The following is a 57,671-nucleotide window of genomic DNA, read 5'->3' on the forward strand; positions in this document are numbered from 1 at the left end:
CTGAAACCTATTTTGCTTTCGCATCACATACAGCAGGCAAATCCAAGCTCAACTCCAATTGCATCCGTAACCAGAAAGGAAACGCGACGATGATCAGAATGTATTTGCTAGCCGGAATTCTCTTTTGCACAGGCGCGTTGACCGCTACCCCCCTGCAACGCAGCGTTGCCGCACAACAGCGGCGCGTGCCGACGGTGGACGATTTGATCAACGTCAAAGCTGCCGGCGGCGCGCAAATCTCACCCGATGGCAAATGGGTCGCTTATACCGTCAACGAGACCGATTGGAAGCAGGACGCCTTTGTCACGCACGTCTGGCTGGTCAATACAACTGGCGGCAAGCCGTTTCAACTGACGCGCGGCGAGAAAGGCTGCGGCAATCCGCAATGGTCGCCTGACGGCGCGTGGCTGGCGTTCACCAGCAATCGCGTTGGCGACAAGAATCAACTTTTCGTGATTCGCCCGGATGGTGGCGAGGCGACGCAATTGACCAAGGCGGAGAATGGCGTGAACGGCTACGCCTGGTCGCGTGATGGCAAGAGCATTGCGTATACGGCGAGCGATGCCGACAGCAAGGCGGCCAAGGAACGTCAGGAGTATTTGGGCGGCTTTGAAGTCGTGCGCAAGGAATACGCCTTCGCGCAATTGTGGACGTTGGAGGTGGCCGCAGCATTGAACGCGCCCGTGACCGGCACGCAGCGCACCAAGAACAAGGATTACACCATCGGCGGGTTTGAATGGTCGCCGGATGGCAGCCGCATCGCGTTTAGTGCGACGGTCAACGCCGATCTGATCAATGGTGGGACAGCGGATGTTTACGTGTTGACGCTGGCGGATAACGCGGCCAAGAAAATCGTCGCGCTGGCCGGGCCGGACAATTCGCCGCACTGGTCGCCGGATGGCAAGCAGCTTGTGTTTTCGTCGGCAATGGGCAATCCGAAATTCTTTCACGCCAACTCGCGGCTGGCGCTGGTTTTTGCTGACGGAGGCACGCCGCGTTCGCTCACCGATGCGTTCGATGAACAGCCGGGCTTTGTCGAATGGAACGGCGACGGCATCTATTTCAGCGGCGCGCAAAAGACGGCCTCGCATCTGTTCCGGCTCGATCCGGCGAGCGGCAAGTTCACGCGCCTCAGCGCGCCGGACAATCTGATGGCAAACGGTTTTTCGTTCACCACAGATGGCAAGCAGTTCGCCTTTACTTCGCCCGCGCCGGCCTCGCTCAGCGAAGTCTTCCTCAGTTCAACCGCCAGCTTTACGCCGCGCAAACTGACTTCGATGACCGAACAAGTCGCCAATTACACGCTGGCTTCGCGCGAAGTCATCTCTTGGCCAAGCAAGGACGGCGCAACCATCGAAGGCATTCTCATCAAACCCGCCGATTTCGATCCGAACAAAAAATATCCGCTGCTCTGCGTGATTCACGGCGGGCCGACGGGCGTTGACCGGCGCACGTTGTTGGACGCGCGTTACTATCCGGCGGACATCTGGGCGGCCAAGGGCGCGCTCGTGCTCAAGGTCAACTATCGCGGCAGCGCGGGCTACGGCGAAAAGTTCCGGCTGCTCAACGTGCGCAACCTGGGCGTGGGCGATGCCTGGGACGTGCTGTCGGGCGTGGATTATCTGATCGGCAAAGGCTGGGTAGACGGCAATCGCGTCGGTTGCATGGGCTGGAGCCAGGGCGGCTACATCTCGGCGTTTCTGACGACTTCGTCTGACCGCTTCAAAGCCATCTCGGTCGGCGCGGGCATCTCGAACTGGGCGACGTATTACTACAACACCGACATCACGCCCTTCACGATTCAATACCTGGGCCACGATCCGGCGGATGATCCGGCGATTTATGCGAAGACTTCGCCAATGACTTACATCAAACAGGCCAAGACGCCGACGCTGATTCAGCATGGCGAATTCGACAAGCGCGTGCCGATTCCGAATGCCTATGAATTGCGCCAGGGTTTGGAAGATCGCGGCGTGCCGGTCGAGATGGTGGTTTATAAAGGCTACGGCCACGGCATCACCAAACCGAAATCCATGCGCGCCGTGATGCAGCACAATCTGGGCTGGTTCAACCATTACATCTTCGGCGAACCGTTGCCGGATTTCAGCAAGCCGGAATTGCCTAGCAAAGCCGACGAGAAGAAAATGGCGGGCAATTGAAGGAGGCGTTTATGAGTCTGCAAGCTGTGCCCGCGCTGGCGCCGGATGAACCCGAAGAGAGCGCGCCTTTAACCGCGCCGCTTTTCTTGCCGTTGAACATCGGCCCCGTGCTGTTGCGGCTGGAAGAAGGTCGGTTCAATGCGGCGGATTTCGAGTTCTTTGCGGCGGAAAACCCTGACCTCAGACTTGAGATGAACAAGGAGGGCGAGATGATTGTGATGATGCCGGTGGGTTTCGCCGGTTCGCGGCGCAATGCCAACCTGACCGCGCGCCTGGTGAATTGGGCGAATGAAGACGGTTCCGGCATTGCCGTTGAGGCGACCGCCGGTTTCACGCTGCCCAATGGCGCTGAACGTTCGCCCGATGCGGCTTGGGTACGCCGCGACCGCCTGGCAGCATTAACCGAGGCCGAGCAGGAAAAGTTCTTACACCTTTGCCCTGATTTTGTGGTGGAGTTGCGCTCGGCCTCCGACCGGCTCAAGACCGTCAAAGCGAAGCTGGAAGAGTACATCGAAAACGGCGCGCAACTCGGCTGGCTGATTGATCCGCGCAAAAAGAAAGTTCATATCTACCGCCCCGGCGCGCCGGTCGAGATTCTCGACAACCCAACCGAAGTTTCCGGCGAACCGCTGCTGAAAGGCTTTGTGCTCAAGCTGGCTGGAATTCTTGATTGAGGGTGCGGGCGTCAGGCGGAGCCAAAACCTGTTCGCTTGCACAAAGCTAAAAAGGCGGGAATAAACGCCGCACGCAGGGGGATTCAACTCAACGGAGGATCGTGCAATGCAATCCGACAACTACGACGCGCTCATCATCGGTTCGGGACAAGCGGGGAAACCGCTCGCGCTGGATTTGGCCAAGTCCGGTTGGAAAACCGCGCTGATCGAACGCGACCACATCGGCGGCACCTGTATCAACGTGGGCTGCACGCCAACCAAGACGATGGTTGCCAGTGCGCGCGTCGCTTATCTGGCGCGGCGCGCGGCGGATTACGGAGTCAACGCCAACACCGTCAGCGTCAACCTCGCCGCCGTGCGCCGACGCAAACAGGCCATCGTCGAAAGCTTTCGCAACGGCAGCCAGCAACGGTTGGAAGCCGCGGCCAATTTGGATTTGCTTTTCGGCGAAGCCAGCTTTGTTTCCCCCAATTCCATCGCGGTGAACTTGCGCGCGGGCGGCACGCGCATGCTGACGGCGCCGAAGATTTTCCTCAATACGGGCGGGCGTCCGGCCAACCCGCAAATGGAAGGCGCGGACGCCGTGCCGCTGCTCGATTCGTCTTCGATTATGGAGCTGGACGCGGTGCCGGAACATTTGCTCGTGCTGGGCGGCGGCTATGTCGGCTTGGAATTCGGCCAGATGTTTCAGCGCTTCGGCAGCCGCGTGACCATCATCCAGCGCGCGGCGCAACTGTTGGGACGCGAAGATCAGGATGTGGCCGATGAGGTGCTCAAGCTGATGCGTGAGGATGGCATCGAAGTATTGCTCAATGCGGAAGCCGTGCGCGTGACGCAACAGCCCGATGGCCAGCTCGAATTGACTGTAAAAACACCGGACGGTACACGCGCGCTGACCGGTTCGCACGCGCTGGCCGCCGCCGGACGCGCGCCCAATACCGAAACGCTCAATCTGGCTGCCGCTGGCATTGCCGCCGACAAACACGGTTTTATCGTCGCCAACGAACGGTTGGAAACCAGCGCGCCCGGCATTTACGCGCTCGGCGATGTCAAAGGCGGGCCGCAATTCACGCACATTTCTTACGACGATTACCGCATTATCCGCGCGAACCTGCTGGAAGGCGGCCACGCGACGACCACAGAGCGTCTGGTTCCCTACACCGTTTTCATTGACCCGCAACTGGGCCGCGTCGGGCTGACCGAAGCCGAAGCGCGCGCGGCAGGCCTCAATATCCGCGTCTTCAAAATGCCGATGAATTATGTCGCGCGCGCGTTGGAGATGGATGAGTCGCGCGGCTTTATGAAAGCCATCGTGGACGCCGAGACACAGCGAATTCTGGGTTGTGCAATCCTGGGCATCGAAGGCGGCGAGCTAATGTCCATGCTGCAAATCGCCATGCTGGGCAAGCTGCCTTATACGGTTTTGAAAGACGCCGTCTTTGCGCATCCGACCCTGGCTGAGGCGTTCAACAATCTGTTTTCAAGTTGAAGACGGTTCGCCCGCCCAATAATCCGGCGTCTCCAGCGTAGCCGGATCGCGCCGTTCCATCCAGCGTTCGGGACGCTTCAATTCCGCAAAGCCGAATTTGCCATATAACGCCTGCGCGTCTTTGGTCGCCAGTGCCCAACGGCGAAAGCCCTGCAACTGAGGATGCGTGATGATGACCTCAGTCAACCACGTACCAAGCCCTTGCCCTTGATGTTCCGCCAGCACAAACACATCAGCCAACCAGGCGAAGGTGGCGTAATCGGTAATCACGCGCCCAAAGCCGACTTGCGCCGCGTCGTGATACAAGCCGAAACAAAGCGAATGTTCGAGCGAACGCGCGACGACCTCGCGCGGGCGGCCCGTCGCCCAATAGGTTTGCGTGCTCAAGTATTGATGAATCAACTCGACATCCACCCGCTGCGGGTCGGTGCTGATCGTGTATGCGTCGCGGCGCCATTCGTGAATCATGTTTATCTCACAACCTGTCAGTGACGAGTACGCGGCCTTTCGCGCCCAAGGGTGTGCGGCCATCCGCGCCAGTGATGCGGTCACGCAATTCGCGGATAAGCCTTCATCCGGATTCTCCTTGTTGCGGTGTCGGCATCCGGCGCACATCATCCCGCCTGTGCCGTGTTTCGTAAAGCGCAAGTTGCACGCGCCGCCGCGCCACGGAATAATCGCGCCGTAATCACGCTTTAGGAATCAACCCGCAATGACGCTGCCACAGGACTTTTCCGCCCAACTGCTTGAATGGTACGACCGCACGGCCACGGCGCTGCCCTGGCGCGGCAGCCGCGATCCTTATCGCATCTGGCTTTCCGAAATCATGCTGCAACAGACGCGCATTACGGCGGTTGAACCCTACTACGCGCACTTTCTGGAAAGGTTTCCCACCGTGCAAGCGCTGGCCGCCGCGCCGCTCAATGAAGTATTGAAAGTCTGGGAAGGACTCGGCTATTACGCGCGCGCGCGCAACCTGCACCGGCTGGCGCAAACACTGGTCAACGAGCACCACGGCCAATTCCCCGCTACAGCCGAAGCCTTGCAGCAGTTGCCCGGCATAGGCCGCTACACTGCCGCCGCGCTTGCCAGCATTGCTTTCGATGAGCACGCCGCCGTGCTCGACGGCAACGTCATCCGCGTACTCGCACGGCTGACCGATCTGCCCGAGGACATCACGCAACCCGCCACGCAGGCGCAACTCTGGCAATGGGCCGAAGCCTTATTGCCCGCTGAACGGCCCGGCGCTTACAACCAGGCACTGATGGATTTGGGCCGCACGATTTGTACGCCGCGCCGTCCGGCTTGTCAGGCTTGCCCGCTGGCCGCACATTGTCTGGCCCAGCAACACGGCACGACGGCGCAACGCCCGGTCAAAAAAGCCAAAGCACCGCTGCCGCAGGTGCGCGCCGTTGGCGCAGTGGTACGCGATGAAATGGAGCGCGTGCTGTTGGTGCAACGTCCGCCCAAAGGCCTGCTGGGCGGGCTGTGGACGCTGCCCGGCGGGCTGTGCGAAGCAGATGAATCGTTGCCGGATGGATTGCGCCGCAACGTGCGCGCCGATTTGGGCTTGGAAATCGAAGTCGCGGGACAGATGGCCGTCGCGGCGCAAACGCTCACCCACATGCGTTTGACGTTGCGGGCCTTTGCTTGCGAGATTCTCGCCGGCAACCCGCGCGCATTGGGCGTCGCGGCATATAACTGGGTCACGCTGACCGAGGCGCAACATTTCAGCCTGGGCAAAGCAGATCGCGTGATCATCGAAAAGCTGCGGCACTGGCAGCCGCGCCTGTTTGAAGAATTTGAGTGATTTAAGCGCGGGCCTGCCACTTCAGCTTTTAGAAACCAATTCGTTGACAAAAGCCAAACTGCTTCCTATCATCCTGCCTGTGTCAGTCGCTCACGTCGAAAACCTCCTAAAAGAATCGCGCAGCGCCATCATCGAGTTGCTCAAGGTCAAAGGCGCACTGACCGCCGAGCAATTGGCGGACGAACTGGAAGTGTCGAAGGTCTGTGTGCGGCGGCATCTGAGTTTGCTCGAAAGCGACGGCTTGATCGAATACGAACAGGAGCATCTGGAGCGTGGACGCCCGCGCTTTCTTTATCGCCTCTCCGACAAGGCCAGTTGCCTGTTCCCGCGCAGTTATGACGAGTTTGCCAAAGAGGTTTTGACGCAAGTGCGGCGCGAGTTCGGCGAGGCGGGTGTGGCGCGCGTGTTGGAAGGCCGGGCCAATGAATTGATCGCCGAGTTAAAGCCGTTGCTGACCGGCTTGAAAATGGAAGAGCGCGTCAAACGGTTGGTCAAAATCATTTGCGAAAAAGGCTATCTGGCCGAGGCCCGCAAGGCTAAAGACGGCAGCTTTCGGTTGCGGCAACGCAATTGTCCGACCGAGAAAGTGGCGACGGAATATCCGCATCTGTGCGAGCAGGAGTTGCGCGTTTACGGCGAGGCGTTAGGCTGCGAAGTCACGCGCGAGTGCCGTATCGTGGAGGGCGCGACGATGTGCGAATACAAAATCACGCCGATGACCAGCGCAAGCGAATTGCCGGCGTACACGACTTTGCCCATACTCAACAACTGACCAAATTGTCATTGAATAGGGAACCAAAAAGCTGAATGGCTACGGAAACGGCAACGGCCAACATCACTGAAGAAATTGTTTTGAATGCACTGCGGGCGGTCAAAGACCCCGATCTGCACAAAGACATCGTCGCGCTCAACATGATTCGCGACATCAAAATTTGCGGTGGCGTCATCGGCTTCCGCTTCGTGCTGACGACACCCGCCTGCCCGGTGCGCGATCAATTGAAATTTGAAGCCGAGAAGGCTGTGATGTCCATCCCCGGCGTCGAACAGGTCGAAGCCAAGATGGAAGCCGAGGTGCCCAAAGCCAAAGGCAACATTGACAAGGCCGCGCTCGAAGGCATCAAGCACATCATCGCCGTCAGTTCCGGCAAAGGCGGCGTGGGCAAATCCACTGTCGCGGTCAATCTGGCCGTTTCGCTTTCGTTGATGGGCGCGCGCGTCGGCATCGTGGACACGGACATTTACGGCCCGAACGTGCCGATTATGATGGGCGGCAAGGATATGCCCCTGGTGCGCGGCGAAAAGATCATTCCGCCGGTTTATCACGGCGTCAAAACGATGAGCATCGGCTTGCTCAACCCCGGCGATAAAGCCATCGTCTGGCGCGGCCCGATGCTGCATTCGGCGGTCAACCAATTCCTGCGCCAAGTCGAATGGGGCGAGTTGGATTACCTCGTCGTGGACATGCCGCCGGGCACGGGCGATGTGCAATTGAGTCTGGCGCAGATGGTCGCCATCGCGGGCGTAGTGCTAGTCACGACACCGCAGGAAGTAGCGCTGGGCGATGTGCGCAAGGCTTACAACATGTTCGAGCAGTTGCAGGTGCCGGTCTTGGGTATCGTTGAGAACATGAGCTATTTCGAGTGCCCCAACGACGGCATCAAGTATTTCATCTTTGGCAACGGCGGCGGCGAAGCGCTGGCGGATCGGTATGAAGTGCCTTTCCTGGGCGGCATTCCCATCGCCATCGCGATTCGTGAAGGCGGCGATCTGGGCATCCCCGTCGTGATTAGCCAGCCGGACGGCGCGCAGGCCAAGGCATTCACCACTGTCGCGCAAAACGTCGCGGCGCAAGTGAGCATTCAAGCGCTGAAAGCAAACAAGGCGCTGCCGGTTTTGAATTTGAAGAAGTAGGTTTTAGACTCCGATTGCAAATTTGAAATTGGAGATTTGGAATTCGAGATTCGCACTTATAGGCAAAGCTGGAAGCTGTCGAACAGTCGCCAGCGATCATCAATGACACTATCTAAGGAGAAAACGACATGAATTTGACTCTGACTGAAACCGCCTTGGGCGAGGTGAAGAAGTTTATCGAAGCTGAAAACGTCACCCCCGAGGGCGGCTTGCGCGTGCGCGTGGTGCCGGGCGGCTGCTCCGGGTTCCAGTACGCGATGAACATCGAAGAGGCCGCACAGGCCACCGACGAAGTCGTCGAATCGGGCGGCTTTAAAGTCTTCGTGGACATGTTCAGTGCACAATACCTGGACGGCGTACAGATTGATTACGTCAACAGCGTGATGGGTTCGGGCTTTACCTTCAACAACCCGAACGCGAGTGGCGGTTGCGGCTGCGGCAGTTCATTCACAGCATAGTGATTACAGAACGCAATACGGTACAGGGAGCGGTAGCAACCTGCTTGTTCGACAAGCTGCCAGCTTGTCGAAGCTTGGCCGTTAGCCAAATGGGTTAACAGCCGGGATTTCGACAAGCTGGCAGCTTGTCGAACATACAACCTGATGGCTTCGAGTTCTTCAAGCGTGAATTGACCACGTCGCTACCGCTCCCCGTACCGCATCCTTTCATCGTATGACTCGACCCGCACTTCAACCTAAGTTTACCCCGCAATTCGACAGCACTGCGCTGCTTGCCGATTACGGCGACGTGCGCGCCGAGTACGAAGCAATCCAACACAGCACAGCGTTGATTGACCTGTCGCCCGCAGGCAAATTGACGATCAACGGCAAGAACGCCGTGCAATTCATCAACGGCCTGGTCAGCAACGATGTTAAAACGCTGGCGGCGGGCGCGGGTGTGCTGGCTGCATTCCCTAACCTGCAAGGCAAGGTCGCGGCGCTCGCCAGCATCTACCACACGAGCGACGGCTTGTTGCTCGAACTCGACGCCAGCAACCGCGCGAAGATTTTCAAGAACCTGAGCCGCTTCGTTCCCGCAGGCGAATTTTTCCTGACTGACATGACCGAGCAACTGGCGCTCTTCACATTGCAAGGCTCGCGCAGTGCCGCACTGCTCACGGCATTGGCTGGTCAACCAGTTGAATTCACCACGGCACGCACCATCACGCAAACCACATTGACCGGCACGCCCGTGCAAATCGCCGCGCACGCACGCACCGGCCAAGCTGGCTTTGATCTATTCGTGCCGGTGAACGCCGCCGCCGCCATCCGGCAAGCGTTGCTGACGAATGGTGCGCGGGCCGCCGGGCAAACAGCGCTCGACATCGCGCGGCTCGAAGCGGGCTTGCCGACGGAGCCAGCGGACATCAACGAGAATTACATCATCAACGAGACCGGCTTGACCGAAGCGGTCAGCTACACCAAAGGCTGCTATCTGGGCCAGGAAGTTATCGCGCGCATTCACTGGCGCGGCCAACCGGCCAAGCAGTTGCGTGGTCTGTGGATTGACGCCACCGCACCGCCCGCCGCTGGGACCGAACTCTGGGCCACGAATGACAAAGGCGAAAGTAAGCAGGTCGGCGCAATCACCAGCAGCGTGCGCAGCCTGGCGCTAGATCGCGTGATCGCCTTTGGCTACGTGCATCGTTATTACCTGAACGCGGGCACGGAATTCACCCTCAAACACGGCGAGACGGATTGCGGGCGGGCACAGTTGGCTGAAACGCCCTTCGTCACGACATCCAATGGAAACTGAACCCAAAGCACCCAAACCGGAATTGACGGAACTCGATCTGGAAACAGCCGAACTGTTTTATACGATCATTTCGCGTTACGTTGACCACACTCAGATTTCCGGGCTGGTCATCGCGCAACTCGCCGCCCGCCTGGGCGAAGAGGGCGTCAAACCCATCGCGCAAGGCGAATACTGGCAAGGCTACATGGCCAGCCGCCACATGCTGAACGATGCCAAAGAAGACATCGAACGGCTGACCCGCTTGATCGAACGTATGCAGCAGCAACGCGCAACAACTGACTAAAACTATTTCGCCGCAGATGACCGCAGACAAACGCTGATTCGGTTCAATCTGCGTTCCTCTGCGTTGATCAGCGGCTGATTTGCAAAGGAGCTTCTTCACCTATGCCCAACTACGGCATCATCAACGTCACCGAACTCAAAGCCAAATTGGACGCAGGCGACAAGTTTCGCCTGATTGACGTGCGCGAACCATCCGAACATCACCACGCCAAAATCTCCGGCGCGGAACTCAAACCGCTCGGTCAGATCACGCAATGGATGCAGGAACTCGCTGACAAAGACGAAGAAATCATCCTGCACTGCCATCACGGCATGCGTTCCGACCGTGCCTGCCAGTTTCTGGCGGCGCAGGGCTTCACGAATCTGAAAAACCTGACAGGCGGGATTGACGACTGGTCGTTGCACGTTGATCCGTCCGTGCCCCGGTATTAGCCGCGATGGCCGCCGCTGACTTACCGCCGCAATACCTGCACGGCCTCGCCTTATTCAACGCGGGCGAATTTTATGAATGCCACGAAGTGCTGGAAGAGTTGTGGCAGCAGGCAGCAGGCGACGAACGGCAGTTGCTGCACGCGCTGATTCAAGCGGCAGCGGCGTTTCATCATTTCCAGCGCGGCAATTTCAAAGGCGCAATCGGCGTCCAACAACGCGCCCTCACCAAACTCAGCCAATTGCCAACCACTGTTTTGCAACTCGACACGCAGGCCTTCACGCTGGACTTGCAACGCTTTTTCGCTCAAGCTTCGCCTGCGTCGAATCAAACACTCCCATTTCCTAAAATTCAATTGCGTTATGACTGCAAAACTTAGATTGGCAATCGTGAGTCTCTGGCTAGGCCTGATGCTGATGTTCAGCGTCGGCGTCGCACCCGCCGCCTTCTCCGTTCTGAAAGACCAACAACGCAAGGCTGGCGACATCGTCAACCTGGCGCTCGGCGGCGCCGAAATCGCGGGCATCATCTGCGGCCTGCTCTTGTTGCTGTTGCTGTTCATCAGCAAAGAACAGCGCGGCAAGCTCTTCAACATCGAGGCGCTGTTGCTGGCGTTGATGACGCTGGCGATGCTCGTTTCAAAGTTCGTCGTTTCGGCCAAGTTGCACGCGATGCGGGCCGAATTCGGCGAGACCTTGCAAACGATGGCGGCGAGCGAACCGGCCAAGGTGGCGTTCAATCAATTGCATCAGTATTCGGTCTGGCTGATGAGCTTCGCGATTCTGGCGGCGCTGGTGTTGATCGTGCTGTTGGTTCGCGCCACGCCCGCCGCAAAGACAAATCATGCTTGATCCCGAACGCCTCAGCTTTGAGTTTCGCTACGACGAAGAGTTGCCGCCCAAAGTCCGCCCGCCGCGTCTGGATGAATTCATCGCGCGGGAGTTGCCCAAAATCAGCCTGACGCGCCTGCGCCGCTTGATTGCCGAGGGCGACGTGCTGGTCAACGGCGCGGCTTCGCTCAAGGGCGAACGGCTCAGGCACCACGATCAAGTGACGGTCAAATTGTTTGCGGCGGAAAAATCTTCAGCCACGCCGGAGCAAATCCCGCTCGACATCTTGTACGAAGACGCCGACCTAATCGTCGTCAATAAGCCGGTTGATCTGCTGGTGCATCCGTCGAACAGCGAGAAATCGGGTACGCTGCTCAACGGTCTGGCTTATTACTTTTGGGAACAGCAGGGCGAAGCGGTGCGGCCCGGTCTGGTGCATCGGCTGGATCGCGACACTTCCGGCGTAATTGTTATCGCCAAAACGCCGCGCGCCCATCGCACGCTGTCCAAACACTTCCGCGAACGCTGGGTCAGGAAATTTTATGTAGCGTTGGTCAGCGGCGTCGTGGCGCAGGACAGTGGCGAGATTGATGCCCCGATTGGCAGCGATGCGACGAAATGGCCGCACTGGTGCGTGCAACCGGTTGAACAGGGCGGACGCGCCGCGCAAACGCGCTATCGCGTCAAACAGCGTTTTGCCGCGCATACGTTGCTGGAGTTGGAGCCGCTGACCGGGCGCACGCATCAACTGCGCATTCATTGCCAATTGATCGGACATCCCATCGTGGGCGACCCGCATTATCACAACGGGTTTGATCCGCTCGTCCGCCAGCACAAACTGAAACATCACCTGCTGCACGCGGCGCGGCTGGTGTTCAAACATCCGGCAACGGGCAAGGAATTGGACATGCAAGCGCCAATGCCTGCGCCAATGCGGCAGATCATCGAGGGACTTTGAACAGCTACGACATCATCATCATCGGCGGCGGCCCGGGCGGCATCAGCGCCTTGCTCTGGTGCCATGCGCTGGGGCTGCGCGGTCTGCTGCTGGAACAAGCGTCTGAGCTGGGCGGCCAGATGTTGCAGATGTTCCACCCGGTGTTGGATTACCCCGGCTTGCTGCCCGCTGATGGCCGTGAGTTGCGCGATCATTTCGTTCAGCACTTACAGCAACTACAACTCGAAATCAGAATCGCGGCGCAAGTTCAAGCACTTGATTTGGCCGCGCATCGAGTCTGTTGCAATGGCGAATGGCTGACTGCGCGCGCGCTCGTCGTGGCCACAGGCGCGCGCCAGCGCCGCTTGGGCATTCCGGGCGAAACGGAGTTTGCTTTTCACGAAGACCCGCACCCGCCGATGCCTTACGCCAATCAACCGGTTTGCGTTGTTGGCGGTGGCGATTCGGCAGTGCAAAACAGTTTGCTGCTCGCGCCGGTGTGCAGTGCTGTTACGCTGTTGCATCGCTCCGATCATTTTCGCGCACGCGCCGAATGGTTGCGCGCCGCAGAGGCGACCGCCAATCTCACGCTGCTGACCCACACCGCGCCGCTTGAGTTACACGGCACGAACCATGTTGAACGCGTGCTGCTGGCCGACACACGCACGGGCGCGCGCCGCGAGTTGCCGGCAGCGGCGGTGTTCGTGCGCATCGGCATCACGCCGAATACGGAGTTTCTGCAAGGCCAACTTGCCTTGGATGAGACGGGCTACATTCGCGTGGATGCCAGGCAACGCACCTCGGTTGCGGGCATTTGCGCGGTGGGCGATGTCTGCCGGCCCGGTTGTTTGAGCGTCGTGACAGCGGCGGGTCAGGGCGCGGTCGCGGTAAAAACCCTGGCAGCGCAACTGGCGGGACGCTGAGGCCGCAACCAGCGGTCGTCAGCCTGTTCACCGCCGGCTGGCAAGAGAAATAACGCGGCTGGCTGAAAGCCGGATGATGAGGTAAACGCCGGAAGCTTCGCCGCCAACCAAAATTTTGGCAGGGCAAAATGCAGCTTTGCCGGATTCCGCTTGGGTCTGACACAGAAGTCGCGGTAGAATCCGGCCTCGCAACTGCCAGTTCTGATGATTTCGTGAAGCTTGCTGGTCGGAGAGGCAGTACAAAATACTTGATGGAATTGCTCCCACATCAAGTTCATCTTTAACAGAAACAGACAATCAGCGATTAACTACCGGACAGTATTGATCACCTGAAAATCGAGGTGATGGCGACGCCGGTGAATTCCGTTTCTACTCACAGAATGACCCGGCGTTTTCGAGGTTTGTTCAGCGCCTAAGCACGTTTAGGCGTTGGCTGAACCAACTGTCCCATTTCCCGGAACGACGACTATGATTATTCTGAGTGTCACTCCAGCATCCCTGCCGCATCAGCCCGTGCCCGCGCCCGCGCGCCACACGGAAATCACGCGTAGAGTTGCCTTTGGGAACTCGCACCTGACAATGTCTGCCGTGTCTGAAGGAGCGCGTTTCGTTATTCGAGCCACCGCTGCCGCTGCCTTCGCGGTGCAACAGCAAGCGCAGCCGCCGGAACGCCAGCCGGAAAAACCCGCTGTGCCGACAACGGCGCAGGAACAGCAGGCGAAACCCCAGACGGAACAAACGGCGAATGCACCCGCGCCGGAACGTCAGCCCTTTTTTGAGCGGTTGTTCAATGTTCCGCCAATGCGCACACGGCTCGAAAAGGCCTTGAACGAAAAGTGGAAATTCACTGAGGTGCGCCCGCGCCAGCTTGAGTTTCTGCTTTCGCCGGATGAAGAAGACGCGCGGCGCTTTTTCCTGGATGCCGCCAATGCCCGCCAATATCAGCGGCTGGTCAAGGAATTCGGCTGCGGTTTTGAGAATCGGAATGGCGCCATCACCGATGATTCTTTTGAGACACTCAGTGAGTATGGTCCGGAACTGCTGGCGCAATACAACGTGCTGATCGAGAACCGCGAGACCATCAAAAAGTATTATGCTGGCGTTTTCCGCGATGGCCGCATCGGCACGCAAGCGCTCATTCGCATCAGCAATTCCATGTGGTTCGGCCCCTTCGCCGCGCCCAAATTCAAACAATTCGCCAACCTGCTGCACACACGCTATCAAGTACCTGATCATGTCATCGGGCCGATGTTGGGCAGCGTGGGCGATTCGTTCTGGCTGCCGCGCGTGATTTATCGCAAGAGCGGCCCGCAGGAATTCCAGCAACTGCTCAAGAAAATCGCGCCCTCGACCGAAGGCTCCGCCAACGCCTTTGCGCCCGCGCTGCAATTGCTGGTGATCGGCGAAGAGCACAAAATCCCGTTTAAGACGCTGGATGACTTCGTCGAAACATTGCGCCTGCGCCCGCAGGATTTCGGTCCCTTCAGCGCCGTCATTTATAACCTCGGCGCCTATCGGCTGGCCGACGAAATCAAATGCCCGACCTTCGCCCACTTTTTACGGCGCGAACTGGACGAATTCGGCCCCGATATCAATCAGGAATCGGGCCGCCTCTTCGTCAATTCCTACCGCGAATTCAAAGACAATGCCGAGGCGCTCAACGCGCTGCAATCGCCGCGTTACACCGAAACCAAAGCCTTTTTGAAGAGCGTCGGCACCGTTTCTTCCTCGGTCTGGAACATGCAACGCATCGCCGTGCTGACCCAAACATTGACGCCGCAAAAACGCGAAAAGATTGCGAAGCTGGCCCGCGAGTTGTCTTCGGAATTGACCGTCTCCGACGTCATGTTCCTGGCGGACGTTTGCGATAACGAGGAAGAGTGCAAGCTGTTGCTGGATCGCCCAGCCCTGATCGCCGGTGTCAAAGATATTCCGATTGACCGCATTGTCGAACGCAGCCACAACGATCTGGTCAAAGAGTTGGAACGCGAGATTGACAATGCCAATCGCAACGGCCTCTATCGAACTATCCGCAAACTCAGAAACATGATTGATGAGGAAAAGCTGGCTTACACCGAACGGGTTGATCCCAGCAAACTGACCAACATCCAATTGAGCCGCCTGCTGATCTTCCACCGCTCGATTGGGATGCCCGGTTTCCTGGACACCGTCGGCTGGAACGTTTCGCTGGATATGCAAAACGAACGCAGCGAAGGCGGCGGCTATCTGGGCTACGACAAAGACATGGCCATGGTCACGATGGTGGCGGGCCAACCCGGCGACAACCGCGCCTATCGCCCGATCAACCTCGAACGCGCCGCCGCCTCGTTAGCGCTCTTCCACAACCACGCCTTTAAGGACACCTTTGCGCAACGCTATCTGTCCTTCCTCACCCGCATGTGGCCGGCGAACAAAGACAAAGATAAATATGCCGGCCCCAGCGGTTGGTTAGGCGCTGAAAAAGGCGACATCACGGCGGCGGCGACATCAGAGTTGCCGTCCTTTATCATCACCAAGGTGGGGCATCCGCAAAACCCCGATGGCACGCGCAATATGAAAGCCGTCTCGGTCAACTTCGATTGGGTCATCGTTGACCAGCAATCGGGCGAAGCGCTGCGTTCCGACCGTGGGGTTTATACGGTGCCCTATTACACCGACGAGCAGTTGGGCAAGCTTAAATGGCCTTCGCGCAAAGAGGTGAAGCGGCGCGAGAAAGAGAGCCGGGAAAAATGTCCGGCGATCTTGACCCAACAGGCTTCGGCGCCCTCAACACAGCAATGAGGCAGCGTTGAGTTGAAACGACCAGTAAAGAGTCCCCGCGCGCCGTCAAGACTCTTTGCTGGTCGTTTTTTCTTGCGCGGTCAAGCTCCCATTGTTGCCCCCCACTCCAACCATCCAGTCGTCGTCTATGACAAACACACCCCCTGCCGCCGCACCCGCTCTCGCTTCAGAAACGAGCTCGTCAGAGACCAGCCATAATGCGCAAGAGGATGCGCAAGAGCTAAGCAAACTCGGCTATGCGCAAGAGCTTTTCCGCACGATGGGCGGCTTCTCGAACTTCGCCATTTCGTTTTCCATCATTTCGATTCTGACCGGCGCGGTGACTTTGTATGGGCACGGCTTGCGCATGGGCGGCCCGGCGCAAATGTCGCTGGGCTGGCCGCTGGTCACGCTTTTTACGCTGGCGGTCGTGTGCAGCATGGCCGAACTGACGAGCGCCCTGCCGACTTCGGGCGCAATGTATCACTGGTCGTGCCAACTGGGCGGCAAAGGCTGGGGCTGGTTCACGGCATGGTTCAACATCATCGGCCAGATTGCGGCAATTGCGGGGATTGATTACGGCTGCGCGCAATTCCTGACGCCTTTGCTGGGCTTGAACGCCACGACCCGAAATATCCTGCTGGTTTACGCTGGCATTCTGCTGTCGCACGCGCTCATCAATCATTTCGGCATCCGGTTGGTGTCGTGGCTCAACGATTTCAGCGTAACCGTGCATATCATCGGCGTCATCGTCATCGTCGGCGCGCTGTTTCTCTTTGCGCCCAAACAGCCGCTCGGCTTTTTCTTCGCGCGCGTCACCCACAACAACGAAGGCTGGTCGTATAGCTGGGCCTTCGTCATCGGCCTCTTGCAAGCGATGTGGACCTACACCGGCTATGACGCTTCGGCCAGCGTCAGTGAAGAAACCGTAGACCCGCGCCGCCGCGCGCCCTGGGGCATGGTCATGTCCGTTGTGGTGTCGAGCGTCGTCGGCTACTTGCTGCTCATCGCGCTGACGCTGGCGATCAAAGACATCCCGGCGGTGCTGAACGCCAAAGATGCCAGCGGCAACGATGTCCCCACAGTCATCGCGATTCTGATCGCCGCGCTGGGTGAACGCGCGGGCACGCTGTTTTCCGCGCTGGCGGCAATGGCGATGTGGTTCTGCGGCCTGTCGGCAGTGACCTGGTCATCGCGCGTCATCTGGGCCTTTGCACGTGACGAAGGCTTGCCGCTCTCGCACCTTTGGCAGCAGGTCAGTCACACACACGGCACGCCGGTCAATACGATCTGGCTCTGTGTCGTGGCGGCCTTTCTAGGCGCGGTCTATAGCGGCGCCTATGCCGTGGTGACTTCGATCAGCACGATTGGCCTGTATCTGTCCTACATCATCCCGGTGTATTTGCATCTGCGCGCAGGCGGCATTGAGCGCGGGCCGTGGCATTTGGGCCGTTTCAGTCGCGCGTTGAACATCATTGCCGTACTCTGGGTCGTCTTTCTTTGCGGCGTCCTGAGCATCCCCGACGAGCAACGCGCGGGCAAATCCATCGCCGCCGTAACGCTGTTGCTGGCGCTGTGGTATTGGTTCGCCGAGCGCCAGCGTTTCAAAGGCTCAGCCTGGGCTGCGGAAAAGCTTTCATAGGAGGTTTGTCATGAGCCAGCTTGCCATAAAAGGGATGCTCACGCTCGAGCAACTGCGCGGACTCGTCGCGCAAGAACTGATCGAAACCGTCATCGTCGGCTTCACCGATCATTACGGGCGGCTGTGCGGCAAACGTTATGACGCCGAGATGTTTGTCGAGGACGTTTATCACCACGGCACGCACGGCTGCGATTACCTGCTGACGACGGATATGGAAATGGAGCCGGTGCCCGGCTACAAGTTCGCTAACTGGGAATTGGGCTATGGCGACTTTCATCTGGTGCCCGATTTGCACACGCTGCGCACGGCGAGTTGGCTGGATAAAACCGCGCTGGTGCTATGCGATGTGCAACACAGCACGACGCAGCAGCCCATCGCCATTGCGCCGCGTTCGATCCTGCGCCAACAGCTTGAAGCGGCACGCGGCTTGGGTTTCGAGAGCTTTGCCGCGTCTGAATTGGAGTACTATCTCTTTCAAAACAGCTATCGTGACCTGGCGAAAGACGGCTGGTACAAGGCCGAACCAGCGGGCTGGTATTTAGAGGACTACCACATCCTGCAAGGCACGCGCACCGAACCCTTCAACGCCGCCGCGCGCCATCACCTCAAACATTCCGGCGTGCCGGTCGAAAATTCCAAAGGCGAATGTGGTCTGGGTCAGCACGAACTCAACGTGCGTTATGCCGAGGCCCTGGAGATGGCCGACCGCCACGTCGTGTACAAACAATGTCTGAAAGAAGTCGCCGAACAGCAAGGTTTGAGCGTGACGTTTATGGCCAAATTCGCCAGCGACCGCGCAGGTTCAAGTTGCCACATCCATTTCAGCCTCTGGCGCGACGGCAAGAATGCGTTTGCGGGCGACAACCAATTCGGCCCGGTGAAATGCAGCGACACGTTCCGTCATTTCCTCGGCGGTTGGATGGCGCACGTGCCGGACGTGATGCCGTTTTATGCGCCGACCGTCAATTCGTACAAACGTTATGTTGACGGTTCGTGGGCGCCGACGCGGCTGGCGTGGAGCTATGACAATCGCACGGGCGGTTTCCGGGTCGTCGGCCAAGATCAATCCTTGCGTATTGAATGCCGCATCCCCGGCGCAGACGCCAATCCGTATCTAGCTTTTGCCGCAGCATTGGCTTCGGGCTTGGACGGCCTTGCCAATAAGATCGAGCCACCGGAATGTTTCACCGGCGATATTTACGCCGCGCGCCATCTGCCGCGCGTGCCTTACACGCTGGCCGCAGCGACCGACAAATTCGCCGCCAGCGCATTTGCCCAACGCGCGTTTGGCGCTGACGTGGTTGAGCACTACACGCATTTCTTCCGCACCGAGCAGGCGGCGTTCAATGCGGCGGTGACGGATTGGGAGCGGCGGCGCTACTTCGAACGGATTTGAAGGAGGGTAAGCAGATGGCAAGAAGAGATAATTTTCATTTTGTGGTACGGCGGGCGTTGGAGAGTGACGGCTGGACAATTACTGACGATCCGCTTGTCTTGCGCTTCCAAGACCTGCCGTTGCAAGCCGACCTCGTCGCTGAAAAAACCTTCGCCGCAGAAAAAGAAGGAAGAAAGATCGCCGTGGAAGTGAAAGGCTTTGAGTCGCGCTCGGCCACCAGCGAATTGGAAAGAATGATCGGGCCGCTTCAACTTTACGAGTGGGCGCTGGCGGAGCGCGAACCGGAACGGCGCTTGTTTCTGGCGGTCGGCTTGCGGGCTTATAATCGGCACTCCAAACGCCCGTCTTTCAAAGCGGTCGTCGCGCGTTATCGCATCAACCTGATTGTCTTCAAACCTGATGAGGAGGTCATCGTGCAATGGATCGAAGCAGCGAATACGCCAACATCCTGACCGAAATTCTGTATGCCGAGAGCAAAGCCCGCTTCCATCTCAAACCGGAGTTGAAGCTGGTCGCCGCCTGCGATCACCAGACCGGTCAATTTTTCATGGTCATGATCGGTTGGGATCAAGACGACTGGGTACATAACATTGTCTTTCATGCCCAACTGATTGGCGGCAAAGTCCTGATCGAAGTGGACAACACCGAAGGATTGATGCCCGCGTTGCTCGAAGCCGGCATCCGCGCCGAAGATTTCCTCGACGACCGCGATTTCGATTACAGCGAGGCCGCACGCGCCGCCGCTTGAACGGCGAAGCCGCCCTCACCAAATCAGCCGCCTGCAATGTCGCGCGGGGTGCGCAAAGCTAAATTCCCGGAAAGGGCTGGGGGCTGTTACACTGTCTCATCCCTGGCGGCAAAACGCGCTTATCCCGGACATTCATTCAGTTTGTGAGGCACCAAGATTCATGAGCCTGCTCGCTCAACCTGTACTTACCGCGACGACACACCCCACCACGGCGCTTCGCTTCCTGCATCAATTTTTTGAACACTCCGTCCGCCAGTGGCCGCAACGGACGGCGCTTGACATCCCGCCAAGCCGGGGGCGGCCTGCGCGGCGCGTGCTGAGCTATGCCGAACTCAGCCAACAAGCCGAGGCCGTCGCCGCGTTCCTGCGCCCTTACGTGACCGGCGAATGCATCGTGGCGCTGCTGTTGCCGCGCGGCAACGCGTTTTTGTACAGCGGCCAGTTGGGCGCGCTCAAAGCGGGCGCGGCTTACACTTGCATTGACACCGCCTTTCCCGATGAGCAAGTGCGCGACATTCTCAACGATTCCGCCGCCGTCGTGTTGTTGACCGATCCGGTGGGCCAAGCGCGCGCGCAACGCGCCGGTTGGTTGCCGGGCCGCGTTTTCGAGGTTGCCGAAGTCCTGGCCCCAGCGCGCGAACTGCCTGCGCCCAGGCCGCCCGCCTGGCTCACACCAGAAAGTCTGGCCTACATCATTTATACCTCCGGCACGACGGGCCGCCCCAAAGGCGTGATGATCGAACATGCTGGCATCGTCAATCTGGTGCGGCATGACTTGCTGGAATTTCAACTCACGCCGGATGCGCGCGTCGCGCAAAACTCTTCGCCCTCGTATGACTCTTCGGTTGAAGAAATCTGGTTCGCGCTGGCGGCGGGCGCGACGCTGGTGCCACTGGATGAAGAGACCGTGCGGCTGGGGCCTGATTTGACGCCGTGGCTGCGCCGCGAACGCATCACGGTAATTTGTCCACCGCCCACGCTGTTGCGCACGCTCGGCTGCCGTGACCCTTTGAAAGAATTGCCCGACCTCGCGTTTGTTTATGCCGGTGGCGAAGCTCTGCCACGAGACATCGCCGATCACTGGGCCACCGGGCGCTGGCTGATTAACAGCTACGGGCCGACCGAATGCTCGGTGACCGCGACGCACACAACGATCAAACCCGGCGACCCCATCACCATCGGCAAACCCATTCGCGGTTTACAAGGTTATGTGCTTGATGCGGCGTTGGAAGAAGTCGCCGACGGCGCTTCCGGCGAACTCTGTCTGGCTGGCGTGGGGTTGGCGCGCGGTTATCGCAACCGCCCCGAATTGACGGCGCAGAAATTCCCCACGCATCCGAAACTTGGGCGCCTCTATCGCACGGGCGATCTGGTCGAGCGCGCGCCGGATGGCAACCTGATCTTTCACGGACGCATTGACGCTCAGGTCAAGCTGCGCGGCTATCGCATCGAACTCGAAGCCATCGAGGCGCGCTTGGCCGAATGTCCGGGCGTGCGCGAAGCGGCCTGCTGCGTGCAAGGCGCGGGCGCGCAACAGGGCTTGGCGGCTTTTATCGTGCCCGGTGAAAACGCCGCGCCGTCTTTTGACGAATTGAAAGCGGCGTTGCGCGCGGTGTTGCCGAGTTACATGGTGCCGAATCGGTTCGCGTTGATTAACGAATTGCCGCGCACGGTCAGCGACAAACTGGATCGCAAGGCGCTGCCCGTGCTCGCCGTGCAGGAACGTGAAAGCGACCGCCCTTACGTCGCGCCGCGCAACGACCTGGAACAGCGCCTGGCCGCTGCCACACAGCAAGTGCTGGAACTGCCAAATCCGGTTTCGGTTGACGACGATTTTTTCAACGTGCTGGGCGGCGATTCGCTGCACGCGGCGATGCTGGTTTCGCGGTTGCGCGACGATCCGGTGACGGCTTACGTGGACACACGCGACCTTTATGAAGCGCGCACCATCGCGCAACTCGCCACCCGCGCACACGCTGAAGCCGAGGTCGCACAAATTATCGAAGAGGATCTCCACAAACCCCAAGGCCGCCCCTTGCTGGCAACGCTGGCGCAATCCATCTGGTTGTTGTTTGAACTGGTGATCGGTTCGACGCTCACCTATTTCGCCACCTTTGACGCGCTGCCGTACTTGATCGAACACCTTGGTCTGATTCCGTTCTTTCTGCTTTCACCACTGCTCATCGGCGCGGCGCTGCTGGCTTACACGCCGCTCGCGGTCGCCTTTGCCGTGCTGGTCAAAAAGCTGTTGATCGGCAGGTATCAACCGTTGCGCGCGCCTGTCTGGGGCGGGTTTTACGTGCGCAATTGGATCGTACAACAGGCCGTGCGCGTCATTCCCTGGACGATGTTAGAGGGCACGGTTTTCTACAACTCCGCGCTGCGGGCGCTGGGCGCGCGCATCGGCGCCCGCGTGCACATTCATCGCAATGTCAACTTGCGCGAAGGCGGCTGGGATTTACTAGACATCGGCGACGACGTGACGCTCAGCCAGGAGGCCTCGTTGCGCCTGGTGGATTTGGAAGACGGCGACATCGTGGTCGGCCCGATCCAGATCGGCGCGGGCAGTACCCTCGAAATCCGCGCGGGCGTCGGGCGGCATTGCGTGCTCGAACCGGAAAGCTGCCTGACTTCGTTGTCCTCGCTGGCCGACGGCGCGCGCATCCCGCGCGGCGAACGTTGGGACGGTGTGCCAGCGCAATCTGCCGGTGCAGCGCCGCCGCGTCCCGATTTGCCGGATGACGCGCGCGTGCTGTCGCCGGTCGAGCACGGCTTGTTGATGTTGCTGGCACGTTTTGCGCTGGCGCTGTTGCTGGCTTTGCCGTTGGAATTGCCCGTCGTGTTGCTGGCGGTCGTGTATGGCTTTGACGCCGAAGCCGCGCTGGATTGGCTGGCGTTGCCGTCGCTGACTGCGCGGCTGTTGCTGGCGGGTTTGCTTTACGTCGTGTTGCCCGCGCCGCTGACGTTGTTGTTGGAAGCAGCAGCCATGCGTGCGCTGGGCCGCGTGCCGACGGGCGTTATCAGCCTTTGGAGTCCGGCTTATGTGCGCGTCTGGTTGAAAACAGAACTCGTCAAATCGGCAAACGACTGGTTGAGCGGCACGCTGTTCTGGCCGCTCTGGTTGCGACTGGCTGGGATGAAGATCGGGCGCGGGTGCGAAATCAGCACCATCACCGATGTCGTCCCCGAACACATCGAGATCGGCAAAGAGAGCTTTTTTGCCGATGGTATTTATCTGGGCGGCCCGGTCGTGCAACGCGGCACCGTGACGCTCAGCCAGACGCGGCTGGCGCAAAACACTTTCCTGGGCAATCACGTCGTCATCCCGTCGAATCAGCAACTACCGCCCGACATCCTCATCGGCGTCAGCACCGTCGCGGACGACAGGGTGGTGCGTCCCGGCTCGTCGTGGTTCGGCCATCCGCCGTTTGAATTGCCGCGCCGCGAAATCGTCGAAGCCGACCGCAGCCTGACACACGAACCATCGTGGCTGCGCTACCTCAATCGCGTCTTCTGGGAACTGCTGCGCTTTGTCTTTCCGGTCGTGCCTGTGCTGGTGTTGCCGTTTTGGTATCGCCTGTTGATGGTGTCAGAAAAGTTATGCACGCGCCCTGTCTTCCGCTTGGCGGTGATGCCGGCGGCGAGCCTGGGGTTAATGGGTTTCTTTTGCCTGCTGGTGTTGGCGCTCAAGTGGGGCTTGCTCGGACGTGTGCGGCCCGGCGTGCATCCGCTCTGGTCGTGCTGGACGTACCGCTGGGATTTTCTCTATGTCGCGTGGCAATTTTTCGCCAGCCCGGTGTTGCTGCCGCTCGAAGGCACGTTATTGTTGGCGTGGTATCTGCGCGCGATGGGCATGGAAATCGGGCGCGGCGTGGTGCTGGGGCGCGGCTTCACCCAAGTGGTTGACCCGGACATGCTGCACTTTGAAGACGGCGCGACGGTCTGTTGCCAGTTCCAGGCGCATACGTTTGAAGACCGCGTGCTCAAGATTGACCACGTGCGCATTCGCCGCCGCGCCACCGTCACGCAAAACACCGTGCTGCTTTATGGCGCGGACATCGGCGAACACACCCAAGTTGCGCCACACAGCGTCGTGATGAAACGTGAGAGCCTGTTGCCCAACCGCTTTTACGCAGGCTGTCCAACCCGCCCGCTGGCGCGCCCGCGCGCAGAATCAGAGTAGAACGCGATGTCCAAACAACATCTCAACCCCGCCACACTTTTCCCCAGTCTGCCCAGCGGCTTTTCGCAAGCGGTCGTCACGACGCCCGGGCGCATCGTTTTTCTTTCCGGCCAAACAGCCTGGGATGCCAACAAACAAATCGTTGGCGGCAACGACCTCGGCGCACAGACGCGGCAGGCGTTGCAAAACGTGCGACTCGGTGTCGAAGCCGCAGGCGGCGCGCTGGCCGATGTCGTTTCCCTGCGCTTGTACATCGTCAATCCCCAGCCCGGCGACACTGGCCAAGTCGGCGAAGCCTTGCGCGAATTCTTCCCCACCGACAAGCCACCCGCCAGCACATGGATCGGTGTGACTTCGTTGGCCGTGCCGGAGTTTCTGGTTGAGATCGAAGCCATCGCGGTGCTCGATGCGGCATAAGCGCGCACTGCCGCGCCCTATCCAAATTAACCCGACCTGCTACAATGCGCGCGCTTTTCCCTGGATCGGTTTTCATCTCATCGTGTCAGTAGCCCGCGCGTAAGCAAGGGCTGTATTGACCAGACATTCATCTCATCGTGTCAGTAGCCCGCGCGTAAGCAAGGGCTGTATTGACCAGACATCCATTAAAGCCGAAGGGTACACAACTGAGGCAGCCCTTGCTTACGCGCGGGCTACTGACACCGTATACCCAATTGCAAACCGCTCTAGTTGATGAACATGAATTCGGTCGAACTGAGCAGGACTTTCATATACCGCCCACAATGCGTCACCGGCAAAATCGGTTTCTTGTCATCGGGCGTGCCGCCCGGTGCGGGCGGCACGACACCAGCCATCATCGCGCTCGGCTCCACCATGTCCGTCATCTCCGGCATCAGCGGCGCGATGACTGACGGCTCTTTGGGTTTGCCGGGCATGTCCTTCTTATCGGCCTTTTCAGCGTCTTTCTTTTTCTCTTCGGCAGCCTTTTCCTTTTCTTGTTTCTTTTCTTCATCGGCCTGCTTGCGCTCTTCGTATTCCTTCAGCGGCTCATTGCGCAGATATTCCAGACCAAGCTTGATTTCTTCCGCTATGGCGGCACGCCCGAAGATCAGGCGGTAGGCTTTTTGAATGCGGGCTTCACGGCTGGGTTCGCCTTCGAGTTTGCGCGCCAGCAATTCAGCCTGCCGCTGGACGAAATCGCTGTTCATAAAAAACAGGCGCTGCAACGGCACGTTCGTCGCATAGCGTTGTTCGGCGGAAATGTTCGGGCTGGGAAAGTCGAAGAGTTGCAGGTACTCATCCAACTTGTAGCGGCTGACTTTGCCATAGAGCGTGCGCCGCGTGGATTGCGGCGTCAGCGCTTCAGAGGGGCCGCCCATCTTCTTGTCGAGCGCGCCCGCTGCCGCCAACAGCGCATCACGTATTTGCTCAGCATCCATGCGCCGCCGGTTGGCGCGCCAGTACAGCTGATTGCCCGTGTCTTTGTCAGAGTTCGCCGGCATGTCTTCGTTGCTGAGTTGATAAACCGAACTGAGCATGATCTCGCGGTGCAATTTTTTGATGGACAGGCCGTTGCGCTGGAAGAAATCGGCGAGGTATTCGAGCAATTCGGGATGCACGGGACGTTCGCCGTTGAAGCCGAAATTGCTGGGCGTGTCTACCAGCCCCGTGCCGAAATGCCATTTCCAAAGGCGGTTGACGATGACGCGCAGCGCCAGCGGTTGTCGCAGGATTTCGTTCGCCAACTCCAGCCGCCTGCTGCCTTGGCTGAAGCAGACGCGCTGGTCTTTTGAAAGCACGGTCAGGAAACCGCGCGGCACGACTTCGCCCAGGTTGGTCGGGCTGCCACGCAAACTGACGGGCAAGTCCACCGGCTTTTCCTGATCGGCCGCGCCGTGCACATAAGGATATTGCGCGGGCATCGCTTTCCTGAAATTCTCGATGTCTTCGCGCAATGCGGTTAGATAAGCGCGGCGTTCGGCGCTCAACTGCCGCTCCAATCCCCAGCCGGTGAAATTCAACAGCCCCGGACGGAACTTCTGCCCTGCGCCCGGCAAGTCCGGCGCATCCAGGTCGCGCACAAAAACATCCATCCAAAGATTGGTGCGCTCAACCGGCATCGCTTTGGTCTCGCCGCCACAGTCGGGGCAGAAATCGTCGTTCGTCACGAATTCGTTCGGTTTGAAGAGCGGCTCCTTTTTCTTGGTGCCGGGATTGGCTTTGGCGAGGATGATTTCGTTTTGTCTTTGCGCTCAAACAGTACGTCTTGCAACAAGGTCTGAAAGTCCTCCGCCAGCTTTTTCGCCTCTGCTGCCGTTCCCCCCTTTTGCGTCTTATCCTGCATGAGGGTTTGCCAGTCTTTCAGGAACAGGTAGTGGCGCGGCGGGTGGGCCAGAAAGCGCAGCCAGCGTTGCATCAATTCGTAATCGAGTTTGTTCTTTTCGATGACGTCGTTGAGATCTTCTTTGGGTTCGCCCTGCACGCGCCAGACGGCTTGCATGTATTTCGCGGCTTGCAGCGTCAGACTCTCGGCGAGTTGTTTGCTTTCGGTTTGCATGAACTCGCCCATCATTTTCTGTTTGTTCTTCAGCTTCTTTTCGAGCGCGGTGTATTCGTCAACAACGCTCTGCGGCACCTGCGGATATTCTTTGTAGGTCGTGCTGGCAAAGACCCAAGCCAGCGCGTAATAGTCTTTGGTCGGGATCGGATCGTATTTGTGATCGTGGCAGCGGGCGCAACCGACGGTCAGGCCCAGAAAGCCGCGACTGACGACATCAATGCGGTCGTGCCGCTCGTCGGCGCGCGTGACTTCGACCGCGCCATTGTCATAAAACCACGGCCCCTGCCCCAGAAAGCCGAGCGCGGGCAGCGTGCGCACGCGCGTCTTTTCGTCCATCAAATCCCCGGCGAGTTGCGCGCGCACAAATTGGTCGTAAGGCAGGTCATCATTGAAAGCTTTGACCACCAATCGCGGTACAGATACGCGTGCGGATACGGCGCAAAACCGCGTCCCATCGGGTCTAGGCTGCGGTAGTCGTCTTCGCCATAACGCGCCACGTCGAGCCAGAGGCGGCCCCAGCGTTCGCCATATTGCGGCGCGGCGAGCAAACGATCTACGACTTTGGCAAACGCATCCGGCGCCTTGTCTTTCTCAAACGCTTCGATTTCTTCTGTTGTCGGCGGCAAGCCCGTCAAATCAAGTGTGGCGCGGCGAATCAAGGTGCGCCGATCTGCGGCAGCGACGGGTGCGAGTCCTTCTTTTTCCAACCGCGCGAAAATGAAGCGGTCAATCTCGTTTTTGGGCCAGCGGCTGTCTTTCACGACGGGCGCGGGAACGGGATGAAGGGCTGAAACGACCAGAAGGCGCGCCGCGCGGGAATCGTGAGTTCGCCTTTGGCGACGGGTTGCGGCCAGCCTGCCACGGGCCACACCGCGCCCGCGCGTATCCATTCGGCCACGGCATCAATCTGCGCCTGCGGCAGCTTGCCGCCCTTCGGCATTTTCAAGGCGCCGGTCTGGCGCAGCGCGATCACGAGCAAACTCTTGTCCGGTTCGCCGGGCACGATGGCAGGGCCGGATTTGCCCCCGCGCAGCAGGGCTGCGCGTGAATCCAGGCGCAGCCCGCCCAAGGCGGAATAGGTGTGGCAGGAAAAACATTCGGTGGCGAGCAGGGGCCGAATTTTGTTCTCGAAGAAAGCCTCACCGGTTTGGGGCGGGTTTTGGGGGCACACAGTCCAGGCTGTCATTTCCAAAAGCGCAAGACCGAGTATGAAGCGCTGACATTTCTCTTTCATGAGTCGCTCCGACGAATTTGAAAACGCTGGACGTTAGATCGGGTGTCACTTTGGTATATGGCAAAAAGCCGCGCCACGAGACGGTACCGTGCGCGTCAGCAAGCGGCACGTCAAATCTGGCGGACTGGTGCTATAGCGCAGTCTCCGCTTGCTGACGCGCGCGGTACCGTCTCGGCGCAGCACGCCCTGATGCAACCGCGAAATCCGATCTAAACCATCAGTTCATTGGCCGGGCAAGGCTAACATTGACCAATCACAGGGGCAACGCGAGGATGCGCGCCATGCGACGAATACTCATCCTGCTGCTGCCGCTACTGCTCTCCTTCCAGACGCAGGCGCCCAAACCCAAGCCGACCCCCACGCCCAAACCCGGCGTCAAAACGCCCGATGTCCGCGTCCCCATCACGGCGCTCAAACCAGAAGCCGTCTTTGAAGTGCCCGGCGCACCCGATTGGCTGGCGATTGATGAATCCGTCTGGGTGTCCAACTATCCCAAGAACACGATCGCGCGGCTCGACCCCAAAACCGACAAAGTGCTCGCCACGATTCCGGTCGGCAATAAACCATGCTCTGGCCTTGCAGTCGGCTTTGGCAGTTTATGGGTGCCGCTCTGCGGCGATCAGGCGTTGGCGCGCGTTGATCTCAAGGAAGGCAAAGTGACCGCCACCATCCCCATTGGCATTGGCGATTCCGAAGGTGGCCTGGCCGCGGGCGCGGGCAGCATCTGGCTCGTCACCGACAAGCAAGGCGCACTGGCGCGGCTCGATCCCGCCACCAACAAAGTCGTCGCCGAAATCCAGGTGCCCGCCGGTTCGTTCACCGTCGCGTTTGGCGAAGGCGCGGTCTGGGTCACGGGCAGCGAGACGAATGTGCTGACGCGCATCAATCCCGACACCAACCTGATTGTCGAGACGATTCCGGTGGGCAAAGCACCGCGCTTCTTAACCATCGGCGGCGGCTTCGTCTGGACACTGAATCAAACCAATGGCGATGTATCGAAGGTTGACGTGAAGACCAATAAGGTCGTCGAAACAATCGAAGTCGGCGTGCCGGGCGGGGGCGGCGAGATTGCCTTTGGCGAAGGCTCCGTCTGGGCGACGGCCTTTGAATTTCCGATCTCGCGCATTGATCCGGCCACCAACGAAGTCGTGCAGCAATTCGCGGGCACAGGCGGCGACGCCATTCGCGTCGGCCTCGGTTCGGTGTGGCTCTCGAATATACGCGCTGGGAATGTCTGGCGGCTCGATCCGCGTCGCGTCGCGGCCACCGTCACACCATAAAACCACGGGAGACACGGGGCGCACGGGGAAGACATTTGTTTTGTCCTTCCCCGTGCGCCCCGTGTCCCCCGTGGTTGGTCAAGCTCAGTCCTGCATCACTGCCGGCGGCGGAAACCCGTGCTGGGCGCGGCCAATCGGCCCTTCGTGCTTGGCCGTCACTTTGTACAACTCAAAGCGCCCATCGCCCGCGAGCGCCGCGCAACGTGCGCGCAAGGCCTGCCTCTCGTCTTCGTTCATCGGCACAAAACCGCGCGCGACTTTCAAATTCTGCTGCAAGGTGCGTTCGGACGGGATGCCGCTAACGACCGTCGCCACGGGCAAGCTCAAGGCGTAACGCAAGGCCTCTTGTGCCGTCACCACGCCCGCTTTGACCATGTCACCGACACCGCCCATGCTTTTCATCCCGATAGCCGCAATGCCCTGGCGCGCCAGTTCGGGCAAGACCTTTTGTTCAAAGCTGCGAAAAGTCGCGTCAAAACAGTTGAGCGGCATCTGGCAGGTGTCGAACGGATATTCATAGGCCAGCATCTTCAAATGAATCTCCGGGCTTTTGTGGCCGGTGAAGCCTACGAAACGCACCTTGCCTTGCTGCTGGGCCTGCTGCAACGCCTCAATCACGCCGTCCAGCGCGAAGTGCATTTCAGGATCGTTGTCGTAGGCCAATTCGTGCACCTGCCACAAGTCCAGGTAATCGGTTTGCAAGCGCCGCAACGAATCTTCCAACTGCCGCAGCGCCTCGTGCCGGTCGCGCCCGTGCGTGCAGACTTTGGACATCAGGAAGACTTGCGCGCGCCGGTCTTTGATCGCCTTGCCCATCAACTCTTCGCTGCGCCCGTCGTGGTATTCCCAGGCGTTGTCGAGAAAGGTAATGCCCACGTCAATGGCGGCCTGCGTCAGACGGATGGCTTCCGACTCGTCTTTGATTGTGCCGAGATGATAGCCGCCAAAGCCGAGCGCGGCGACGTTGACGCCGGTGCGGCCTAGCGGGCGTTCAGGAATAGCGGAAGCAGTTGTTTGTAGTTCCAAGTTGTTTGCTCCTATTTTTTGTCAGGGAACAACGATGACGTTGCCGAATTGCTGGAAATGCCGGTCAAAGGCGAGAGCAGTGGCGAGGTCGAGCTTTTGAATCACGACCCTGCTCGTACAATCTGTGAAGCTCCAATCCTTGTCGGCAAAGTCGCGGAAGACTTGCCAGGCCGTGTATAAGTCGGTCTCGCTTAGCCAATAAATTTCAGCGAGCCTGCCAGAAAAGAACGCTTCGCCAAGCTCAAGCGCCCGGCGTCGCTCGCCACGCGCCCGCAATAATGTCAGCGTCTCATCAATAACATAATCAGTCGTCAATAATGGGACAGCGGCATTGGCCAACCATTCCGACACCCGGCGATGATTCGGGTCAGATGGCACCGCCAGCGCAAACCAGGCCCCGGTATCAACGAAAACGAATCTATTCATTGGTTGGATAAAGGATGCGGTCGTGATCTTGGCCGGAGAAATTATCCGGCGCGCCTTCTAGTGGAAGCGCAGCGATGCGGGCAAGTATTTGTGCAGGTGAAGTGGTTGAGCCCGTCTTCTCGGCTTGGTGCAAGACGATCACCTCAATTAACTCGCCATCCGTCAATTCGATTGGTTCCAGCGGACGGATCAAACCGCTTTCAACGACAGCATGTATTTGCATAGCTATTTCCTCCAATCCCACAAGCCTGTAGCAGTTGAGCTTTACGCAGGATGCCGTGTGATGAAATCACGGGTGCTTTGGATCAGCAAGGCAACTTGCTCTTTGGTGTAGTCCGCATAATGACGGGGCGCGGAAAAATCTTTTCCTACTTCGACCTATGCCTTTGCCACTTCCACCAACGCATCATAAAACGTCGCCGCCGCTCCCAAATCCGTCAATCCCTGTCCTGTCACGTCATTCGCATTCGTGCCGTCGCGGGTCAGTTTCTTCCACCACACTGACAATGCTACGACGACGCCGCGCCGGGCCTTGTCGGTCACGCGCGCCGTGGCGGTGAAGGCACCCCGGTCGTTGAAGATGCGCACGCGGTCGCCGTCGGCAATGTTGCGTGCGGCGGCGTCAGTGGGGTGAATATCCAGCCAGGGTTCTTTCTCGGCCTTCAAAAACGAAGGCAGGTTGGCGAAGCTGGAATTCAGGAAATTGTGCGCGGGTGGCGAGATGACCGCCAGCGGGTATTGCCGGGCCAACACGGGCGCATCCAGCACCGATTCGCGCGGCGCGATATAAGTCGGCAGCGGGTCGTGCCCTTGTTTCGCCAGCGCCTCGCTGAAGAATTCGCACTTGCCTGAAGGCGTAGGGAAATTGCCTTCGGCAAAGGGCGCGTAGCGTTCGGGCACGTTCAGCCGCTGCCAGCCTTTGGCTTTCAATTCGTCGAGGTTGATGCCTTGCATACGCTCGTGCTCGCTTTGCAACGCCTGCCGCGCCATCTCTTCATCCGAATCGCGGAAGCATTCGTCCGTAAACCCCAGGCGCGCGGCCAGCAGGCGGAAGACTTCGGTGTTGGGTTTGGCTTCGCCCAGCGGGGCGATGGCCGGGTTGTTAACCAGCACGTACATGTGGCCGTAGGCGCGGTGCAGGTCGAACTGTTCGAGTTGCGTCGTCGCGGGCAGCAGGATGTCGGCGTAATCGGCGGTGTCAGTCTGGAAGATTTCGTGGACGACGCAAAAGAGGTCTTCGCGTTGGAAGCCCGCGATCACTTTGCGCGAATCGGGCGCGACAGCGGCGGGGTTGGAGTTGTAGACGTAAATCGCTTTGATCGGCGGAACGAGCGGTTCAAGTTTCTCGTCAAGGGCAACTGATAAACGCGCCGCTTGCTCACGCGCGCGGTACTGTATGCGTTGATAACCGAGCAACGCATCGCCCAGCGCCGACATATTGATTGTGCGCGGCTGGTTCCAAATCAAATCGGGCCGTTGCAGCGCGTTCGTATTCATCACAAACGTGCTCGAAGACGAAAGCAGCACGCCGCCCGCTGCATCGCGCCAGGCACCCACGAGCGCGGGTAAACAGGTCACCGTGCGCACCGCCATCCCGCCGCCCGCGTGGCGTTGCATGCCGTAATTCAAACGAATGACCGCCGGTTTGGTCGTGCCGTACTCGCGCGCCAGTTTGATGATTTGGTCCGTGCTGAGACCGGTGATCTCAGCCGCCCGCGCGGGTGCCCATTCCAGGGCGCGCTCACGCAGCAGTTCAAAGCCGTGCGTGTATTGCTGAATGTAATCGTGATCGAGCAGGTCTTCTTTGATCAACACGTGCATCATTGCCAGTGCCAGCGCGGCATCGGTGCCCGGCAACAGCGCGAGATGTTCATCACACTTTTCGGCGGTCAACGAACGATACGGATCAATCGCGATGACGCGCGCGCCACGCCGTTTGGCTTCGACGATCTTCGGCCAGAGGTGGACGTTGGAAGTGATCGGATTGCTGCCCCAAATCAAAATCAGTTTGGCTTCGTCAAAACGTTCCATGTCCGTGCCGAGGCGCAAGCCCAGCGTCGCCGAATAGCCCGCCGACCCGGCGCTGGCGCAGATCGTGCGATCCAGCAGCGACGCGCCGAGTTGATGAAAGAAGCGCCGATCCATGCTCTCACCCTGGATCAAGCCCATCGTCCCGGCGTAGCTATACGGCAAGATCGCTTGCGGGTTATCGGCGGCGATTTCTTTGAACTTGGCGGCGATGGTGTCGAGCGCTTCATCCCAGGTGATGCGGGCGAAAAGACCCTTGCCTTTCGCGCCGACGCGCTTCATCGGATAGAGCACACGCTGTGGGCTATAGGTGCGTTCGAGATAGCGATTGACCTTCGTGCAGAGAAAGCCGTTGGTCGTCGGATGATCGGCTGCGCCCGCGACCTTGATCGCCACGCCGTTTTCGACGGTGATTTCCAGCGCACAAGTGTCAGGGCAATCGTGCGGGCACGCGCCGCGAATGACTTGCAACTCTCGTGATGACATCTCTCCTCCTCATTTTCCTGCCCACGAAGCTACACGAAGGGAACACGAAGCAACCAAAGAATCTTCGTGTCCTCTTCGTGTAGCTTCGTGGGCAAAGGTCTTTATTGCTTGGGCCGTTGATCGTAACCACCCGTCAACACGTCTTTAACGATGCCGCGTTTGATCAGTTCGGTTTCGGGCACTTCGCCTAAATCTTTGGTCTCGACGATCCAGCGGTCTAACGCGGCGCGCATGTCGCGCAGTTGTTTTTGATACTTGGGATCGCTCGCCAGATTCCTGATTTCGTCGGGATCGGTCTGTGTATCGTAAAGCTCTTCTTTCGGTTTGGTTGCGGCCCAGAACAAGGCGGGCGCGCCGCTCAGCTTGCCTTCGTTGTGCAAGCGCCGCCAAACCTTCATGGTCGGGTTCTCTTCGTTGTAACTGAGAAATTGCGCGTAAGGCAGTTCCGGTGCGAAGTTGCGCAGGTAGTGATAGCGCACTCCGCGCACGCTGCGGATGCGGTCATACACTTCATCCATGCGGTCGCGCGCCGAATAGACATAAGGCCGTGCTTTGGCTTGTTTGTCGCCCCCGTTGTCATTGAGGATGATCTGTCCTTGCATGCGCGTGGGGACTTCAACACCCGCCAGCGACAAGAACGTCGGCGCGAAATCGAGGAAGCAGACCAAGTCATCGCGCACGGTGTTGGGTTTGATCCGGGCGGGCCAGCGCATCAGCAAGGGCACGCGGATGCCGCTGTCCCAGAGCCAGCGTTTGCTGCGCGGCATCCCGCGCCCGTGATCGCCAAAGACCAAGACCAGCGTGTTGTCAGCGATTTTGTATTTGTCGAGCCAGGCCAGCACATCGCCCACTACGTAATCGGCGGCGGTCACATCGTCGTAATACTGCGACAGGTCTTTGCGGATTTCGGGCGCGTCGGGGTAATACGCGGGCAGCTTCATGTTCGCCGGTTTATGAAACTCGTTGGGTTTCAACCGCGCGGTGTTTTTGGCGTGCTGCTCCGGCGTGGCGCGCGTCTGGCTCTCGTGCGTGACCAGGAGGTTGAGGTAATGAAAGAAGGGTTTGTTGGGTGGCGCTTCGTTGAGCCAATCTTTGCGTGAATCGGCTTGCTGGGCATTCGGCTGATAAGTGAATTTGGTGGGATCGGGATTGCCGTCGTCAAAGTTCCAATCCACCTTGCCCGGCCAGGCGACGTAATAACCGGCGTCGCGCAGATATTTGGTAAAGACTTCGGGCGGATTGATGAGCTTGGAACGCATGTGATGCGAACCAAGCGTGGTCGGATACATACCAGTCATCAATCCCGAACGGCTGGGCGCACAAACGGGCGCGTGCGTAAAGGCGCGGGTGAACCGCGCGCCTGCCTGGGCGAGGCGATCCATGTTTGGCGTGCTGGCTTGGGCGTCGCCATAACAACCCAGATCGGGGCTGACGTCGTCCAGCACGATCATAATGAAGTTCGGGCGCGCGTTGCCCTGCGCCACGACTGGCGCAAGCGCGCTGTCCAAAACAACCGTCCAAACGAAGAGAAACAGCCAAGCCAGCCCGCGCAGCAGCGAATCCAACAAAGGATGTTGCATGGTTTTATGCCTCAATGAAAGAGTGGTGATTGCTAAGCGCGAAAGTAACGGAAGCCGCCAGAGAATGCAAAAAAGCCCGGTTTTTTTAACTTGGCTTTTTGTTATAAAAGCAGAACATTCCCTTTACAAAATCAACTGCATTCACCAGAATACGCGCGTTTTTCGACATTCACGCACATCTCCGTACTGCGGCTCTCTAAACGTCCCGACTTTTCAACGGAGAGCAGTCAACTACAATTAGATAGGTAGTCGGCTAAGACACGCGGCTGCTTTTACTGAAGGTCGTTAGCCTGGGAAAAGAATTTAGGCTGGCGTCGCTATTGCCCTAGGAAAGCTTTGAGCGAGCCAGCCCTTTGGAAACAACTCAGTTGGACGATGGAAATCACCCGCCTGACTCGTCTGCCGTCATAGACGCAAGCCCGTCGGATTTGGTTTTGATTTTTTCTCGTTCAGCTAAAAAATCAGGAGCGAGTCCGCATGATCCCTCAATCCGGGTCTCACTGTGCCCTAAGTGTCGTTATTCCCCTTTACAACGAAGCGGAAACCTTGCCTTTGTTGGTGACCAAGCTGCTTGAGGTGCTCGCGCACGAGCCTGCCTTCCTGGAAGTGGTGTTGGTGGACGACGGCAGTCAAGACCGTACCGCCGCGCTGGCGCAGGAACTGGCGGCGCGGGAACCGCGTTTGCGATTGGTACAGCACGCAGGCAATCGTGGATTGGGCGCGGCGATTCGCACCGGCCTGGCTGCCGCCGCCGGTGATTTAATTCTGTACACAGACGCCGATCTACCCTTCGACTTCCACTTGATCCCGCAATTGCTGGCCCGCGCCGGTGAACGCAACGTCGTCATCGGCTATCGCTTGAACCGGGGCGAAGGCGCGCGGCGTTGGGTGCTGACCAAAGGCTACAATTTACTTTGCCGTCTGCTGTTGGGCGTGCGCGTGCACGATGTCAACTTCGCCTGCAAGCTGCTGCCGCGCGCCGCTGTGCGCCAGATGCAACTGGGTGCGGAAGGCTCCTTCATTGATGCCGAGATTTTGCTGGAATGCCGCCGGCTGGGCTTTGAGATCAGCGAGTTCCCGCTGACTTACTTTCCGCGCACGCTGGGCCAGTCCACCTTGTCGCGTCCGGCGGTGATCTTGGGCATCGTCAGCGAATTGATTGCTTATTTTCAGCGCACCTGGCGCGCTCAAACGCCCCCCTTGGAATTGCCGGTCGAAGTACAACCTGATTATCACAATGAAATTTAGCGAGAAACAGTTGCTCGGGTTGCTGCTCTTGCTGGCTACAGCGATTTACGTGGGCAGCGCAGGCATTCCGGCGTTGCTGGATGACGCCGATTCGTTTTACGCCGAAGTCGCGCGCACAATGAAGCTGCGCGGCGATTGGATCACGCCTTACATCAACGGGGTGCGTTACATGGAAAAACCACCCCTCTTTTACTGGCTGGTCATCCTTTCGTACAAGCTCTTCGGCGACGCTAACACGTTCACAGCGCGGCTGCCGACGGCCTTGACTGTCGTGGCGTTGGTCTTTGTGACAACGCGCCTGGGCAAGTTGCTTTTCGGTGCGCGCGCGGGCTGGCTGGCCGGGTTGGCATTGGCGACTTCGTTTGGCACCTTCCTGTTCACCCGCATAATCCTGCCGGACGCACTCTTTACCTTGCTGTTGTCGCTGACGCTCTATGCGTTCCTGCGTTGGGAGCGTGAAACGGAAGAGCCACAACGCTGGGTGTTGGCCATTTATGCCTTCGGCGCGCTGGCCGTCATGGCCAGAGGACTCATCGGGGTGCTCTTTCCCGGCGGCATCATCATTGGCACGCTCGTTTTGACTGGTCGCTGGCGCGAGATCTTCAAGCTGATCTCGCTCAAATGCATGCTGCTTTTTTTCGTCATCGCCCTGCCCTGGCACTTGGCCATTGGTACGCGCAATCCGGGGTTTTACTGGTTCTACTTCATCAATGAGCACGTGCTGCGCTTCCTAGGCAAGCGCCTGCCGAAGGATTATGGCACGGTGCCGCTGTTGCCATTCTGGCTGCTGCACATGGTTTGGCTCTTTCCGTGGTCGTTTTATTTGGTGACGCTGCTCAAACCGGCGAACTTCAAAGCCGCTTGGCAAGAACAGCGCCGTGAATTGATGTTGCCGGTGGTTTGGGTGCTCCTGATTCTGCTGTTCTTTTCGTTTTCGTCGCGCTTGGAGTATTACACGCTGCCCGCCTTTCCGGCGTTGGCCTTGCTGGCGGGGCGGCAATGCGAAAAATACTGGGAAGCCCAACGCAATTGGCCTGGGCTTGTGCTCGCGTCACTGGGCGGCTTGCTGGGCATCGCGCTGATCGTCGTGGCAGTGACCTTGGCGGGCCAGGCGTCGGGCGATATGTTTGCGCAGTTGAAAGATAATCCCGAGCTTTACGTCTATTACCTGGGTCATCTTTTCGACCTGACCCCGGAGAGCTTGCTCGCGTTGCGTGTGCCGCTCGTGTTGGCGGGCGTGGCGTTTGGGGTGTTCTTACCGCTGCATTATTTCCGCCCGTCAAAAGCCGCGCTGCTCGCGCTGGGCATGGCGTTCTTTTTCGTGGCCGCCAACTTGGCGTTTCTGGTGTTTGCGCCGCGCATGACCTCCAAACCGCTGGCTGGCGAAATCACGCGCCGCGCACAAGGCGATGACGTGATCGTGATAGACGGCCACATGGAGGAAGGTTCCAGCGTGGCGTTTTACACGCGGCACCCCTTGCTGTTACGTAATGGCCGCATTTCGAATCTGCAATACGGCTCGCACTACCCCGACGTGCCGCCGGTCTTTCCCGACGATGCGCGCTTGAAACAGATGTGGGAGGAAAACCGCCAGCGCATTTTCCTCGTAACCTTTCAAGCCAAGCAAGCGCAGCTCGAAGCATTGCTGCCCGCCAACCGGCATTTGCTGGCGCGTTACGGTGACAAATTGCTGTTGTCGAACCGGCTCGATTAATCTGGGTACGCACCGCTTCCAGCGTGCAGGACTGATTGAGAGACACAGTTGATTCGACTGCGCCCACGGCCAAGCTTGCACGCTGAAGCGGTGCGTACCCAGAGTGCCCCTTGAATGACATGCACGAACGGCGACTGATCATCAATGCGGACGATTACGGTTTGTGCGACGAGATCAACGCCGCCGTCGCAGCGCTCGACGCCACAGGCTTGCTGGGCGGTGTTTCGCTGCTGGTCAACGGCGCAGCCTGTGCAGCGGCGTGCGCGTATGCGCGCCAGCATCCGCAATTGGCGGCGGGCATTCATTTCAACGCCGTCGAAGGCCGGGCGCTGACCAAGGCGGAAGGCATCACGAACGCCGCCGGTTTCCTCCCGCGCGGCTGGCTGATGAAGCGCTGGCTGGCTTACCCGCAAGCCGTTTCAAATGCGGTTGAACGCGAATGGCGGGCGCAGATCGAAGCCCTGTTGGCGGCGGGTCTCAAACTCAGCCATGCCGACAGTCATCAGCATCTGCACGCCTTTCCGCCCGCGTTTGAGTGCGCCGTCCGGCTCTGCCACGAATACGGCATCCCGGCGCTGCGATTGCCGCACGAAGCCTTGCGCGATCACCTTCGTTGGGCCGGGTTGCTGGGCTTGCGCGTATCGCTGCGGCTGGCGCGCTGGGCGACCCCGGCGCGCGCGTTGCGCCACAACGACCACTTTCTGGGCTTCCGGCACGCGGGCCATTTCACGCTGGAGACGCTGCGCGACGAACTGGCCGCCTTGCCCGCCGGGTTGACGGAACTGGCCGTGCATCCGAGTATGCGCGACGGCGTGCCCTATCCTGACTATGCCAGCGGCCAGGAATTGGCGGCGTTGCTTGCGCCGGACTTCCGCGCCTGCTTGACGGCTTTGCAGATCAAGATAGTTTCCTGGGCTTAGGCGTGTGAAGGCCCGACAATCTAAATCGAAGCAACTGACATTGGCACACACAGCTTTTTCCGAACAATGCAGGCGCAGGTGTTCAGAGTTCCGCCTTGAGGCGGTCGGCGGCGCGCAGCGCCGGATTGACGCGCCTGCGGGCGCACTGACCGCCTCAAGGCGGAACTCTGAACACCTGCTCGCCACAGGGTACTTTTCAACCGGTGCTCCAAACTCGATTGTTTCGATTTAGGCGTGTTAAGGATTGAAGTAGTTTTATGCTGAATTCATGTTTTCCAGCCCGACGCCACGCGCTGTTGCTGCTGGCCGTCTTTTCACTCACAGTATTTGCGCAAACCGCCAGCGTGCGTGTCAGCGTCCGCAACGAACAGGGCCAACCGGTCGCCGCCGTCAGCGTGCAACTCAACCTCAGCGGTAGCGACAGCACAACCAACCACGTGACCGATGAGCAGGGTCTGGCGCTGTTCGAGCAACTCAAGCCGGGTGCGTATGAACTGCTCGTCAGCAAGACCGGTTTCGAGCCGCCCCAACCGGTGAAGGTCAGCGTGACGGCGGGCGCGCCCGTGAGCGTTGAATTGACGCTCGTGCCCAAAATCGAAGTGCGCGAACAGGTCGAGGTCAAAGCCACCGCACGGGCGAATCCATTGGAACAAGGCGCGTCACCCGCCAACGAATTGCAACGCACACAAGCCAAAGAGGCGGCCACGCGCCCCGACACTGTGAGCGATACTTTGCCCTTGCTGCCCGGCATCGTGCGCAGCGATCAGGGCGAATTGCACCTTTACGGCGCGGGCGAAAACCGCAGCGCGTTGCTCGTCAACAATGCCGATGTCACCGACCCAGCCACGGGGCAGTTCGGGCTGACGGTGCCGATTGACAGCGTGCAAACCATCAACGTTTTCCGCACGCCGTATCTGGCGCAATTTGGCCGCTTCACGGCGGGCGTGGTCGCGGTCGAGACGCGGCGCGGCGGTGACAAATGGAATTTTGAGTTGAACGATCCGTTCCCGGAATTCCGTTTTCTGCGCGGGCATCTGCGCGGCTTGCGCGAAGCTTCGCCGCGTGTGACGTTCAACGGGCCGCTCTTCAAAGACAAGCTGTTCCTTTCGCAGGGCATTGAATACGGCCTTTCGAAACGGCGCGTGCTGGCGCTGTCTTTCCCTAATAACGAAACCGTCAGCGAATCGCTCAACGCGTATACGCAACTGGATTATCTGGCCTCGGCCACGCACTCGCTGGCGTTCACGCTGCACATCGCGCCGCGCAAGGCCAAATGGTTCAATCTGGATTTTTTCAACCAGCGCCCGGTAACGCCCAATTTCAGCGCGCGCGATTACACCGGCGCGTTCACCGACCGCCTGACCTTTGGCGCGCATCTGCTCGAAAGCCTGGTTTCCTATAAACGCGCCGAGCAGGATGTCTGGCCGCAGACGCGCGGTGAAATGACGCTGACGCCCACGCAAAACCTCGGCAGTTATTTCCACGAGCAGGAACGCCAGGCGCGCCGCCTCGAAGTGCTGGAAACGCTGGCGCTCGCACCGCTGAAAAATCGCGCAGGCGTACACAATCTAAAATTCGGGCTGGGCGTGACGCGCACGGAAAACGACGGCGCGTATCTGGCACGTCCTATCAATATCCGCGCGGCTAATGGGCAATTGCTCAAACGCATCGAATTCGCAGGCGGCGCGCCTTACGACCGGCAGGACACCGAACTCATCGCCTTCGGCCAGGATCACGTGACGGTCAATCCCAAATTGGCGGTGGATGTGGGCGCGCGTTTCGAGCACCAATCCATCACGGGCGTGCAGCGCGTCATCCCCCGCGCGGGCTTGGCCTGGACGCCGTTCGGCAATACACGGACAGTCTTGCGTGCGGGTTACGGCCTGTTTTATGACCGCGTGCCGCTCAACGTCTTTGCGTTCGGCAACTATCCCGAACAGGTTGTCACGCGCTTCGGGGCGGATGGCGCGGTGGTGGATGGGCCGCGCCGCTTTTTGAATATCACCGACCGCGTGGCCGCGCACCGCTGGCTGTTGATCAAGCACCGTTACGCGCCGGGCAATTTCGCGCCCTATTCCACCACCTGGACGCTAGAGGCCGAGCATCCCATCACCAAAGCCTTGCGCGTGCGCGCCGGGTATCAATCCAGCAATTCGCACGGACTGGTCATGCTCAATCCGCAAGTCGTCGCCGGGCAGAATGCCTTGGTGTTGGGCGGCGGCGGGCAGTCGCGTTACCGCCAGTTTGAAACCACGGCGCGCGTGGCGCTCAAAGACGAACAGGAAGTTTTTGTCTCGTATGTGCACAGCCGGGCGCGCGGCGATTTGAATGAGTTCGGCAAGTTTTTGGGCAGCTTCCCCGCGCCCATTGTGCGCCCCAACTTCCGCGCCAACCTGCCCGCCGATCTGCCTAATCGTTTGCTTTTGTGGGGGCGTTTGAAATTGCCGGGGCGGGTGAGCTGGGCGCCGCTGGTGGAATATCGCAATGGCTTTCCGTATTTTCAGGTCAACGCGGCGCAAGATTACGTGGGGCACCCCAACACTGACCAGCAACGCTTCCCGAATTTTTTTGCGCTCGACTCGCGCTTCACCCACGACTTTGAGATCAACAAACCGGTCGAGAAAATTGTCGGCCTGAAGTTGCAGGACAAAACTTATGTGCGCGCTTCGCTGTCCTTTTTCAACCTGACGAATCATTTCAATCCGACGTCGTTACGCAACAACACCAGCGACCCGCAGTTCGGTTTGTTTTTCGGCCAAAACAAACGGCGCTTTCGCGTGGACTTCGACATCATTTTTTAGCCGGTACCGCGCGCGTCAGCCATTTGACGCACCGCTTGCTGACGCGCGCGGTACCGTTACTTTAGAAAGGCCGCGCAGCAGTGCGGCCAATGCGCATCAACAGGCGTCCGAGCGAACGCATCTTTGAAGTGGGCTGGGCAAAGGCGGCCATATCAGGCAAGCCGATGTCTTCGTCGCCGTGTTTCTCGCGCAACCAGCGTTGGTAAAGGGCGCGCACGGGCCGGGGGTCTTCCGCCGCTGCGAGAAAGGCAAACTTCAGATTTTCAGCGGGCACGATTTGAAATTGATAGGCCGCGTAATACGACCGCAGCGCATTGAAAAAGCGCTGGTCGCCCAATTCCTGCCGCAAGGCCGCCAGCCACAACGCGCCTTTGGCTTGCACGATGGCCGAATACTGCAAGGCGCTGTGAAACTCCTTGGCCTGTTTCTCGACTTCCAAATCGCCGCCGCCCACCAAACGATACAGGTGATAAGCCCCGCGCAATTGCTGGTCAATGATCAGCTTGCCCAGCGCCGCGCCATACGCGGCTTCGTGATAATAGGCGGCGGAATAAGCCGACAAGGCTTCTTCGACGTAGGGCGCGCGTTGCGGGTCGCTGCAAATCGCGCCACCCCACCATTGTTGGGCGACGCCGTGGGCCAGCGTGAATTCGAGCGCCGCGCGAATCACGTCGCCCTGTTCGCGCAACAGCCCCGGCAAGCGCGTAGCCTGGGTTGACTCGAAGTCAATGTAATAGGCTTGCGCCAGCGCAACCGTGCCCGGCAAATCCACGCCGCTGTAACCGGGCGGCAGGGGCGCTTCGACGATTTGCAGTTGCGGATAAGGATAATGGCCAAAAGCGGCCTCATAAATTTCGAGGGCGCGCACGGCCATCTCAAGCAGGCGTTTGCCGAGGCGCTCGTCGGCTTCACGGTAATACGAGACGACGCGCGTCTCGCCGACGCGCTTTTCCGCCGCCTTCAGATTTTCGCTGACGATCAGCACGAAGCCGCGCAGTTTCTCAGCGCGAAAAGTATGCCAGCGATAAGAGATTTTGAGCAGGTTGAGCAGCTTGGTTGAAGTGGATTCGGCGCTCACGCCTGAAGCAAAGACCTGCAAATTTTCGTCAGTATTGATTGAGACTTCGTAATCGGCGGTTTCGCTAAACACCGCGCCGCTCGCGCCCGCGACCAAACCCAATTCGCCCACCTGCATCTGATTGGCAATCAGCATCGGGAAGAAATAGCCCAGCAAGATCACGTCGTCGCCCGCCAAAAACACATCGCGCGTGTCCACGGCCTGGCGCTCTTCGCTGACCGCGTCGCTCAGTTCTTGCAGGAAGTGGGCATAGAGACCGGCCTCTTCTTTTTGCACGCGCGGCAGCCGGGCGGAAAAGTTGAGCGTCAATTCCAGCGTTTGATCGGGCAGCAGTTTCTTGGGCAATTCAACGCGAATCCAGCCGCCGCGCGCGCGCGCGCTGAAGCGCAATTCGCGGCTGCCCTGCTTGACGTTTTGCACGGTCAGCCAAGGCGCTTCGCGATCGGTCACCCCGCTGTTCGGATACAAGGCGAAGCTGACGCTCTCCAATTCCTCGCGCGTGGCATTGACGAAGCGCACGACTTCGCGCCCGCTGAAGGTGGCGGCGCGATAATCCAGACTGATTTCAATCAGGTAGTGCTGGCGGCTGAAAAACTGGGCCACCTGCTCGGCCCGCACATAACGCGCCTGCGCGCACAGCGCCAGCACGAGCCAACACGCCGCCAATACGAATTGACGGCAGTCGCGCAGAGGATTTGATTGAGCTTGGAAGGGGAAATTCACGTGGCGATTGTACCAGCTTGTCGCGGCGGCGTGTGCGAAATTCAGGCCCAAGCCTGCATGCTGGAAGCGGTGCCTACCCGTCTAGCTCGCCGGTTCCGTGACCATGCGATAAAGCCTGAGTTCGACCGGCTTGACCAGCAAATCTTTAATGGCGGCGCGGAAGGTTTGAATGTGGGCTGAACGCCCGTGCTCTTCCAAGCCGGCCAGGTTCGTCCAGTTTTCATAAAACATGAATTTGTGCGGCTCTTCGGTTGAGCGGTGAAAGTCGTAGTTGAGGCACGCGGCCTCTTGCCGCGTCGCCGCCACGACCGCCGGGATCGCGGCCAACAACTGCTCTTCCATGCCGGGTTTGGCCTCGAAGTACGCCAAGACAGTGACTTTTTCCATGCGCTAGATTCCTCTGTAGTGCCTTTGTAATGCCTTTGTTGTGATGGTTGGAAAGGTGGCCGGATGCGATGAAACGACCAGCGCGCATCATCAATGACCGGCTGGCGCGAGTCAACCGAGCGGTGGCGCGCGGTAGCGCGGGGTGAAAAAAGGCGGCGCAGTTTTAATCGCCTGCTGCGCAAACACACGAATCCGAGGGGGCAATGCTAAATCTGCTTCAATTCTCAAGAAATATACAGGCAACTCATTGACAGTGTTTTGAATGAAAAAATAGACTGTCCATCACCAATGCTGTCCTTCCCTACTGGCAATCCAATGCAGTATTGGTTTACGTCCGAGTCCTAAACTGAAGACGTCATTTTATTCACTGACTGTGACGGCAATCATTGCCCAGAAATTCTTTGCTGGTACCACATAATGGCGGCATCGCGTGGCATGCAATCGCTTCTATTCACTTTCGCAAGGAGCCAAGATGCAGATTCAGTTTCTTTCAGCGCGCCCGCGCTTGATCAACACCATCTCTCTCATTGGGATGGGGTTACCGTGTGCGCCGTTGTTGTTGCCACTTGGCAGAATGCAACAGGACGCCCAAGCGGCAGAGTTGACCCTCAGCAATACGGCTGATGCTCAGCCTGGGCCAATACTTCAATCACCCAGGCGCTGACTCGCCAATTGAATCAATTGAAGGCAACCACCTGAACCTTGGTGAACCCGATAAGCTAAAACCATTACCCAGATCTGAATTGAAAGACGGGAGTCAAAGATGAATCACAAAGCAGAACAAAAGAAATCGAATTTAACTTTGCACATGACGGGACTGATGCCAGGCAGCAAGCGCCTTCGTTGCGCACTGTTTTGCGCCCTTGTGCTGGCCGTGTGCACGGGCGTCGCCAGCGCGCAGTGCGTATCCTTGACGACCCTCGGCTCTGCTTCCACACAAAATTTCGACACGCTCTCAAACACCGCCGGGAGCACGACGAATAATCTGACGATCCCCGGCTGGTTTATGACGGAGACGGGCGGCGGCGCGCGCGATAACGAACAATATGCCGTGGACACTGGGAGCAGCACTACCGGCGACACCTACAGCTACGGTGCGGCAGCGGCGACCGACCGTGCCTTGGGCGGTTTGCGCAGCGGCACGCTGATCCCGAACTTTGGGGCGTGTTTTACCAACAACACCGGCGCCACCATTGCATCGCTGAATGTGGCCTACATCGGCGAACAGTGGCGCTTGGGGACGGCGGCGCGGACAGACGCGCTCAATTTTGAGTACAGCCTGAATGCCACCGATCTGGTGACCGGCACTTGGACGAATGTTGCCGCGCTCAACTTCATCACACCGTTTACGACGACCGTCGGCGCGACAAACGGCAATGCTGCGGCGAACCGCACGGCGCTTAGTTCATTGATTTCCAGCTTGAGCATTCCGAACGGCGCGACGTTCTGGATTCGCTGGACGGATGTGGATGCCACCGGCGCGGATGATGGTCTGGCGGTGGATGATTTCTCGCTCACGCCGAATGCCGCAGTCGTCCAGCCGAACCTGACGATCAATGACGTTTCGCTGAATGAAGGCAACGCGGGCACGACCAGCTTTACCTTCACCGTCAGTCTTTCGACGCCGGCGGGCGCGGGCGGCGTGACCTTTGACATTGCGACCGCCGACAACACGGCGACGCAACCTAGCGACTACACCCAGAAAACGCTCACCAGCCAGACGATACCGGCGGGCAGTTCGACTTACTCATTCACCGTGCTGGTCAACGGCGATACGACGCCGGAAACGAATGAAACCTTCTTCGTCAACGTCACCAACGCCACCGGCGCAACCGTGACCGACGGCCAGGGGCAGGGCACGATTGTCAACGACGACGCCGCGCCCAACCTGACGATCAACGATGTTTCTTTGAATGAGGGCAACGCGGGCACGACGAGCTTTACCTTTACCGTGAGTCTTTCGGCCCCCGCGCCCGCCGGTGGCGTGACCTTCGACATTGCGACAGCGGATGGCACGGCGCTGGCGCCGGGCGATTACACGGCCCTGCTGCCCACCGGCCAAATGATTCCGGCGGGCAGTTCGACCTTTACCTTTACCGTGCTGGTAAATGGCGACACGACGTCCGAACTCGACGAGACGTTTTTCGTCAACGTCACCAACATCACCAATGCCATCGGCACCGACACGCAGGGTCAGGGCACCATCGTCAACGACGACATTACGAAAATTCACGATGTGCAGGGGAATGGCTCGGCCACGCCCATCCCCGGCGCCACCGTGTCTGTCGAAGGCGTCGTCGTCGCCACGTTCCAGGGCGCGAGCCAGTTGAAAGGCTTCTTTTTGCAGGAAGAGGACGCCGATGCCGATGCCGATCCGGCGACCTCGGAGGGCATTTTTATCTTCTGCAACACTTGCCCGACGGCGGTGGCCGAGGGGCAGCGTGTGAAGGCGACGGGGGCGGTATCAGAGTTCAACAACATGACCGAGATCACGGCCAGCACGGCGGGTTCGGTCGTCGTCACCGAGGCGGCCAATCATCTGGCCGAAGTAACGCCTGCGCCGGTTTCCCTGCCCATCGCTGGCGACGTTAATGCGTTTTATGAAGCGCGCGAAGGGATGCTCGTGACGTTTGTGGATACGCTCACGGTCTCGGAATACAACGACCTCTTCCAGTTCGGCCAGATTGAATTGTATCAGGGCGGCAGGCCGCGCCAGTTCACCGAAATGTCGCCGCCGAGCGTGGCCGGTTATACGGCGCACCTGGATGGCCTCGCGCGGCGCAAAGTGATTCTGGACGACGACAACAACGTGCAAAACGCGCCGCTCAGTTTGCCGAACGGCAGCCAGTTCGTTTTTCATCCGCGCGCCAACGGCGGCTTTTCTGTCGGCACGCAGGGCGTAGACTTTTTCCGGGGCGGCGATTTGGTCAACGGGTTGACGGGCGTGTTGCATTGGTCTTTTGCCGGCACCGGTTCGGTGGATGCCTGGCGCATCCGCCCGACCACTGCACATCCGGTCACGTTCACCGTCACCAATCCGCGCCCGGCCACGCCGCCGGCGGTGGGCGGCGCAATCAAAGCGGTGGGCATGAATATGCTCAACTACTTCACCACGATTGATACAACTTCAAGCAATAGCACGGGGCCGTGCGGCCCAAGCGGTACCCTGGATTGTCGCGGCGCGGATAGCGTGGCCGAACTCAATCGTCAGCGTGAACGCGCTTCGATTGTGATCTGTACGCTCAACGCCGATGTATACGCCTTGATGGAAATGGAAAACACGACGCCCAGCGCGACGATCACCGACCTGCTGGGCGCGGTCAATACGCGTTGCGGCGGGGCGCATCCTTACGCTTTCGTGAATACCGGCGGGACGCTGGGCACGGACGCCATCCGCAGCAATCTGATTTATCGAACGGGCATTGTGTCGCCGGTCGGCGCACCGCTGGTTGACCTAGACCCAATCCACAACCGGCCCCCGACGGCCCAGCCCTTTGATGTCGTGGATGCGGCCAACCCGGCGTTTGGCGAACGCTTCACCGTGGTCGCCAATCACTTCAAATCGAAGGGCGGAACCGGCACTGGCGGCGACGCCGATGCGGGCGATGGCGCGGGCGCTTTCAATGCCACGCGCACCGCCCAAGCCACGCGGTTGCTCACCTGGATCAGCAGCACCGTGGTGCCAGCGGCGGGCGACCCTGATGTGTTACTGCTCGGCGATTTCAATTCCTATGCGCAAGAACAGCCGGTCACGACGTTGACCAGCGGCGGCTTTACCGATCTGGAAACCGCCCTGCTCGGCGCGAACGCCTACTCGTATTTGTTCGACGGCCAGCTTGGGCATTTGGATTACGCCTTTGCCAGCAGCAGCCTGTTCGCCAAAATCACGGGCGTCGGCGCCTGGCACATCAACGCCGATGAATCAGACCTCTTCGATTACAACGATGAGGTCAGGGACTCACCCGGCGAATCTACGTTTGAAGAGAAACCCGATGGCTCGGCCCTGGTGCCGCCGCGCGTCGTTTTCCAGCCAGCCACGCCCTATCGCGCTTCCGATCACGATCCCGTGCTGGTCGGACTCTTCCAAGTCGCCGATCTCGCGATCACCAAAACCGACGGCGTAACGACGGCGACGCCGGGTGGTTCGGTGACATACACCATCACAGCCTCGAATGCCGGGCCTGACCCGGTTACGGGCGCGACGGTAGCCGATACCTTCCCCGCTGCGCTGACTTGCACCTGGACGTGCGTGGGCGCGGGTGGCGGCACGTGCACGGCTAGCGGTTCGGGCAACATCAACAATTCGGTGAATCTGCCGAGCGGAGGTTCAGTCACTTACACCGCGAGTTGTTCCATCGCGGCAAATGCCACCGGCACGTTGAGCAACACGGCCACAGTGGCCGCGCCGGGCGGCGTGAGCGATCCCACGCCCGGCAACAACAGTGCCACCGACAGCGACACGCTCGCGCCGCAAGCCGATCTCGCCATCACCAAAACTGATGGCGTAACGACAGCGACGCCCGGCGGTTCGGTGACATACACTATTACGGCCTCGAACGCCGGGCCAAGCAATGCGCCGGGTGCGACGGTGGCGGACACCTTCCCGGCTGCGCTGACTTGCACCTGGACGTGTGTGGGCGCGGGTGGCGGCACGTGCACGGCTAGCGGTTCGGGCAACATCAACAATTCGGTGAATCTGCCGAGCGGAGGTTCAGTCACTTACACCGCGAGTTGTTCGATCGCGGCAAATGCCACCGGCACGTTGAGCAACACGGCCACGGTCGCCGCGCCGGGCGGCGTGACTGATCCCACGCCCGGCAACAACAGTGCCACCGACAGCGACACGCTTTCGGCATCGGCGAACCTGGGCATCACCAAGACGGACGGCGTGACGACCGTCACGCCGGGCGGTTCGGCGACCTACACGATCACGGCGTCAAATGCGGGGCCGAGCAATGCGACCGGCGCGACTGTCGCAGATACTTTCCCGGCGTCGCTGACCTGCACCTGGACGTGCGTGGGCGCGGGCGGCGGCACTTGCACCGCCAGCGGTTCCGGCAACATCAATAACATGGTCAATCTGCCGACGGGCGCCTCGGTCACGTACACGGCAAGCTGCACAATTTCGGCGGCGGCCACTGGCACATTGTCAAACACCGCGACGGTGACAGCGCCGGGCGGCGTGACAGACCCAACGCCTGGCAACAACAGTGCGACCGACACGGATACCATTTTATTAGCTTGCCCAAGTACCCTGACCGTCAACGATCTCGGAGACACCCCGGATAACAATCCCGGCGACCGAGTGTGTAATGACGGCACCGGCAAATGCACCTTGCGCGCGGCGCTTATGGAAGCCAATGCGATTACGGCTTGCTCGCCGTTGACGATTGACTTCAGCGTGACCGGGACGATCAATTTGGCGACGGCGCTCCCCAACCTGAATCATCCCAATCTGACCATCAGCGGGCCGGGCGCGGATCAACTCGACGTGCATCGGAATGCGGCCGCGCTGTTCCGCATTTTCAGCATCAACAGCGGCAAGACGGTCGCGCTGAGCGGGCTGTCCATCAGCAACGGGAACGTCACGGGCGTGGATGGCGGCGGGGTTTTCAGCAGCGGCAACCTGACGCTTACCAATTGCGCGCTGACCGGCAATCAGACCGACGGCGAAGGCGGCGCGGTCTATGCCACGCTGAACGGCCAACTCACACTGACGGGCTGCACGCTGAACGGCAACACCGCGAACAAAGGCGGCGGCGTTTCTTCCGGCACGGTGCCGCCCACCATCACCATCACCATCAACCTGACGAACACGACGATCTCCGGCAACGTGGCGACGGCGACCGGCGGCGGCATCGGCCTGGACGATCCCAACGTGACGATGAATCTGCTCAACGTCACCATCGCCAACAACACGGCGAGCGCGAGCGGCGGCGGCATCAACCAGACCGCCGGCACGCTCAATTTCAAAAACACGTTGGTGGCGGGCAATACCGCGCCGGCGGGCACAGACATTGCCGGTGTAGCCAATTCGCAAGACTACAATCTGATTGGCAATACCAGCGGAGCGACGCTCACCGGCACGACGACGCACAACCTGACCGGCGTTGCGGCGCTGCTCGGCTCGCTCGCCAACAATGGCGGCCCGACGCCAACGCAGGTGCCTTTGCCCGGCAGCCCGGCCATTGACAAAGGCAACGCGGGCGTCACGACCGATCAACGCGGCCAAGCGCGGCCCTTTGATATTCCCGGCGTCGCCAACGCGGCGGGCGGCAACGCTGCGGACATTGGCGCGGTTGAAGTCCAATGCGCAGCTATCGCGCTGGCGGGTTTACCCGGCGGCGCGGCGGGTGTGGCGTATACGTCAGGCAACATGGCCAGCGGCGGCACCGCGCCATACACCTTGAGCGTCACGGCGGGCGCCTTGCCGCCGGGCGTGACAATCAACGGCAATGGGCTGACAGGGACGCCGACGCAACTCGGCACGTTCAGCTTCACACTACTGGCGACGGATGCGTATGGCTGTCAGAACAGCCAGAGCTACACGGTGGTCATTGTCTGCCCGGCCACCAGCTTGAATCCGGCCAGCTTGCCCAATGCCACGATCAACACGGCGTATGCGCAAACCATTACGGCCAGTCCGGCGGGCAGCTACACGTTCGCGGTGACGAGCGGGGTGTTGCCTACGGGGCTGACGCTCAATGCGAATGGGAGCTTCAGCGGCGCGCCGACGCAAGGCGGGACGTTCAATTTCCGCGTGACGGCGACGGGCTTTGGCGGTTGCACGGGCTTCCGCGATTACACGCTCGTGGTGCTGTGCCCGGCCATTACGCTCAGTCCGAGCAGTTTGCCAGGCGGGACGGTGGGGACGGGTTATAGCCAGACGGTGAGTGCGGCGCCGGCGGGGAGTTATAGCTACGCGGTGTCTTCGGGGGCGTTGCCGGCGGGCGTGACGCTGAATGCCGCTACAGGCGCGCTTACGGGGACGCCGACGACGACGGGTTCGTTCAGCTTCACCATCACGGCCAGCGCGGGTGGTTGCAGTGGCGCGCAGAGTTACACGGTGGTGATTGGCTGTGCGGGGATTGCGTTCACGACGAGTTCGCCGCTGCCGGCGGGGCTGGCGGGGGTGGCTTATGCGCAAACGCTCAGCGTGTCGCCGGCGGGCAGTTATACGTTCACGCTGGTGACGGGCAATTTGCCGGCGGGCTTGCCGCTGAATGCTGTGACCGGCGTCATCAGCGGGCTGCCGACGGTGACGGGGACGTATACTTTTACGGTCAAGGCGCAGACGGCGGGCGGGTGCAGCGCGACGCAAGCTTACACGCTGGCAATCAACTGCCCGCCGGTGACCTTGTCACCGGCCAGTCTGCCAAATGGCACGGTGGGCACGGCCTACAGTCAAACGCTCGCGGCGAGTCCGGCGGGCGGCAATTACACGTTTGCGCTGACGAGCGGCGCACTGCCGGGCGGCTTGAATTTGAATCCGGCGACGGGCAGTTTGAGCGGGACACCGACCACCAACGGTTCGTTCACGTTCACCATCACGGCGACCGGCTTCGGCGCCTGCGCAGGCAGCAGGTCGTACACGGTGGTCGTTGGCAGCGGCGGTTGTCCGACGATCACCTTGCCGGGGAGCTTGCCGAATGGGGCGGTCGGGCAGCTTTACAACAATACTGTCGCGGCCTCGCCGAGTGGCAGTTACAGCTACACAGCGGCGGGGACGTTGCCGCCGGGCGTGACGTTTTACAACGCGGCGGCGCTGCTGTTTGGCTATCCGACGACGCCGGGGACATACAACTTCACGATCACGGCGACGCAGGGCGCGTGCACGGGCAGCCAGAGTTACAGCGTGCTCATCACGGCGAACATGGCGGCGTTTGCGCAAGTAGCCGATTACGATGGCGACGGCCAGAGCGATGCGGCCTTGTGGTCGGCCAGCACGGGCCGCTGGAACATTCTGCGTAGCAGCACGCAGCAAAGCTTCACGTCCAATTGGGGCATGGCGGGCGACCTGGCTTTGCTGGGCGATTACGACGGCGACGGCCAGAGCGATCTGGCCGTGTTCAGACCGAGCAGCGGGACGTGGTTCGTCAAACGCAGCAGCGATGGCGGCTTCCTCATCAAAGCGTTTGGGGTCGCCAGCGACGTGCCCGTGCCGGGCGATTACGACGGCGACGGCAAAACCGACCTGGCCGTCTTTCGGCCCAGCGAAGGCAACTGGTACATCTGGCGCAGTTCGGATGAACGGTTTGAAGTCACCACCTGGGGCGCGGGCGCGGCGCCCTATCTCGATGTGCCCGTGCCGGGCGATTACGACGGCGACGGCAAAACCGACCTGGCCGTTTTCCGGCGCGCCAACGGCACCTGGCTGGTGAAGCGCAGCAGCGACGGCCAATTCATCATCAAGCAATGGGGCCTGAGTTCGGATGTGCCCGTGGCGGCGGATTACGACGGCGACGGCAAAACCGACCTCGCCGTCTGGCGCGGCGCGACGGGCGCCTGGTACATCTGGCAAAGCAAGTCGAACCGCTACCGTATCGCGGAGTGGGGCGCCGGCTACGCGCCCTACCTCGACCAAGCCGCGCCCGCCGATTACGACGGCGACGGCCAAGCCGACCTCGCCGTCTGGCGCGCCAGCGAACAGACCTGGTACATCCAAGCCAGCAAGGACGGCGCCGTCAAGGCCAGCCGGGCGACACCCTGCCCGGCAAGCCCCGCTAAGCAGGCGCCACACAGGCGGGACGCACTGGCAACGCGTCCCGCCTGTCAACCAAGCTCAGCGCCGAGTAGTGTCCTGATAAAAAGTTGCAATTCAGTGAAGACTTCAAATCAGCCACAGAGGCACAGAGGCACAGAGGCACAGAGTATTTTTTGAGAAATCCCGCCAATCCTTGTACTCCGGCTCTGTGTCTCTGTGCCTCTGTGGCTGAATTTGTAAACGCAACTTTCTAGTAGGGCATCACCCGCTGCCGCCGACCAAAGCTTTCTCGATAACACAGCCGCAACAACTCTGCCGCCGGTGTTAACACCACGCCGCGCGCCCGTTGCTGTGCGCCGATTTCAAAGGCGATGCGCCATTGCGCGAAAAGCGTGCGATAGGCCGTCAGCAAGCTGTGTTGCGGATCGTAAATGTGCGTCGCCTCGGCAGTCACGCCGTTGAGTTCCAGCACCTTGAAATCCGCGCCGCGCGCGAAGGCTTCCAATGACGCCGCGCGCAAATCGTAACGGCCAAATTGAAAGCCCTCATAACGCTGGCTCAAGCGCTCAAGCGCCGCCGCCAGCGCGGGGGTGTTGAAGCGCGCGCCATCCAGAAAGATCGCGCCCCGGCAATGCGTGCCCAGTTCGACCAGTTGCAACCGTGCGCCCGGCGGCAAGATCGTCTTGAGTTTGTCGGGGTGTTGCGCGCAATAAAATTGCGCCAGTGCCACCGCGCGCTCATCGTTCAAGATCAGTTCCTCAACCGTCTGTTGACCATCGCCGACCAGGACTGGAAAGGTTTTGTGCGTGATCGAAAAAATGCGCCCCTGTGTTTCACTCGGAAGCCGGTAGTAAAACACGCCGAACTCCTCGCCCGCGATGTATTCCTGGATGATGACGGCTTCGTTGGCGGCGCGCAGATACGCCAGCAGCGCTTCATCCGAACGCACGACCCGCACGCCGCTGCCGCGTTGGCCGACATCCGGCTTGAGCACGACGGGATAGGCCAAGCCGTGACGTTGCATAAAACCCTGCGCGCGGGCGTGCCGTTCCGCCAACCCGACATCCGCTGGCAACAGTTCATAGCGCGCCACAAATTCGCCGGCGTCGCGCAAGCCGTCCAGGATCGCGGCTTTCGATTCGCCGACAAAGCCGCTGGCCGGGATCGCCGGATTGACGGCGGTGAAGAGCGTCAGGCTGCGCTGCCGCACGGCCAGCCAAATCACATAGAGCAACACCGGCGGATAGAAAAGATAGGGCGGCCAGAATTCCCAGCGCGACCAGCGCCGCCACCAACCAACCAACGCGCGCCGCCCGCGCCACGTCGTCAGCCGCATACTCAGCTTCAACAAGGCAAACAGCGCCAACCCGATCAGCAGCGTCAACCACCATTGTTCGCGCCCGCGTGCCAACAATCCCGCGCTGGCCGCGCCGCCCAACCAAACCGCCGCGCCCAGCAAGAGCGGCGTCCAGACCGCGCAGGCGATGAAAAAATACGTGGCGAACCAGCGGAAGTCGGTTTGCAACACGCCCGCCGCAAAATACGTCGGCAAACGCATACCCGGCACGAAGCGGCTGCTGGCAATCACCGCCAGGCCGCGTTGTTGCAGCCAAGCGGAACTGCGTTCGACGGCGGCAGGCGTCAGCAACCATTTCAACGGCGCGCGCTGCAACACGGCGCGCCCCAAATAACGGCCCGCCAGAAACAGCAGCACGTCGCCAATGAAGATGCCGAAAAAACAGGCGAGTAAACCCAACGGCGCGCTGAGGCGCCCTTGCGCAATCAAGACGCCCGCGTTGATCGTCGTCAGGTCTTCGCTCACCAACGTCGCGGCAGCGAGGGACACGAAATGTACAGCAGGCTGCCAGCCTGCTGCGGCTGCGCGCCAGGACGCAACAACTTTCAATAAACTTTGCGCCAAGCCCGCAGCAGGCTGGCAGCCTGCTGTACCAACCAGCAGCAGGCACAACAGTGCGCCAGCCACCAGCCAGCCGCGCGCATTACGCCAGGGTGAGTTCCAAACGAGTTGCATAGGGTGCGGCTCCGGCGGCAGCGCAGGGCGCTTGCGGAAAGTAATTGAATGTAATCTGTTGCGCGGCGACTTGGATGTGCGAATAGCTGACCGTCTGGGCGTTGTCGCGGTGCATGCAAACCGAAAACGCGCCCGGCGCGGGCGTGTGGCTCTGATGATAAGCGGCGAGCGCGACGCCGCGTTCAGCCGCACTGGAAACCGATTGCGCGAATTGGGCGCGGCGTTCGGCGATTACCCGCGCTGTCGCAAACGAAGAAGAGGTCAACGGCAAGTGTGCTTCGGCGTTGTCCTCGACCGTCAATTGGCAACCGTCCCATTGAAAGAGCCGCGCTGTTGCCTGCACCGCAACTGCCGCCAGCGTGAAAGGTTGAAAGGCGGTCAAGCGCCGCGCCTGCAAACGTTCCTGCGCATGCTGTGGCCCAAGGCTGTCTAGCAATTCGAGCAACAGCCAGCCCCGGCTCAAGTATTCATCGCGCGGCGGCCCGGCCTGCACGTCGTAACGATTGAGCAAGGCCAAGGTCAGGCCGTATTGATTGATGCCAATCCAGGTGCCGCCGCTTTCGCCGTCAATCGGCGCGCTGAAGCGCACGCCGTGGCGTTCGCGCACGCGCGGCGTCCACGCGGGCGGGCGTGTGCGACGTTCGTCGCGATTGCAAAACAGTTCATATCCGGTTGCCGTGTGCGTCCAGCTTACCGTGCACATGCGGCCTCCTGTTGGTTTGGGCTGCTGGCGACTTCAGCGTGTTGCCAATGCTGTAGCGTCGAAGGGGCGACGCCGAATTCCGCCGCCGAATTGAAACCCTGCAAACGCAGGATCAGCGCCATCAGCGCGTAATGATGCACGGTGTGACTCAGCAGAAATTGCAATTCGCGCGTAACGGAAGACCACGCCCAGTGCGGGCTATCCTGCCGCACCTGCAATTCGTCAGGAGGCTCCTGCGCCAATCTTTCCCGCAACGACTCCATCGTCCACGCGAGGCGCGCGCTGGCGTGGCGGCGATCCTGCGCCGTCAACTCATCGCGCTGACGCTGGTCATAATCAACGCGGCCTCGCGGCAGGCCGTGCAAAAAGCAGGCGTATGAATCCAGGCAATGCCGCAAGTGACTGCCGACGCCGTAGGCAAACAGCGACCCCGCCGTCAGCGTGTATTGCTCATCATCCACTTGCGCGAGCAAGTCCAGGCCTTGTTGCAAGACTTGCAAGTTGGCGGCGAGCAGGGCAGCGTGCACTGCCGTCGTGCTTGCTGATTCAGTTGTGCTGCGGAAAATCATGCCTTCTCCCAAACGCGCAAACGTTGGTGCGCGGGTTCGTCAATCTTGTGTGGTGTTAGCGGGAAAACCTGAAACCCTCCACCAAACCCCTGATCTTTGTTCCGTACCAAGTGTTGGCGGAAAGCTTTTCAGTTGGCGTTGCTGCTGACGTTGCCTGCGCTGCCGCACCCTCAGTCAAAGCGCGCGCAACCGCTGTGTGCAACCGTCGCGCCAACAGCTTGCGATCAGGCGCAGACAATGATTCCGCGCCAAACACCAAATCCCCCTCGAAAGCCGGCAGCGCAAACAGCTTGAGCAGGTGCGGCACAAATTCCATGTCGCCCCACCAGCACACCGCTGCGGAGGCCGGCGTTTCGTCAGGCGCGGTGCGGTAACGCAAATTCGCGTAGGCCACGCGGCGGCCCGCGCGCACGGCGGGTTCCAGCAACCCGGACTTGAAGGGCAAGACCGTCGTGCCCGCCGTGGTTGTGCCTTCGGGGAAAAGCACCACGTTTTGCCCGGCGGCCAACGCGTCGGCCAGCAGCGCATTGACGCGCAACAGATCACGCTTGCGCTGGCGGTCAATAAAGATCGTCTTCATCTGGCGGCTCAGCCAGCCGAACAGGGGCCACGCGGCGATTTCGCTTTTGGCCACGAAGACGCAATCGAATTGCGCCGCCAGCACGATGACATCCACGTAGCTCAGGTGATTGGCCACCAAAAAAAACGGCGCGGCGGGCGGCGAGCCGCCGACGTTCAGTCTCAAGCCGAAAATCCAAACCATCGTTTTCGCCCAAGCGCGAAAGGCGCTGCCGCGCCAACGCTGCCGCGCTGTTTTTGAAAAGGCCAGACCGGCTGTGCCCAGCAGCCAGAGCAACGCGCCACCCAACGTCAGCGCCAGAAACAGGCTCGTCTTGCTTGCCACACGCAGCTTCCGACCGAACTGCCGGGTAAAAGCCTGGAGTTCAGGCTTTAGCCTGCCTTGGAGATCACGCACACGGGCTAAAGCCTGAACTCCAGGCGCTGGTTCCCGTTGTTCTGTAAGCTCAATCCTCATCGTGCCTCGCTTGTGGGCTTGCGGGCGTCTCAAACAACAACTGCTGCGCGCGTCCGTCCAGCACTGTCACATCAAACAGCACAAAAAAATCAATCGTCTTGAACTCGCGATCAATGGCCGGTGGCCCGCACACCTTCGCGCCGAAGCGCAGATAGCTGCGCAGGAGTTTGGGCATCTGCGCTTCCGGCGCTGCTGCGCCTTGCCCCACAGTCAGCGCGTCTTCTTCCAACTCGCACTCAAAGCCCGGTTGCGGCGGGACAAATAGCCCCTTGTCGAGATGCCCGCCCTGCGCCAGTTGCCGTGTCAGCGACCAGGCCGCACGCGCATCCTGGCTGGTCACCGAACAGCAACCGAAGACATATTGCTTGCCCGTGTGTTGCAAATAGGCCGCGATGCCACGCCACAACAGCAGCAAGACCTCGGTGTGCCGATGCTGCTGGGCAATGCAGGCGCGGCCCAGTTCCAACGACTGCGCCAAGACGCGCGCAGGCAATTGGGTGAGGTCAAATTCGGTGGCGGAGTAAAACCCGCGGCCAGCGGCGGCCATTTCGTTCGTTTGCAAACGATAGGTGCCGACAATCGCGCCGTTCTGCCGGTCGCGCACAATCAAGTGCTGGCATTGGCGATCAAATTCGTCTTCATCGCGCCCGGTTTGATAGGAAGCGGCCAAGCCTTCGCCCATTTCCAAATTGAACACGGCGAAGCGCAACCGCAGCACCGCATCCAATTCGGCGGCGGTTTGCGTCAGGCTCAAGGCATAACGTTCTGTTTGCAACGCCAGCGGCGGCGTCGCGCGTGGCCAACTGGGTGGCGCGATCTGATCGAATTCGACGGCTACCAGCGCGGCAGCGGAATAAAGCGACATAAGCCCCTCCTTGCGACCACTCGTCGTGGTTCGCCAGCTTAATCGCGGTTCAGTTTGGTTTTATTCCGCTGGTGGCGGGAAATTGAAACGGTTGGCTGGGGGAAGTTGGGAAGCCTGATAGTGACGAGTTTATCCGCGTTGTCGAAGCGCGCATAAATTCGCTACTGCCGGGGTCTAAATCGAGCCACACAACATTGGCACACTGGCCGAAACTGCAAGCACGGCGTTACGGTGTTCAGAGTTCCGCCTTTAGGCGGCGGCGCGCCGCGCCAATTGACGCGCCTGCGGCGCGCCGCCGCCTAAAGGCGGAACTCTGAACACCGTGTTGCGACGCACACAAATGAGCTTGAATGTCCCGCTCTGGATTGTCGTGATCTAGGCCAA

Annotated in this window: 45 protein-coding genes (1 of these 45 running past the window's edge); 27 read left to right on the forward strand and 18 right to left on the reverse strand. The window is 59.9% G+C overall.

The window, feature by feature from the left end:
- Positions 1–98 precede the first annotated feature (98 nt).
- From HY011_01070 to HY011_01080, 3 genes are all read left to right on the forward strand, one after another.
- A complete protein-coding gene (locus HY011_01070) occupies positions 99–2,159 on the forward strand; it encodes a S9 family peptidase (GenBank protein ID MBI3421505.1) in 2,061 nt (686 codons plus the stop codon).
- Between the two features lie 11 nt (positions 2,160–2,170).
- Positions 2,171–2,833, forward strand: coding sequence for a Uma2 family endonuclease (locus tag HY011_01075; protein MBI3421506.1), 663 nt, complete (start codon positions 2,171–2,173; stop codon positions 2,831–2,833).
- A gap of 106 nt (positions 2,834–2,939) precedes the next feature.
- A complete protein-coding gene (locus tag HY011_01080) occupies positions 2,940–4,322 on the forward strand; it encodes a mercuric reductase (GenBank protein MBI3421507.1) in 1,383 nt (460 codons plus the stop codon).
- Here the strand turns inward: HY011_01080 and HY011_01085 are convergent.
- Positions 4,314–4,790 carry a GNAT family N-acetyltransferase gene (locus HY011_01085; GenBank protein MBI3421508.1) on the reverse strand — a complete coding sequence of 159 codons (477 nt, stop codon included), beginning with the start codon at positions 4,788–4,790 and terminating at the stop codon, positions 4,314–4,316. The genes HY011_01080 and HY011_01085 overlap by 9 nt on opposite strands.
- A 244-nt stretch (positions 4,791–5,034) precedes the next feature.
- Between HY011_01085 and mutY the strand changes: the two genes are divergently transcribed.
- The 18 genes from mutY to HY011_01175 all read left to right on the forward strand — a co-directional run bounded on the left by mutY (position 5,035) and on the right by HY011_01175 (position 24,346).
- The gene (gene mutY / locus HY011_01090; protein MBI3421509.1) at positions 5,035–6,132 is read left to right on the forward strand and encodes an A/G-specific adenine glycosylase; all 1,098 of its coding nucleotides are present in this window, start codon (positions 5,035–5,037) and stop codon (positions 6,130–6,132) included.
- A gap of 79 nt (positions 6,133–6,211) precedes the next feature.
- Complete coding sequence (locus HY011_01095) at positions 6,212–6,904, forward strand: HTH domain-containing protein (GenBank protein ID MBI3421510.1); 693 nt, start codon at positions 6,212–6,214, stop codon at positions 6,902–6,904.
- Between the two features lie 35 nt (positions 6,905–6,939).
- On the forward strand, positions 6,940–8,043 hold the full coding sequence (locus tag HY011_01100; protein ID MBI3421511.1) for an Mrp/NBP35 family ATP-binding protein: 1,104 nt from the start codon (positions 6,940–6,942) through the stop codon (positions 8,041–8,043).
- Positions 8,044–8,171: 128 nt separating this feature from the next.
- Positions 8,172–8,501: an iron-sulfur cluster assembly accessory protein gene (locus tag HY011_01105; protein ID MBI3421512.1), complete on the forward strand. Its 330-nt coding sequence runs from the start codon at positions 8,172–8,174 to the stop codon at positions 8,499–8,501.
- Between the two features lie 214 nt (positions 8,502–8,715).
- Positions 8,716–9,798 carry an aminomethyl transferase family protein gene (locus tag HY011_01110; GenBank protein ID MBI3421513.1) on the forward strand — a complete coding sequence of 361 codons (1,083 nt, stop codon included), beginning with the start codon at positions 8,716–8,718 and terminating at the stop codon, positions 9,796–9,798.
- Positions 9,788–10,081: a hypothetical protein gene (locus HY011_01115; GenBank protein MBI3421514.1), complete on the forward strand. Its 294-nt coding sequence runs from the start codon at positions 9,788–9,790 to the stop codon at positions 10,079–10,081. Before HY011_01110 ends, HY011_01115 begins: the two co-directional genes overlap by 11 nt.
- 101 nt (positions 10,082–10,182) lie before the next feature.
- On the forward strand, positions 10,183–10,512 hold the full coding sequence (locus HY011_01120; GenBank protein ID MBI3421515.1) for a hypothetical protein: 330 nt from the start codon (positions 10,183–10,185) through the stop codon (positions 10,510–10,512).
- A gap of 5 nt (positions 10,513–10,517) precedes the next feature.
- Positions 10,518–10,889, forward strand: a complete 372-nt coding sequence (locus HY011_01125) for a DUF309 domain-containing protein (protein ID MBI3421516.1) — start codon at positions 10,518–10,520, stop codon at positions 10,887–10,889.
- A complete protein-coding gene (locus tag HY011_01130; GenBank protein MBI3421517.1) occupies positions 10,873–11,361 on the forward strand; it encodes a DUF4149 domain-containing protein in 489 nt (162 codons plus the stop codon). The genes HY011_01125 and HY011_01130 overlap by 17 nt, the downstream gene beginning before the upstream one ends.
- Complete coding sequence (locus HY011_01135; GenBank protein ID MBI3421518.1) at positions 11,354–12,298, forward strand: RluA family pseudouridine synthase; 945 nt, start codon at positions 11,354–11,356, stop codon at positions 12,296–12,298. Before HY011_01130 ends, HY011_01135 begins: the two co-directional genes overlap by 8 nt.
- Entirely contained in the window at positions 12,295–13,200 is a 906-nt protein-coding gene (locus HY011_01140) for an FAD-dependent oxidoreductase (protein MBI3421519.1), read from the forward strand. Before HY011_01135 ends, HY011_01140 begins: the two co-directional genes overlap by 4 nt.
- A 579-nt stretch (positions 13,201–13,779) precedes the next feature.
- Positions 13,780–15,981: a hypothetical protein gene (locus HY011_01145; protein MBI3421520.1), complete on the forward strand. Its 2,202-nt coding sequence runs from the start codon at positions 13,780–13,782 to the stop codon at positions 15,979–15,981.
- A 127-nt stretch (positions 15,982–16,108) separates the two neighbouring features.
- Complete coding sequence (locus HY011_01150; GenBank protein MBI3421521.1) at positions 16,109–17,602, forward strand: amino acid permease; 1,494 nt, start codon at positions 16,109–16,111, stop codon at positions 17,600–17,602.
- A 10-nt stretch (positions 17,603–17,612) separates the two neighbouring features.
- Positions 17,613–18,998, forward strand: coding sequence for a glutamine synthetase (locus HY011_01155; protein MBI3421522.1), 1,386 nt, complete (start codon positions 17,613–17,615; stop codon positions 18,996–18,998).
- 14 nt (positions 18,999–19,012) lie between these two features.
- Positions 19,013–19,450, forward strand: a complete 438-nt coding sequence (locus tag HY011_01160) for a XisH family protein (GenBank protein ID MBI3421523.1) — start codon at positions 19,013–19,015, stop codon at positions 19,448–19,450.
- Positions 19,417–19,746, forward strand: coding sequence for a XisI protein (locus HY011_01165; protein MBI3421524.1), 330 nt, complete (start codon positions 19,417–19,419; stop codon positions 19,744–19,746). The genes HY011_01160 and HY011_01165 overlap by 34 nt, the downstream gene beginning before the upstream one ends.
- A 160-nt stretch (positions 19,747–19,906) precedes the next feature.
- On the forward strand, positions 19,907–23,929 hold the full coding sequence (locus HY011_01170) for an amino acid adenylation domain-containing protein (protein ID MBI3421525.1): 4,023 nt from the start codon (positions 19,907–19,909) through the stop codon (positions 23,927–23,929).
- Positions 23,930–23,935: 6 nt separating this feature from the next.
- On the forward strand, positions 23,936–24,346 hold the full coding sequence (locus HY011_01175) for a RidA family protein (GenBank protein MBI3421526.1): 411 nt from the start codon (positions 23,936–23,938) through the stop codon (positions 24,344–24,346).
- Positions 24,347–24,612: 266 nt separating this feature from the next.
- Here the strand turns inward: HY011_01175 and HY011_01180 are convergent, their stop codons facing one another.
- The 4 genes from HY011_01180 to HY011_01195 are packed head-to-tail and all read right to left on the reverse strand — an operon-like array spanning position 24,613 to position 27,681.
- Positions 24,613–26,055: a DUF1553 domain-containing protein gene (locus HY011_01180; protein MBI3421527.1), complete on the reverse strand. Its 1,443-nt coding sequence runs from the start codon at positions 26,053–26,055 to the stop codon at positions 24,613–24,615.
- Positions 26,052–26,855 carry a DUF1549 domain-containing protein gene (locus tag HY011_01185; GenBank protein MBI3421528.1) on the reverse strand — a complete coding sequence of 268 codons (804 nt, stop codon included), beginning with the start codon at positions 26,853–26,855 and terminating at the stop codon, positions 26,052–26,054. The genes HY011_01180 and HY011_01185 overlap by 4 nt, the downstream gene beginning before the upstream one ends.
- Positions 26,783–27,208 (reverse strand): DUF1549 domain-containing protein, encoded by a 426-nt coding sequence (locus HY011_01190; protein MBI3421529.1) that lies wholly within the window; start codon positions 27,206–27,208, stop codon positions 26,783–26,785. The genes HY011_01185 and HY011_01190 overlap by 73 nt, the downstream gene beginning before the upstream one ends.
- Entirely contained in the window at positions 27,205–27,681 is a 477-nt protein-coding gene (locus HY011_01195) for a hypothetical protein (protein ID MBI3421530.1), read from the reverse strand. Before HY011_01195 ends, HY011_01190 begins: the two co-directional genes overlap by 4 nt.
- Positions 27,682–27,953: 272 nt before the next feature.
- Here HY011_01195 and HY011_01200 point away from each other — a divergent pair, with 272 nt between their 5' ends.
- The gene (locus HY011_01200; protein ID MBI3421531.1) at positions 27,954–28,961 is read left to right on the forward strand and encodes a hypothetical protein; all 1,008 of its coding nucleotides are present in this window, start codon (positions 27,954–27,956) and stop codon (positions 28,959–28,961) included.
- Positions 28,962–29,045: 84 nt separating this feature from the next.
- On the opposite strand, the gene HY011_01205 is transcribed toward HY011_01200, so the two are convergent.
- From HY011_01205 to HY011_01225, 5 genes are all read right to left on the reverse strand, one after another.
- Positions 29,046–30,002, reverse strand: coding sequence for an aldo/keto reductase (locus tag HY011_01205; protein ID MBI3421532.1), 957 nt, complete (start codon positions 30,000–30,002; stop codon positions 29,046–29,048).
- A gap of 6 nt (positions 30,003–30,008) precedes the next feature.
- Complete coding sequence (locus tag HY011_01210; GenBank protein ID MBI3421533.1) at positions 30,009–30,413, reverse strand: type II toxin-antitoxin system VapC family toxin; 405 nt, start codon at positions 30,411–30,413, stop codon at positions 30,009–30,011.
- Complete coding sequence (locus tag HY011_01215) at positions 30,406–30,642, reverse strand: antitoxin family protein (GenBank protein ID MBI3421534.1); 237 nt, start codon at positions 30,640–30,642, stop codon at positions 30,406–30,408. The genes HY011_01210 and HY011_01215 overlap by 8 nt, the downstream gene beginning before the upstream one ends.
- 149 nt (positions 30,643–30,791) lie before the next feature.
- Positions 30,792–32,927, reverse strand: coding sequence for a molybdopterin oxidoreductase family protein (locus HY011_01220; GenBank protein MBI3421535.1), 2,136 nt, complete (start codon positions 32,925–32,927; stop codon positions 30,792–30,794).
- Positions 32,928–33,028: 101 nt separating this feature from the next.
- Entirely contained in the window at positions 33,029–34,507 is a 1,479-nt protein-coding gene (locus HY011_01225) for a sulfatase (protein ID MBI3421536.1), read from the reverse strand.
- A 477-nt stretch (positions 34,508–34,984) separates the two neighbouring features.
- Between HY011_01225 and HY011_01230 the strand changes: the two genes are divergently transcribed.
- The 4 genes from HY011_01230 (at position 34,985) to HY011_01245 (ending at position 41,190) form a co-directional block, all read left to right on the forward strand.
- A complete protein-coding gene (locus HY011_01230) occupies positions 34,985–35,755 on the forward strand; it encodes a glycosyltransferase family 2 protein (protein ID MBI3421537.1) in 771 nt (256 codons plus the stop codon).
- On the forward strand, positions 35,745–37,469 hold the full coding sequence (locus tag HY011_01235) for a glycosyltransferase family 39 protein (GenBank protein MBI3421538.1): 1,725 nt from the start codon (positions 35,745–35,747) through the stop codon (positions 37,467–37,469). Before HY011_01230 ends, HY011_01235 begins: the two co-directional genes overlap by 11 nt.
- A gap of 110 nt (positions 37,470–37,579) precedes the next feature.
- A complete protein-coding gene (locus HY011_01240) occupies positions 37,580–38,389 on the forward strand; it encodes a ChbG/HpnK family deacetylase (GenBank protein ID MBI3421539.1) in 810 nt (269 codons plus the stop codon).
- Positions 38,390–38,646: 257 nt separating this feature from the next.
- Positions 38,647–41,190, forward strand: a complete 2,544-nt coding sequence (locus HY011_01245) for a TonB-dependent receptor (protein MBI3421540.1) — start codon at positions 38,647–38,649, stop codon at positions 41,188–41,190.
- Positions 41,191–41,251: 61 nt separating this feature from the next.
- On the opposite strand, the gene HY011_01250 is transcribed toward HY011_01245, so the two are convergent.
- Both HY011_01250 and HY011_01255 read right to left on the reverse strand, forming a co-directional pair.
- A complete protein-coding gene (locus HY011_01250) occupies positions 41,252–43,042 on the reverse strand; it encodes a hypothetical protein (GenBank protein ID MBI3421541.1) in 1,791 nt (596 codons plus the stop codon).
- A gap of 30 nt (positions 43,043–43,072) precedes the next feature.
- Positions 43,073–43,378, reverse strand: a complete 306-nt coding sequence (locus tag HY011_01255; protein ID MBI3421542.1) for an antibiotic biosynthesis monooxygenase — start codon at positions 43,376–43,378, stop codon at positions 43,073–43,075.
- Positions 43,379–44,141: 763 nt separating this feature from the next.
- On the opposite strand from HY011_01255, the gene HY011_01260 reads away from it, so the two are divergent.
- Positions 44,142–52,259 carry an ExeM/NucH family extracellular endonuclease gene (locus tag HY011_01260; GenBank protein ID MBI3421543.1) on the forward strand — a complete coding sequence of 2,706 codons (8,118 nt, stop codon included), beginning with the start codon at positions 44,142–44,144 and terminating at the stop codon, positions 52,257–52,259.
- 73 nt (positions 52,260–52,332) lie between these two features.
- Here HY011_01260 and HY011_01265 read toward each other — a convergent pair whose 3' ends face one another.
- From HY011_01265 to HY011_01290, 6 genes are all read right to left on the reverse strand, one after another.
- The gene (locus tag HY011_01265; protein MBI3421544.1) at positions 52,333–54,114 is read right to left on the reverse strand and encodes a VTT domain-containing protein; all 1,782 of its coding nucleotides are present in this window, start codon (positions 54,112–54,114) and stop codon (positions 52,333–52,335) included.
- Positions 54,083–54,817 carry an NRDE family protein gene (locus HY011_01270; protein ID MBI3421545.1) on the reverse strand — a complete coding sequence of 245 codons (735 nt, stop codon included), beginning with the start codon at positions 54,815–54,817 and terminating at the stop codon, positions 54,083–54,085. The genes HY011_01265 and HY011_01270 overlap by 32 nt, the downstream gene beginning before the upstream one ends.
- A complete protein-coding gene (locus HY011_01275) occupies positions 54,805–55,386 on the reverse strand; it encodes a DinB family protein (GenBank protein MBI3421546.1) in 582 nt (193 codons plus the stop codon). Before HY011_01275 ends, HY011_01270 begins: the two co-directional genes overlap by 13 nt.
- A 55-nt stretch (positions 55,387–55,441) precedes the next feature.
- Positions 55,442–56,290, reverse strand: coding sequence for a 1-acyl-sn-glycerol-3-phosphate acyltransferase (locus tag HY011_01280; protein ID MBI3421547.1), 849 nt, complete (start codon positions 56,288–56,290; stop codon positions 55,442–55,444).
- A gap of 121 nt (positions 56,291–56,411) precedes the next feature.
- Positions 56,412–57,287: a GNAT family N-acetyltransferase gene (locus HY011_01285; GenBank protein ID MBI3421548.1), complete on the reverse strand. Its 876-nt coding sequence runs from the start codon at positions 57,285–57,287 to the stop codon at positions 56,412–56,414.
- Positions 57,288–57,662: 375 nt separating this feature from the next.
- Positions 57,663–57,671, reverse strand: partial view of a response regulator gene (locus HY011_01290; protein MBI3421549.1) — the end only. 1,536 nt of this gene lie beyond the right edge of the window; 9 of the gene's 1,545 nt are visible here — the last part of the coding sequence; its start codon lies beyond the right edge, outside the window — the gene reads right to left on this strand; its stop codon occupies positions 57,663–57,665.

The sequence above is a fragment of the Acidobacteriota bacterium genome (assembly GCA_016196035.1).
Classification (GTDB): domain Bacteria; phylum Acidobacteriota; class Blastocatellia; order RBC074; family RBC074; genus JACPYM01.

Bases quoted from the DNA above. Each gene is read 5' to 3' on its own strand.
- HY011_01235 (MBI3421538.1), top strand. From the start codon at position 35,745: ATGAAATTTAGCGAGAAACAGTTGCTCGGGTTGCTGCTCTTGCTGGCT.
- HY011_01135 (MBI3421518.1), top strand. From the start codon at position 11,354: ATGCTTGATCCCGAACGCCTCAGCTTTGAGTTTCGCTACGACGAAGAG.
- HY011_01115 (MBI3421514.1), top strand. From the start codon at position 9,788: ATGGAAACTGAACCCAAAGCACCCAAACCGGAATTGACGGAACTCGAT.
- HY011_01175 (MBI3421526.1), top strand. From the start codon at position 23,936: ATGTCCAAACAACATCTCAACCCCGCCACACTTTTCCCCAGTCTGCCC.
- mutY (MBI3421509.1), top strand. From the start codon at position 5,035: ATGACGCTGCCACAGGACTTTTCCGCCCAACTGCTTGAATGGTACGAC.
- HY011_01070 (MBI3421505.1), top strand. From the start codon at position 99: ATGTATTTGCTAGCCGGAATTCTCTTTTGCACAGGCGCGTTGACCGCT.
- HY011_01075 (MBI3421506.1), top strand. From the start codon at position 2,171: ATGAGTCTGCAAGCTGTGCCCGCGCTGGCGCCGGATGAACCCGAAGAG.
- HY011_01195 (MBI3421530.1), bottom strand. From the start codon at position 27,681: ATGAAAGAGAAATGTCAGCGCTTCATACTCGGTCTTGCGCTTTTGGAA.
- HY011_01265 (MBI3421544.1), bottom strand. From the start codon at position 54,114: ATGCAACTCGTTTGGAACTCACCCTGGCGTAATGCGCGCGGCTGGCTG.
- HY011_01275 (MBI3421546.1), bottom strand. From the start codon at position 55,386: ATGATTTTCCGCAGCACAACTGAATCAGCAAGCACGACGGCAGTGCAC.
- HY011_01210 (MBI3421533.1), bottom strand. From the start codon at position 30,413: ATGAATAGATTCGTTTTCGTTGATACCGGGGCCTGGTTTGCGCTGGCG.
- HY011_01120 (MBI3421515.1), top strand. From the start codon at position 10,183: ATGCCCAACTACGGCATCATCAACGTCACCGAACTCAAAGCCAAATTG.
- HY011_01085 (MBI3421508.1), bottom strand. From the start codon at position 4,790: ATGATTCACGAATGGCGCCGCGACGCATACACGATCAGCACCGACCCG.
- HY011_01125 (MBI3421516.1), top strand. From the start codon at position 10,518: ATGGCCGCCGCTGACTTACCGCCGCAATACCTGCACGGCCTCGCCTTA.
- HY011_01220 (MBI3421535.1), bottom strand. From the start codon at position 32,927: ATGTCATCACGAGAGTTGCAAGTCATTCGCGGCGCGTGCCCGCACGAT.
- HY011_01160 (MBI3421523.1), top strand. From the start codon at position 19,013: ATGGCAAGAAGAGATAATTTTCATTTTGTGGTACGGCGGGCGTTGGAG.
- HY011_01130 (MBI3421517.1), top strand. From the start codon at position 10,873: ATGACTGCAAAACTTAGATTGGCAATCGTGAGTCTCTGGCTAGGCCTG.
- HY011_01080 (MBI3421507.1), top strand. From the start codon at position 2,940: ATGCAATCCGACAACTACGACGCGCTCATCATCGGTTCGGGACAAGCG.
- HY011_01225 (MBI3421536.1), bottom strand. From the start codon at position 34,507: ATGCAACATCCTTTGTTGGATTCGCTGCTGCGCGGGCTGGCTTGGCTG.
- HY011_01255 (MBI3421542.1), bottom strand. From the start codon at position 43,378: ATGGAAAAAGTCACTGTCTTGGCGTACTTCGAGGCCAAACCCGGCATG.
- HY011_01200 (MBI3421531.1), top strand. From the start codon at position 27,954: ATGCGCGCCATGCGACGAATACTCATCCTGCTGCTGCCGCTACTGCTC.
- HY011_01165 (MBI3421524.1), top strand. From the start codon at position 19,417: ATGGATCGAAGCAGCGAATACGCCAACATCCTGACCGAAATTCTGTAT.
- HY011_01270 (MBI3421545.1), bottom strand. From the start codon at position 54,817: ATGTGCACGGTAAGCTGGACGCACACGGCAACCGGATATGAACTGTTT.
- HY011_01170 (MBI3421525.1), top strand. From the start codon at position 19,907: ATGAGCCTGCTCGCTCAACCTGTACTTACCGCGACGACACACCCCACC.
- HY011_01230 (MBI3421537.1), top strand. From the start codon at position 34,985: ATGATCCCTCAATCCGGGTCTCACTGTGCCCTAAGTGTCGTTATTCCC.
- HY011_01155 (MBI3421522.1), top strand. From the start codon at position 17,613: ATGAGCCAGCTTGCCATAAAAGGGATGCTCACGCTCGAGCAACTGCGC.
- HY011_01100 (MBI3421511.1), top strand. From the start codon at position 6,940: ATGGCTACGGAAACGGCAACGGCCAACATCACTGAAGAAATTGTTTTG.
- HY011_01285 (MBI3421548.1), bottom strand. From the start codon at position 57,287: ATGTCGCTTTATTCCGCTGCCGCGCTGGTAGCCGTCGAATTCGATCAG.
- HY011_01110 (MBI3421513.1), top strand. From the start codon at position 8,716: ATGACTCGACCCGCACTTCAACCTAAGTTTACCCCGCAATTCGACAGC.
- HY011_01150 (MBI3421521.1), top strand. From the start codon at position 16,109: ATGACAAACACACCCCCTGCCGCCGCACCCGCTCTCGCTTCAGAAACG.
- HY011_01105 (MBI3421512.1), top strand. From the start codon at position 8,172: ATGAATTTGACTCTGACTGAAACCGCCTTGGGCGAGGTGAAGAAGTTT.
- HY011_01145 (MBI3421520.1), top strand. From the start codon at position 13,780: ATGTCTGCCGTGTCTGAAGGAGCGCGTTTCGTTATTCGAGCCACCGCT.
- HY011_01260 (MBI3421543.1), top strand. From the start codon at position 44,142: ATGAATCACAAAGCAGAACAAAAGAAATCGAATTTAACTTTGCACATG.
- HY011_01245 (MBI3421540.1), top strand. From the start codon at position 38,647: ATGCTGAATTCATGTTTTCCAGCCCGACGCCACGCGCTGTTGCTGCTG.